51 protein-coding genes (1 of these 51 running past the window's edge) are annotated in these 57671 nt (G+C 37.9%); 17 read left to right on the forward strand and 34 right to left on the reverse strand.

Translation table 11 applies throughout. From position 1 onward, the window contains the following. Positions 1–219: 219 nt before the first annotated feature. Entirely contained in the window at positions 220–1218 is a 999-nt protein-coding gene (locus F931_RS17635; protein WP_228681263.1) for a LysR family transcriptional regulator, read from the reverse strand. Positions 1219–1272: 54 nt separating this feature from the next. Between F931_RS17635 and F931_RS17640 the strand changes: the two genes are divergently transcribed. Then, positions 1273–2190: an NmrA/HSCARG family protein gene (locus F931_RS17640; protein ID WP_016142553.1), complete on the forward strand. Its 918-nt coding sequence runs from the start codon at positions 1273–1275 to the stop codon at positions 2188–2190. A gap of 201 nt (positions 2191–2391) precedes the next feature. Here F931_RS17640 and F931_RS17645 read toward each other — a convergent pair whose 3' ends face one another. From F931_RS17645 to ydhC, 7 genes are all read right to left on the reverse strand, one after another. Beyond that, positions 2392–2967, reverse strand: a complete 576-nt coding sequence (locus F931_RS17645; protein ID WP_016142554.1) for a DUF4126 domain-containing protein — start codon at positions 2965–2967, stop codon at positions 2392–2394. Positions 2968–3089: 122 nt separating this feature from the next. Beyond that, positions 3090–3224 carry a zinc ribbon-containing protein gene (locus F931_RS22530; protein ID WP_001983336.1) on the reverse strand — a complete coding sequence of 45 codons (135 nt, stop codon included), beginning with the start codon at positions 3222–3224 and terminating at the stop codon, positions 3090–3092. A 347-nt stretch (positions 3225–3571) separates the two neighbouring features. Further along, a complete protein-coding gene (locus tag F931_RS17650) occupies positions 3572–3790 on the reverse strand; it encodes a hypothetical protein (protein ID WP_016142555.1) in 219 nt (72 codons plus the stop codon). A 78-nt stretch (positions 3791–3868) separates the two neighbouring features. Continuing rightward, positions 3869–6475, reverse strand: a complete 2607-nt coding sequence (gene acnD / locus F931_RS17655) for a Fe/S-dependent 2-methylisocitrate dehydratase AcnD (RefSeq protein ID WP_016142556.1) — start codon at positions 6473–6475, stop codon at positions 3869–3871. Then, positions 6475–7632, reverse strand: coding sequence for a bifunctional 2-methylcitrate synthase/citrate synthase (gene prpC / locus F931_RS17660; protein WP_002120737.1), 1158 nt, complete (start codon positions 7630–7632; stop codon positions 6475–6477). Before prpC ends, acnD begins: the two co-directional genes overlap by 1 nt. Positions 7633–7891: 259 nt before the next feature. Further along, on the reverse strand, positions 7892–8776 hold the full coding sequence (gene prpB / locus F931_RS17665) for a methylisocitrate lyase (protein ID WP_016142557.1): 885 nt from the start codon (positions 8774–8776) through the stop codon (positions 7892–7894). Then, the gene (gene ydhC / locus F931_RS17670) at positions 8769–9479 is read right to left on the reverse strand and encodes a GntR family transcriptional regulator (RefSeq protein WP_001153627.1); all 711 of its coding nucleotides are present in this window, start codon (positions 9477–9479) and stop codon (positions 8769–8771) included. Before ydhC ends, prpB begins: the two co-directional genes overlap by 8 nt. 45 nt (positions 9480–9524) lie before the next feature. On the opposite strand from ydhC, the gene F931_RS22275 reads away from it, so the two are divergent. Continuing rightward, entirely contained in the window at positions 9525–9659 is a 135-nt protein-coding gene (locus F931_RS22275) for a hypothetical protein (protein ID WP_080649532.1), read from the forward strand. 335 nt (positions 9660–9994) lie between these two features. Further along, positions 9995–11209 carry an amino acid aminotransferase gene (gene tyrB / locus F931_RS17675; protein ID WP_016142558.1) on the forward strand — a complete coding sequence of 405 codons (1215 nt, stop codon included), beginning with the start codon at positions 9995–9997 and terminating at the stop codon, positions 11207–11209. Positions 11210–11258: 49 nt separating this feature from the next. Here tyrB and dld read toward each other — a convergent pair whose 3' ends face one another. From dld to lldP, 4 genes are all read right to left on the reverse strand, one after another. Then, a complete protein-coding gene (dld, locus tag F931_RS17680) occupies positions 11259–12965 on the reverse strand; it encodes a D-lactate dehydrogenase (RefSeq protein WP_016142559.1) in 1707 nt (568 codons plus the stop codon). Between the two features lie 314 nt (positions 12966–13279). Next, the gene (lldD, locus tag F931_RS17685; protein WP_002009553.1) at positions 13280–14431 is read right to left on the reverse strand and encodes an FMN-dependent L-lactate dehydrogenase LldD; all 1152 of its coding nucleotides are present in this window, start codon (positions 14429–14431) and stop codon (positions 13280–13282) included. Next, on the reverse strand, positions 14428–15180 hold the full coding sequence (gene lldR / locus F931_RS17690) for a transcriptional regulator LldR (protein WP_016142560.1): 753 nt from the start codon (positions 15178–15180) through the stop codon (positions 14428–14430). The genes lldD and lldR overlap by 4 nt, the downstream gene beginning before the upstream one ends. 19 nt (positions 15181–15199) lie before the next feature. Continuing rightward, a complete protein-coding gene (lldP, locus tag F931_RS17695) occupies positions 15200–16867 on the reverse strand; it encodes an L-lactate permease (protein ID WP_171067925.1) in 1668 nt (555 codons plus the stop codon). 373 nt (positions 16868–17240) lie between these two features. Between lldP and manB the strand changes: the two genes are divergently transcribed. From manB to F931_RS22640, 3 genes are all read left to right on the forward strand, one after another. Next, a complete protein-coding gene (manB, locus tag F931_RS17700; protein WP_016142562.1) occupies positions 17241–18611 on the forward strand; it encodes a phosphohexomutase domain-containing protein in 1371 nt (456 codons plus the stop codon). 118 nt (positions 18612–18729) lie between these two features. After that, entirely contained in the window at positions 18730–20667 is a 1938-nt protein-coding gene (locus tag F931_RS17705) for an acyltransferase family protein (RefSeq protein WP_016142563.1), read from the forward strand. 698 nt (positions 20668–21365) lie between these two features. Further along, positions 21366–21518, forward strand: coding sequence for a hypothetical protein (locus F931_RS22640; protein ID WP_016142565.1), 153 nt, complete (start codon positions 21366–21368; stop codon positions 21516–21518). A gap of 58 nt (positions 21519–21576) precedes the next feature. Here the strand turns inward: F931_RS22640 and F931_RS17710 are convergent, their stop codons facing one another. From F931_RS17710 to tviB, 14 genes are all read right to left on the reverse strand, one after another. Further along, positions 21577–23037, reverse strand: coding sequence for a phosphoethanolamine transferase (locus tag F931_RS17710; RefSeq protein WP_016142566.1), 1461 nt, complete (start codon positions 23035–23037; stop codon positions 21577–21579). Positions 23038–23335: 298 nt separating this feature from the next. Continuing rightward, complete coding sequence (gene galE, locus F931_RS17715; RefSeq protein ID WP_016142567.1) at positions 23336–24358, reverse strand: UDP-glucose 4-epimerase GalE; 1023 nt, start codon at positions 24356–24358, stop codon at positions 23336–23338. Then, on the reverse strand, positions 24351–26021 hold the full coding sequence (gene pgi / locus F931_RS17720) for a glucose-6-phosphate isomerase (RefSeq protein WP_016142568.1): 1671 nt from the start codon (positions 26019–26021) through the stop codon (positions 24351–24353). The genes galE and pgi overlap by 8 nt, the downstream gene beginning before the upstream one ends. Next, entirely contained in the window at positions 26018–27280 is a 1263-nt protein-coding gene (udg, locus tag F931_RS17725; RefSeq protein ID WP_016142569.1) for a nucleotide sugar dehydrogenase, read from the reverse strand. Before udg ends, pgi begins: the two co-directional genes overlap by 4 nt. Positions 27281–27397: 117 nt before the next feature. Then, positions 27398–28273, reverse strand: a complete 876-nt coding sequence (galU, locus tag F931_RS17730) for a UTP--glucose-1-phosphate uridylyltransferase GalU (protein ID WP_016142570.1) — start codon at positions 28271–28273, stop codon at positions 27398–27400. A 24-nt stretch (positions 28274–28297) separates the two neighbouring features. Continuing rightward, positions 28298–28918: a sugar transferase gene (locus tag F931_RS17735; protein ID WP_025470407.1), complete on the reverse strand. Its 621-nt coding sequence runs from the start codon at positions 28916–28918 to the stop codon at positions 28298–28300. Between the two features lie 550 nt (positions 28919–29468). Next, on the reverse strand, positions 29469–30641 hold the full coding sequence (locus tag F931_RS17740; RefSeq protein WP_016142572.1) for a nucleotide sugar dehydrogenase: 1173 nt from the start codon (positions 30639–30641) through the stop codon (positions 29469–29471). Positions 30642–30663: 22 nt separating this feature from the next. Next, entirely contained in the window at positions 30664–31449 is a 786-nt protein-coding gene (locus tag F931_RS17745) for a glycosyltransferase family 2 protein (RefSeq protein WP_016142573.1), read from the reverse strand. 12 nt (positions 31450–31461) lie between these two features. Then, positions 31462–32256 carry a glycosyltransferase family 2 protein gene (locus F931_RS17750; RefSeq protein ID WP_016142574.1) on the reverse strand — a complete coding sequence of 265 codons (795 nt, stop codon included), beginning with the start codon at positions 32254–32256 and terminating at the stop codon, positions 31462–31464. After that, positions 32253–33539, reverse strand: coding sequence for a hypothetical protein (locus F931_RS17755; RefSeq protein WP_016142575.1), 1287 nt, complete (start codon positions 33537–33539; stop codon positions 32253–32255). The genes F931_RS17750 and F931_RS17755 overlap by 4 nt, the downstream gene beginning before the upstream one ends. After that, a complete protein-coding gene (locus F931_RS17760) occupies positions 33536–34549 on the reverse strand; it encodes a glycosyltransferase family 2 protein (protein ID WP_016142576.1) in 1014 nt (337 codons plus the stop codon). Before F931_RS17760 ends, F931_RS17755 begins: the two co-directional genes overlap by 4 nt. Then, a complete protein-coding gene (locus F931_RS17765; protein ID WP_016142577.1) occupies positions 34543–35508 on the reverse strand; it encodes a polysaccharide pyruvyl transferase family protein in 966 nt (321 codons plus the stop codon). The genes F931_RS17760 and F931_RS17765 overlap by 7 nt, the downstream gene beginning before the upstream one ends. Before the next feature lie 3 nt (positions 35509–35511). Further along, positions 35512–37029 (reverse strand): lipopolysaccharide biosynthesis protein, encoded by a 1518-nt coding sequence (locus F931_RS17770; protein ID WP_016142578.1) that lies wholly within the window; start codon positions 37027–37029, stop codon positions 35512–35514. A 15-nt stretch (positions 37030–37044) separates the two neighbouring features. Next, positions 37045–38319, reverse strand: a complete 1275-nt coding sequence (gene tviB, locus F931_RS17775) for a Vi polysaccharide biosynthesis UDP-N-acetylglucosamine C-6 dehydrogenase TviB (RefSeq protein WP_016142579.1) — start codon at positions 38317–38319, stop codon at positions 37045–37047. Between the two features lie 355 nt (positions 38320–38674). On the opposite strand from tviB, the gene wza reads away from it, so the two are divergent. The 5 genes from wza (at position 38675) to fklB (ending at position 44072) form a co-directional block, all read left to right on the forward strand. After that, positions 38675–39775 carry a polysaccharide biosynthesis/export family protein gene (gene wza / locus F931_RS17780; RefSeq protein ID WP_016142580.1) on the forward strand — a complete coding sequence of 367 codons (1101 nt, stop codon included), beginning with the start codon at positions 38675–38677 and terminating at the stop codon, positions 39773–39775. Positions 39776–39779: 4 nt separating this feature from the next. After that, positions 39780–40208 (forward strand): low molecular weight protein-tyrosine-phosphatase, encoded by a 429-nt coding sequence (ptp, locus tag F931_RS17785; protein WP_016142581.1) that lies wholly within the window; start codon positions 39780–39782, stop codon positions 40206–40208. A gap of 18 nt (positions 40209–40226) precedes the next feature. Next, positions 40227–42410, forward strand: coding sequence for a polysaccharide biosynthesis tyrosine autokinase (gene ptk, locus F931_RS17790; RefSeq protein ID WP_016142582.1), 2184 nt, complete (start codon positions 40227–40229; stop codon positions 42408–42410). A gap of 191 nt (positions 42411–42601) precedes the next feature. Further along, on the forward strand, positions 42602–43327 hold the full coding sequence (fkpA, locus tag F931_RS17795; protein WP_014208039.1) for a BamJ family beta-barrel-assembly machinery protein: 726 nt from the start codon (positions 42602–42604) through the stop codon (positions 43325–43327). Positions 43328–43376: 49 nt separating this feature from the next. Continuing rightward, the gene (gene fklB, locus F931_RS17800) at positions 43377–44072 is read left to right on the forward strand and encodes a BamJ family beta-barrel-assembly machinery protein (protein ID WP_016142583.1); all 696 of its coding nucleotides are present in this window, start codon (positions 43377–43379) and stop codon (positions 44070–44072) included. 49 nt (positions 44073–44121) lie between these two features. On the opposite strand, the gene murJ is transcribed toward fklB, so the two are convergent. Together murJ and ampD are read right to left on the reverse strand one after the other, a co-directional pair. Next, positions 44122–45672: a murein biosynthesis integral membrane protein MurJ gene (gene murJ / locus F931_RS17805; RefSeq protein ID WP_171067926.1), complete on the reverse strand. Its 1551-nt coding sequence runs from the start codon at positions 45670–45672 to the stop codon at positions 44122–44124. Positions 45673–45744: 72 nt separating this feature from the next. Continuing rightward, a complete protein-coding gene (gene ampD / locus F931_RS17810; RefSeq protein WP_016142585.1) occupies positions 45745–46314 on the reverse strand; it encodes a 1,6-anhydro-N-acetylmuramyl-L-alanine amidase AmpD in 570 nt (189 codons plus the stop codon). 171 nt (positions 46315–46485) lie between these two features. Between ampD and nadC the strand changes: the two genes are divergently transcribed. Next, on the forward strand, positions 46486–47331 hold the full coding sequence (gene nadC / locus F931_RS17815) for a carboxylating nicotinate-nucleotide diphosphorylase (protein ID WP_016142586.1): 846 nt from the start codon (positions 46486–46488) through the stop codon (positions 47329–47331). Here nadC and F931_RS17820 read toward each other — a convergent pair. The 5 genes from F931_RS17820 to hmp form a co-directional block, all read right to left on the reverse strand. Then, positions 47328–47495: an ABZJ_00068 family colistin stress protein gene (locus F931_RS17820; RefSeq protein ID WP_016142587.1), complete on the reverse strand. Its 168-nt coding sequence runs from the start codon at positions 47493–47495 to the stop codon at positions 47328–47330. The genes nadC and F931_RS17820 overlap by 4 nt on opposite strands. 421 nt (positions 47496–47916) lie before the next feature. Then, positions 47917–50085 (reverse strand): phosphocholine-specific phospholipase C, encoded by a 2169-nt coding sequence (gene plcN / locus F931_RS17825; RefSeq protein ID WP_016142588.1) that lies wholly within the window; start codon positions 50083–50085, stop codon positions 47917–47919. 288 nt (positions 50086–50373) lie between these two features. Then, positions 50374–51090: a ribonuclease PH gene (gene rph, locus F931_RS17830; RefSeq protein ID WP_002120794.1), complete on the reverse strand. Its 717-nt coding sequence runs from the start codon at positions 51088–51090 to the stop codon at positions 50374–50376. A 160-nt stretch (positions 51091–51250) separates the two neighbouring features. Further along, positions 51251–52393, reverse strand: coding sequence for a fatty acid desaturase family protein (locus F931_RS17835; RefSeq protein ID WP_080649751.1), 1143 nt, complete (start codon positions 52391–52393; stop codon positions 51251–51253). Positions 52394–52423: 30 nt separating this feature from the next. Beyond that, complete coding sequence (gene hmp / locus F931_RS17840; RefSeq protein WP_016142590.1) at positions 52424–53449, reverse strand: ferredoxin reductase; 1026 nt, start codon at positions 53447–53449, stop codon at positions 52424–52426. Between the two features lie 173 nt (positions 53450–53622). On the opposite strand from hmp, the gene F931_RS17845 reads away from it, so the two are divergent. Beyond that, the gene (locus F931_RS17845; protein WP_016142591.1) at positions 53623–54261 is read left to right on the forward strand and encodes a TetR family transcriptional regulator; all 639 of its coding nucleotides are present in this window, start codon (positions 53623–53625) and stop codon (positions 54259–54261) included. Positions 54262–54398: 137 nt separating this feature from the next. Beyond that, positions 54399–55046, forward strand: coding sequence for a TetR/AcrR family transcriptional regulator (locus tag F931_RS17850; RefSeq protein ID WP_016142592.1), 648 nt, complete (start codon positions 54399–54401; stop codon positions 55044–55046). Positions 55047–55133: 87 nt separating this feature from the next. On the opposite strand, the gene dsbA is transcribed toward F931_RS17850, so the two are convergent. Beyond that, positions 55134–55751, reverse strand: coding sequence for a thiol:disulfide interchange protein DsbA/DsbL (dsbA, locus tag F931_RS17855; protein WP_016142593.1), 618 nt, complete (start codon positions 55749–55751; stop codon positions 55134–55136). Positions 55752–55931: 180 nt separating this feature from the next. Between dsbA and ubiG the strand changes: the two genes are divergently transcribed. From ubiG to yciK, 3 genes are all read left to right on the forward strand, one after another. Further along, a complete protein-coding gene (gene ubiG, locus F931_RS17860) occupies positions 55932–56645 on the forward strand; it encodes a bifunctional 2-polyprenyl-6-hydroxyphenol methylase/3-demethylubiquinol 3-O-methyltransferase UbiG (protein ID WP_005804826.1) in 714 nt (237 codons plus the stop codon). Next, entirely contained in the window at positions 56642–57343 is a 702-nt protein-coding gene (locus F931_RS17865; protein ID WP_080649535.1) for an HAD family hydrolase, read from the forward strand. The genes ubiG and F931_RS17865 overlap by 4 nt, the downstream gene beginning before the upstream one ends. Before the next feature lie 68 nt (positions 57344–57411). Further along, a protein-coding gene (gene yciK, locus F931_RS17870) for a YciK family oxidoreductase (RefSeq protein WP_009387635.1) crosses the window boundary here: on the forward strand, positions 57412–57671 show its 5' portion. Its footprint extends 487 nt past the window's final position; the window shows 260 of its 747 coding nt (coding positions 1–260); the start codon lies at positions 57412–57414; its stop codon lies off the right edge, out of view.

Consider the following 57671-nt stretch of genomic DNA (forward strand, 5'->3'; position numbering starts at 1 on the left):
ATGTTCCGGAACACAAAACAACAATAATAGGTTCAAGCACCAGGAGCGTGAGATACGACAGGAGTCATATCTAGTACCCAAATACGAAAAAGCCCAACAGGACGTTGGGCTTTTTTTATTACACCAGGACTCTAGTCCGAATCTCGCTGAACTACGCCAAGATTGTATAGATGAATTTTATAGATACCTTAAAGGAGTTCATCATGGCAAAAATCATACTCACCAATGCTGGGTTGAAGGCAGTTCACGCGACATCCAAGCAACAACAGCATCGATAAAAACACGTACTTTTGGCGGTAAGAATGCTCGTTCTGGGTAGACCACTGCGATCTGCATTTCGGCACCGACTACGTCAGCCAACACTTGCACAAGCGCGCCGCTGTCCAAGTGCGATGCCACAAGACTGTGCGGTAGGAGAGCAATGCCTAGCCCACGGACAGCAGCGTCACACAACAGACCGATATCGTTCGAAAAGAATGTGCCGTCGACTTGGAGTTTGCCTCCTGAAACTAATGGCCAATGAATCTGCGGCAGCTCGCCACGAGTGAAGCCGAGCAAACAACGGTGCGAACCGAGATCGCGCTGCGTCTGGGGTGTACCATGATCGGTGAGGTAGGTGGGGGCCGCCACAGCGATTATCGGATCGCGCAATAGCGTACGTGCGACGAGGCCAGGTTGAATCTGGCTGCTGGCACGCAATGCAACGTCATAGCTGCCGTGAAGGAGGTCAACGTGTTGGCTAGACGTATGAACATACACTCGTAGCATAGGATAGCGCGCCGCAAATTCACAGAGCATTGCATGAAAGCTTGTATCCATCATGGGCGGTATCGAGATTCGCAAATCCCCACGCACGAGCTCGTCGCTCTTACGCACGCTCTGCTCGGCCAGACGCACAGCTTCGAGCGCGATGCAAGCCTGTTGGTAGAAGGCTTTACCGACTTCCGTGAGGACAAGGCTTCGCGTGGTGCGGCGCAGAAGACGTGCGCCGAGACGCTCCTCGAGACGCGCAAGACGTCGGCTCACGGTCGCGCGTGGAACACACAGCTCTGCGGCGGCACGCGATAGTGATTGGGCATCAACCGTCTTGGTGAAGGCGACTAGTTCTGATGTTTCAATAGGATCGCTCATATGGATCAAATAGTAGCAAATGATGACATTTTTTGAAGTATTGCATCGAAAATCGATCCATTGCAAGATCTCATTCAAGATAACCAACAGAAGCGCTCCGCATTTACGCAAGCGTCTGATTAAAAACGAATGAGGTAAATAATGTCTATCGAAAAGAAGTTGATCGCCGTATTCGGTGCGACAGGAAATCAGGGGGGCAGCGTCGTACGTGCCCTAAAGGAAAACGGCCAGTTCAAAGTACGTGCGCTTTCGCGCGATCCGGTCAATTATAAGGGCATTGCTGACGAAGTTGTCGCAGCAGATCTGGACCAGCCAGAGACGCTTACAGCGGCATTGGAAGATGTTCACGGTGTCTTTCTCGTTACCAACTTCTGGCAGGAAGGCACCGATGAAATCAAACAGGCAACAGCGGCAATTCAAGCTGCGAAAGCGGCAGGCATCAATCATCTAATCTGGTCGACCCTTCCCAACGTTGAAGCGATCAGCGGTGGCAAGTTCAAAGTTCCCCAATTCACGGGTAAGGCGAAGATCGATACGATCGTCAAGGATGCGGGATTTTCTCGTTACACCTTCGTCGTGCCACCTGCCTATTATCAGAACTTTTCCGGACCAATAGGACCGCAAAAACAACAAGATGGAAGCTTTGGCTGGGTGCTACCCATCGATCCCTCAGTACGTTGCTTTCACCTAGGCGACATCAACGAGTTAGGCAACATCGTGGCCGGTGCTTTTGCACACCCAGTTGAAACTGGCGATGGCGCATATCTACCGCTGGTCGGCGACTTCTTAAGCTTCAATGACCTCACTAGTGTATTGAATCAGTTGGGCCATCAGTTCTCGGTCGTCCAAGTACCTCGGGAGGTATATGCAGACTTCTTCCCGGGTGCTGACGCATTAGCTGAGACGCTGGCCTACTACGAGGCCTATACATATCTTGGCCCAGGCTCCCATGAGGCTGAGATCACGCTCGCGAATAAGATAGCCGGCAAGATGCCGACGACATTTGCATCATGGGCTCGAGCCAATTTCCAGTTCAGCGATGACGCTTCCTCAGATTAAGTCATCATGTCATTTCAAGTCACAGATAAATATCACACGACGAATGGCCCGACCATTTGTCGTAGATTTCAAGTTCTGCAGAAGAGCAAACTAACTGTAAGAAATCCAACCACGATGTACGAAAATGCTACTGTTAGGGTTGAATAATAAGCTTAACAGCAGCGGACATTTTTATCATTTAAAAATAATATTTACACTCACCTATAGAGGACTATGTGCCTGTTCCTGCTTTTTATGACGAATCCAACGCACTACCCAGATAACTGCAATCAGCACTACTACTGCCACAAGCGCAGGCACTAACATGGCTGAAACCGAGAGTAAGATTGCTCCAATCCACTCGCCTGTCGCAACAACAAAATTACCCAAGCCACCTGTGGTTGCAGTTGAAACACCGCGTGCAGCAACAGTACTCATTTGCACCACACCTGCCGTACCACCACCCACAATTATGGCTGCTGCCCAACTGGCAAACTGAGACATTTCTCCACTGCTAACCGCCATCGTTGCTAACGTACCCGCGATCATCGCCGCAGGAGTCGCGACTGTGTCTAAGGCATTATCGACCCACGGAATATAGTAAGCCGCAACTTCACATACCGTTGCCACGCCTAAAGCCAAACACACCGATGGCAGAGCTAACCACTCAAAACCTTTTGATGGCTCAAACCAGCCCATCATTGTTGCAATGCTCATGACCAATAACGGCACAAAGACGCGAAAACCGCAGGCAGCGCTTAAGCCCACGCCAATACATAAACCCAATATAGTTTCCATAACGGTTTCCTTTTCATGCCCATCACGGGTCTTGTTATGTAAGTCTTATTTTTAAATTAACAAAAAGCCCCATCGGGTGACAGGGCTTTTTGTTAAATGCGAACGCAAATATTATTTCATTCTTAACGTTTAAATTGCGTGCAGTAGCATTTCGTGCAAGGTGGTAAAGGGTCGGTATTAATTTCTAAAAACACTCTATGTCCACACTGAGCACAGAAATAGAAGCCTGTTCCGGGTTTTTCGCCAGCTGTTACCATGATTACATTCCTATAATCGTATATATATTAAACAGGAATATAACCCACTTAAAGTGAATGTCAATTGTCCATTTCGCCCGATGATGATGGCATAAATGCAAAAAATGTTATTTGTACGATTTATCTTACACAGATTTAGGGATTTAGCGGATTGGCTGTCCCCTGCTTTTTTTCTATGATGAATTCATACAGGAACAGGATGTTCCGGAACACAAAACAACAATAATAGGTTCATGCATCAGGATCGTGAGATACGACAGGAGTCATATCTAGCAACCAAATACGAAAAAGCCCGACAGGATGTCGGGCTTTTTATTATCTGTTATAAATATAATACTTATCTAAAGTTATAATCTATATACTCTTAAAGCCTCTCCCATCCCTTCAACTTCCAAATAATAAGATCCATTATTTCTATAGATAACTGCTTTTGGGCGATATTTATAGCTATATTGATATTTATAAGATGCTAGTTTCCATATGCTTCCATTATCCAGTTCGTAGGTTTTATCACCATCCCACCCTTCAAATTCATCAATAATTCTAGACTCGTATATTTTTTCCATTTTTTATACTCAACAAAAAAACCCCATCATCAAGATAGGGCTTTTTTTGAACAATATCAATAATGTTTAACTAAAGTATCAAGCCACTTGGCCTTCTAAAAAGTCTTGCGCAAAACGCTGTAATACACCGCCCGCTTCATATACAGAAACTTCTTCTTCTGTATCTAAACGACACGTCACAGGCACTTCAAGAATCTCTTCTTTACCATCCGCTGTAGCACGTTCAATCACTAAAGTTAAAGTCGAGCGCGGCGCAATATTACCAATCACGCTATAAAGCTCTGTACCATCTAGTTTTAAAGTCTTGCGGTTTACGCCCGGTTTAAACTCAAGTGGTAACACGCCCATACCCACCAAGTTGGTACGGTGAATACGCTCAAAACCTTCTGCCACAATGGCTTCAACACCTGCAAGGCGTACACCTTTCGCAGCCCAGTCTCGGCTTGAACCCTGACCGTAGTCAGCACCCGCAACAATAATTAACGGCTGTTTACGGTTCATGTAGGTTTCAATCGCTTCCCACATACGCATCACTTCACCTTCTGGCTCTACACGCGCTTTTGAACCTTGCTTAATGGTACCGTCTGAACGAACCACCATTTCGTTATAGAGTTTCGGGTTGGCAAATGTTGCACGTTGTGCAGTCAAGTGGTCACCACGGTGCGTTGCATATGAGTTGAAGTCTTCTTCTGGTACGCCCATTTTGTGAAGATATTCACCCGCAGCCGAGTCCATCAAAATCGCATTTGAAGGCGACAAGTGGTCGGTGGTGATGTTGTCACCCAAAATTGCAAGTGGACGCATGTTCGCCAAAGTACGTGGTGCAGCCAATGCCCCTTCCCAATATGGTGGACGGCGGATGTAAGTACTTTGTGGACGCCAGTCGTAAAGTGGGCTTTCAGCTTCTTGAGTTACACCTAAGTCAAACATTGGAATGTAGACTTTACGGAACTGTTCAGGCTTCACAGCTTCTTTAACTAACGCATCAATTTCAGCATCAGATGGCCAAATGTCTTTCAGGTAAATCGGGTTACCTTCTTTGTCATGGCCTAAAGCATCTTTTTCGATGTCAAAACGAATCGTACCCGCAATTGCATACGCCACAACAAGCGGTGGAGATGCCAAGAATGCTTGTTTTGCATAAGGATGGATACGGCCATCGAAGTTACGGTTACCAGACAGGACTGCTGTTGCGTACAAGTCACGGTCAATAATTTCTTGCTGAATAGCTGGATCTAACGCACCCGACATACCGTTACACGTTGTACAAGCGTAAGCCACAATACCAAAACCCAGTTGCTCTAAGTCTTTTAGAACGCCCGCTTCTTCAAGGTAAAGTGCAGCCGCTTTTGAACCCGGTGCAAATGATGATTTCACCCAAGGTTTACGGACCAAACCAAGTTCATTTGCCTTACGTGCCAACAAACCTGCCGCCACAGTGTTACGTGGGTTAGAGGTGTTAGTACATGAAGTAATTGCCGCAATAATGATTGCGCCATCAGGCATTAAACCGTCAGAACGGTTTTCAACAACACCCGCAATACCTTTTTCTTTTAGATCCGCAGTTGAAACACGTGCATGTGGGTTTGATGGACCAGCAATGTTACGTGTTACTTTTGATAGATCAAAACGAAGTACACGTGGGTACTCTGCTTTGGTCATATCAGATGCCCAAAGACCGATTTCTTTTGCGTACTGTTCAACCAATGCCACTTGAGCATCTTCACGGCCTGTTAGGCGTAAGTAGTCGATTGTGTTTTGGTCGATGTAGAACATCGCAGCCGTAGCACCATATTCTGGTGTCATGTTCGAAATGGTTGCACGGTCGCCCACAGACATACTGTCAGCACCTTCACCAAAGAACTCAAGGTAAGCACCCACTACGCGCTCTTTACGCAAGAACTCAGTTAGAGCAAGTACGATATCGGTTGCAGTAATGCCTGCCTGACGCTGGCCTACAAACTCAACACCAATAATGTCTGGCAGACGCATCCAAGATGCACGGCCTAGCATTACATTTTCAGCTTCTAAGCCACCAACACCCACAGAAATTACGCCCAAAGCGTCTGTATGTGGTGTGTGTGAGTCTGTACCTACGCATGTGTCTGGGAATGCTACGCCATCACGCGCCTGAATCACCGGAGACATTTTCTCTAGGTTAATCTGGTGCATAATGCCGTTCCCCGCAGGGATCACATCGACATTTTTAAATGCGGTTTTAGTCCACTCAATAAAGTGGAAACGGTCTTCGTTACGGCGGTCTTCAACAGCACGGTTTTTTGCAAAAGCGTCTGGGTCAGCACCACCGTATTCCACTGCTAAAGAGTGGTCGACAATGAGCTGAGTCGGTACAACTGGGTTAACTTTAGATGGGTCACCGCCTTTGTCGGCAATCGCATCACGCAAACCTGCAAGGTCAACCAATGCAGTTTGGCCTAGGATGTCATGACACACCACACGCGCAGGATACCAAGGAAAGTCCAAGTCCTGACGGCGTTCAATCAACTGCGTTAAATAAGCAGTTAAGTTCTCGGCATCGGCACGGCGTACCAATTGCTCTGCGAGTACTTTAGACGTGTAAGGCAGTTTTTCGTATGCGCCTGGCTGAATATCTTCAACGGCTTGACGCACGTCGTAATATTCAAGCTGGGTACCTGCCAGCGGTTTACGGTATTTAGTGTTCATTAACCACGCTCCGCCAATGGTTTAAATTCGAGGTTTTCAGGGCCTGTGTAGTTCGCGCTTGGACGAATAATTTTGCCGTCTTGACGTTGTTCAATTACATGCGCTGACCAACCTGCTGTACGTGCAATTACGAATAACGGTGTGAACATTGCAGTTGGAACACCCATTAAGTGATAGCTCACCGCACTGAACCAGTCGAGGTTCGGGAACATGTTTTTCACTTCTTTCATCACTGCTTCTAAACGCTCAGCGATGAGGTACATTTTGGTGTTCTCTTGTGCTTGCGCCAAGTCATGCGCAACTTTCTTGATCACTTCGTTACGTGGGTCAGAAACTGTATATACAGGGTGACCAAAACCGATCACGACTTCTTTATTTTCAACACGCTTACGGATGTCAGCCTCTGCTTCGTCTGCGTTGTCGTAACGTTGTTGAATGACGAATGCAACTTCGTTCGCACCACCGTGCTTAGGTCCGCGAAGTGCACCAATACCACCTGTAATTGCCGAGTACATATCAGAGCCTGTACCTGCAACCACACGTGACGTAAATGTAGATGCATTGAACTCATGCTCAGCATACAAAATAAGAGATGTATGCATTGCTTGAATCCATTCTTCAGATGGTTTTTCGCCATGAAGTAAATGTAAGAAATGCGCTGCAATTGAGTCGTCATCAGTTTCAACTTCAATACGACGACCATTGTTGCTGAAGTGGTACCAATAAAGCAGCATTGAGCCTAGGCTTGCCATTAATTTATCAGCAATATCTTTTGCGCCCGCTTCGTTATGGTCTTCATGTTCTGGAGTTAAACAACCTAGTACTGATACGCCTGTACGCATCACGTCCATTGGATGTGCAGATGGTGGTAATTGCTCAAGTGCAGTTTTAAGTGCTGCTGGTAAGCCACGAAGTGCTTTTAATTTTGCTTTATAGGCTTTGAGTTCAGCTTTGTTTGGTAATTTGCCATGTACGAGCAAGTGAGCAACTTCTTCAAACTGGCTACCTGCTGCAAGGTCAAGAATGTCATAGCCACGGTAGTGCAAGTCATTACCGCTACGTCCTACGGTACATAGTGCTGTGTTGCCTGCAACTTGTCCGCTAAGTGCAACTGATTTTTTTGGTTTGAAGCCTGTTGTTGTTTCATTTGAGCTCATAGAATCATCCTTTATATCAACCAGAATTTGTTGTTTGTTCAATTTTTACTTGGATAAAAACGCGACAGCGTCTTGCCGAGTTCTCATCCAACTTTTGGATTAACCTGCGGTTCGCCTTACTTTTCACGGATGAAAAGTAAGCAAAAATCCTTGTTGGTCTGACGATATATCCATATATCGCAGTCCAACGTAGCGGCATCCATGCCGCCCTCACGATAGCCAAGACCATCGCTTCCCCTTCTTTTAAAAGAGGCCTTATTTATTTCTTTTTAGCAAATGCGTTGTCTAAGTAGTCTTCAAACGCATAGTAGTTAATGCGTTCATATAACTCTTTACGCGTTTGCATAATATCAATCACGTTCTTTTGTGTGCCTTCTTTACGCAAGGTTTCATACACAGTCTCGGCTGCTTTGTTCATGGCACGGAAAGCAGAAAGCGGATAAAGCGCAAGGCTTACATCGGCAGATGCCAACTCTTCAGTGGTAAACAGTGGGGTAGAACCAAACTCTGTGATGTTTGCCAAAATTGGTACGCCTGTCTTCTGAGCAAATTGCTTGTACATATCAAGTTCGGTAATTGCTTCAGGGAACAACATGTCTGCACCTGCCTCAATGTAGGCACCCGCACGGTCAATTGCCGCTTGTAAGCCTTCAACCGCTAACGCATCGGTACGCGCCATAATCACGAAGCTGTCATCACCACGCGCATCAACCGCTGCTTTAATACGGTCAACCATTTCTTCTTGAGTCACAATGGCTTTGTTCGGACGGTGACCACAACGTTTTGCACCCACTTGGTCTTCAATGTGCATTGCCGCAGCACCAAACTTGATAAGTGATTTCGTAGTACGTGCAATGTTAAATGCAGAAGCACCAAAACCTGTGTCAGCATCGACCAATAATGGAAGATCACATACATCAGTAATACGGCGTACGTCAGTCAACACATCATCAAGGTTACTGATTCCTAAATCAGGTAAGCCTAAAGAACCAGCTGCTACACCACCACCTGATAAGTAAATCGCTTTATAACCTGCACGTTTTGCCAAAAGTGCATGATTGGCGTTGATGGTTCCAACCACTTGTAATGGCTTTTCTTGGGCTATTGCATCGCGAAATAGCTGACCTGCGGATTGTTTAGCCATTGTTATGTTCTCCTTGTGCTTGTAGCAGTGTTTGCTCAATAATTTTGTAAGAAGCATTGATATGTCGATGCATGAGCAGCTCGGCAAGTTCACCATCGCCTTCTGCAATTGCATCTAAAATACGGATGTGTTCGTCCCAAGCTTTGCTCGGTCGATCGGGTGTGTTTGAAAACTGAATTCGGTACATGCGAATGAGATGATAAAGCTCATCACATAGCATTTTTTCTAGGGTTTTATTGCCACTACTTTTGATAATGCAGTAGTGAAAATCGTCTTGCCCTTCTTGCAAGTAATATCCTTTACCTGCTTTAAAATTTTCATCTTCGGCATGCATACGCAATACATCACGTAGTGCCAAGATTTGCTTTTTATCAATATGCTGTGCTGCAAGTTTGCAAGCCAAACCCTCTAAAGACGCACGAATCTGGTAAAGCTCTTTAAATTGTTGCAGTGACAGCGAAACCACGCGCGCGCCCACATGTGCAGTACGCTCAACCAAACGTTGCCCTTCCAGGCGATGAATCGCCTCACGCAAAGGCCCGCGGCTGATGCCATAAGTGCGTGCCAGTTCAGGTTCAGAAATTTTGCTACCTGCCGGAATTTGACCCAAAACAATCGCCGTCTGTATTTGTTTAAATACATTCTCGGTCAGTGTTCTTCCCTGACTTTGTAGAGGCTCTGGTGCGAAGGTCAAATCTTGCATATTGTCGACAATTTTTAATCAATTATGAGTTTTATAGCGGTATGAATGAAAAAAATCAAGGTGATTGTTGACACTTTACAGAACGCATCAGGTCAATTTTTATCGTTCGTCCTGTTATCTCACCTTATATTTAAACCATTAAACCACTTGCCAATTAGTATTTATAAAACAGTTATTTAATATTATTTTACCTATAGATTAATGGCACTTTTTTAGCTGCTTTTCGGCCTCTAATCTTTTGTTTCAAACTTTAGTCTACAACCAATGTATTACAGCAAGATTGTAGACAATCTGCTTGAATGAATTCATGAGTTAGAAATTAGTATCTATTTACCGTAATTTCTTTTAAATCTTTTTATCATTTTCAGCCAGAAAATATCGATATTAGTGAAATTATCAGGTGCTTCACGGTAGCTTTATTGATACATTATTGAGCATCGACATAGTTGTGGCGTATTTTTCGAGACAGAAAAAACCCAGCACTATGCATATTGTTGAATGAAAGGACTTTTTTGATGTTTCAACATATCCCCCCATACGCAGGCGACCCAATTCTCTCTTTAATGGAACAGTTCAATGCTGATACTCGTTCTGGAAAAGTAAACTTGAGTATTGGTCTTTATTATAACGAAGACAGTATTGTTCCTCAGTTAGAGACCATTATTGAAGCGCAAAAGCGTATCGAGCCTAAAAACGGTAAAACCAAACTTTATTTGCCAATGGAAGGCTTCAAACCTTACCGTGAAGCAATTCAAGCACTTTTATTTGGTGCAAACAGCCCAGCAGTTAAAGCTGGCCGTGCTGTAACCATCCAAACGCTTGGTGGTTCAGGTGCATTGAAAGTTGGTGCGGATTTCTTAAAAACTTATTTCCCAAATTCTGACGTTTGGGTAAGCCAACCAACTTGGGATAACCACGTTGCGATTTTCAATGGCGCTGGCATCAAAACTCATTTCTACCCATATTTCGATAACGAAACGCGTGGTGTAGATTTTGACGGTATGCTTTCTACACTTAAAACTTTGCCTGAGCAAAGCATTGTGTTGTTGCACCCATGCTGCCACAACCCAACGGGTGCTGACTTAAACCCAGCGCAATGGGATCAAGTGATTGCAGTATTAAAAGACCGTAACCTTATTCCATTCCTAGATATCGCTTACCAAGGTTTTGGTGACGGTATGGAAGAAGATGCGTATGCAATCCGTGCTTTAGACCAAGCGGGTCTAAACTTCATTGTGAGCAACTCGTTCTCTAAAATCTTCTCTTTATATGGCGAGCGCGTTGGCGGCTTAACTTTCGTTTGTGACGATGCAGAAGCTGCTCAGTGCACATTCGGTCAGTTAAAAGCGACTGTACGTCGTATTTACTCTAGCCCTCCTACTACAGGCGCTTGGTTAGTTGATGAAGTGTTAAATGACGCTGAACTTAACCAACAATGGCAAGGTGAAGTGAAAGAGATGCGTGAGCGTATTATTAAAATGCGTAGCATCTTGAAAGACGAGCTTACTAAAGCATTACCAGACCGTGACTTTAGCTACCTTGTAAACCAAAAAGGTATGTTCAGCTACACAGGTTTAACTGCTGAGCAAGTAGATATCTTGCGTGAAGAATATGCAATCTACTTAGTACGTAGCGGTCGTATTTGTGTAGCAGGTTTAAACATGAACAATGTTTACACTGTTGCTAAAGCGATGGCAGAAGTGCTCGCTAAATCTGTAGAAGCAGCATAAATCATCCATTAAAAAAGGCGCTTCGGCGCCTTTTTTTTATTTATCGAGGTTAAGATTTAGCTTTACCCCAATATTTCAGTTTTGAGGTATGTCCAATACCCACATTAAAGCTATTGGTTGGGTCGAGTTTTTGGTAGAAATTGGCCAATGCAGGTTTAGCAATGTAGAGATGCCCGACATTATGCTCTGCCGGATATTCAGCACGTCGCGCATCGAGTAATTTCCACATTTGATGTTCCATTTCTAATGGGTCATGGCCCTTTTTAAGAATATAGTCCTGATGGAAAACATGACAAAAGAAATGCCCATAATAGAGTTTATGGAGAATTTTCTTTTCCATCTCGGCTGGCAGTTGCTCTACCCATTCGCGGTCATTACGACGTAACGCAATATCAAGCGCGACAATATCTTCAACTTCACTACGGTGCGTATCGCGATAACGAATAGCCGCCCCTGCAATCGCAAAACGGTGTAAGAACGCTTTTCGCCCTTCTTCTTCGCTGCATACGAAATAGCTGCCTGACGGATGCACTGCAAAATATTCTTTTAAAAATTGCTCAGTCTGTGCTTTCGAATTATTTTCGACACGCAGCACTAAATGATGCTCATAACGATCTCGATATTCGGTCATACGCTTAGGCAAATGACTCGGTAAAAAGAAGGTAATGGCCTGCAAAATATGATCTGTTAAGCCTTTAATTTTAAATTTTTCTAAGAAGCCATCGATTTTATCTTTCATCGCAAAAGCTTTTGGAACATTGACTGTACCGAACTTTTCAATAAATAAGAAGGTGTCTTTTCCGTACTTTTCACCAATCAAATAAGCATCTCGGTGAATATATTCACCTGCAATTGGCAAACTTGGCAGTGAGGTCAATAAGTAACGACGAATCGCTGTTAAATCATCGGCATCATTTGTACCAATATAAAAGACATTACTTTCTACTTTCTCATAGGTATCAAGGCGTACCGCAAACACACAAACTTTACCTGCCGAACCCGATGCCTCAAACAAACGTGACGGATCTGCATTAAAACGAGCAGGTGTATCTTCATCAACTTGAGTCACATCGTGGGCGTAGCGATGGTCGGACGCCTGTTTTTCGCTGTCATCTAAAATATCTACGGCTTGATATTGATGCTTCTCTAAACGTGTCAAAATTTCTTCGGGAGTCGAACCTAAATTTACGCCTAAATGATTTACCAGTTCTAACTGACCAGCAGCGTTCACCTGAGCATATAAAGCTAGTTCCGTATAAGCAGGACCACGGCGTACCAACGCACCACCAGAGTTATTACACACACCACCCAGTACCGATGCACCAATACAAGATGAACCAATTACTGAATGCGGCTCACGGTCATAGCCTTTTAAAATTTGCTCTAAATTATCTAAGGTCGCACCTGGTAAACAAATCACTTGCTTACCGTCATGAATGACCTGAATGCCCTTTAATCGGCGTGTACTCATGACTAAAACAGGACGGTCATAATCATCGCCATATGGCGTTGAACCACCTGTGAGTCCCGTATTTGCCGCCTGCATAATCACAATACAATTTGCATCAATGGCAGCTTGAAGCACCTGCCATTGCTCTAACAATGTGCCTGGTACCACTACAGCAAGCACTTTCCCCTCACCAAAACGGCGGCCTTGACGGTACTGACGCGTGCTTTGGTCATCGGTCAAAACATGAGAACGCCCTACAATATTTTGTAAACGTTCAATCACTGCTTGAGGAGAAAATGTTTGCATGATGGTTTCCTTTTAGTCATCCATATAAGATCTAGCTGTAATCCACGCTAGAACCAGATCAGCACGACGGAGCTTACTATTTGTAATTTATAATTTAATTAGCTCATTCTCTAATTCGAATCAGCCATACATTTACTGTCGTGGGGCGGCATGGATGCCGCCTGTTGAGCAACCGCACAAGGAAGTGCGGTTTGCTCAACAAAAGGTTTTTGGTTACTTTTGACCTTTCAAAAGTGACAAATGCCTATACGCAAAACATTAGCAAATCATCAAATTTTGAGACTGTGCTTACTGCTTCACTTAAAAATTATTTCTTAAAAACCTTGCTTCATTGCCTGTACTAAACAATCCGCATTAATATCCGAAATCGACTTAGCACCCGTAAGCGTCATCGCAACACGCATTTCTTTATCGATCAAATCCAGTAAGTTTGACACCCCTTGCCCCCCTGCTGCTGCCAAGGCATAAACAAATGCACGGCCCAGTAAAACCGTATCGGCACCAAGAGCTAACATACGCACGACATCTAAACCATTACGAATACCTGAGTCAGCCAAAATCGCTAAATCACCTTTAACAGCATCAGCAATTGCAGGCAATGCACGAGCAGATGACATCACACCATCTAACTGACGACCACCGTGATTCGATACCACAATGCCATCCGCACCAAAACGTACAGCATCTTTGGCATCTTCAGGGTCTAAAATGCCTTTAATTACCATTGGGCCATCCCAAAACTCACGAATCCACTCAAGGTCTTTCCATGAAATTGATGGGTCAAAGTTTGAGCCTAACCAACCAATATAGTCTTCAAGCCCAGTCGGTTTACCTAAATATTTAGAGATATTGCCCAAGTCATGTGGACGCCCCATTAAGCCGACATTCCATGACCAATGCGGATGGAACACGGACTGCATATAACGACGCATCGCTGCATTTGGTCCACTCATACCGGAATGAGCATCACGGTAACGCGCCCCTGGCACAGGCATATCTACAGTAAACACCAGTGTTGAACAGCCTGCCGCTTTTGCACGCTCCAAAGCATTACGCATAAAACCACGGTCACGTAATACATAAAGCTGAAACCACATAGGACGGTTAATTGCAGGTGCAACTTCTTCAATCGGACAAACAGAAACCGTTGAAAGCGTAAATGGAATGCCCTTTTTATCGGCTGCCATCGCGGCCTGCACTTCACCACGACGCGCATACATACCTGTTAAACCAACTGGTGCCAACGCAACCGGCATCGACAAGGTTTCGTTAAACAGTTTTGTCTCTAAACTTAACGCTGACATGTCATTGAGCACACGTTGACGCAATGCAATTTCTGACAAATCTTGTACGTTACGCTTTAAGGTATATTCCGAATACGCTCCACCATCAATGTAATGAAATAAGAATGGAGGTAAGCGACGCTGTGCCGCAGCACGATAATCATTGCCAGAAGAAATAATCATTTTGAATCAACTCTATTTAAACGATTTGCACGTTTCTGGCGAGCTTCGTCTTCATCCAGAGAACGCACATGATTAATCACAAATTCAATATGACCGCAGACAGCTTGGCGTGCGGCCTCGGGATCTTTACGATCAATAGCATCCATCACCTGAAAATGCTGCTCACTGAGCAAGTCACCATTTACGGGGTCGTTATAAACTTTCTTACGCCCTAACAAGACGTTGTATTGCAGCAAATCGAACAAACTACGCATCATTTGAATCAGCACAATATTGTGAGAGGCTTCAGCAATCGCCAAGTGAAACTCAGCATCCGCCACCGCAGCCTGTGCTGAGTCACCCGCATTTTGGTGACGACTAATTTCATCAAAATAATGATGAATTTTGGCGCGATCTTCAGGCGTTGAGCGCAATGCGGCATACCATGCCGTGCCACCTTCAAGTAATAATCGCGCCTCTTGCACATCAAAACGGTATAGCGGATCTTCTTCAATCAAGTTACTAATTGGGTTCACAATCAGTTGCTGGGGCCACTGTTCAGGTAACTGCTGAATATAAGTCCCATCGCCACGGCGGCTACTGAGCACACCTTGACTATTAAGCTGCTGAATCGCTTCACGCAAAGACGGACGAGAAACTCCTAAGCTTGTTGCAAGCTGGCGTTCGGCAGGCAAACGGTCACCTTTTTTCATGTGCCGCTCTTCAATTAATGCCTGCAATTTCATGACCACTTGATCGGAGATTCTCATCGCGTTTCCTTCACTGGAGTTATGGAATCATCCACGGAACCAGATAAGCCTGAACCGTAATAATGATGCCAACAAAGACAGTGAATATGATGCTATGTTTTACCGTGAAACGGAACAAGTCAGATTCTTTTCCAACTAACCCTACCGCTGCACAAGCGATCGCAATCGACTGTGGAGAAATCATCTTACCCGTTACACCACCGCTGGTATTCGCAGCGACCAATAACACTTCTGGAATACCAATTTGCTGAGCCGTAGTCGCCTGTAATGCCGAGAACAAAGCATTTGAAGATGTATCTGAACCTGTAAGAAACACACCCAGCCAACCCAAAAACGGCGAGAAGAAAGTAAATGCATGACCCGTATGCGATAGAGCCAAAGCTAAAGTTGCAGATAAACCTGAATAATTCGCAATAAAAGCAAACGCCAACACCATACCAATCGAGTAAATCGGTGTTTTCAACTCATTGAGTGTTTCACCAAAAGTCGTTACTGCTTCACTTGCTTTCATTTTCAAGAAAATAGCAGTGATGATTGCGGCAATAAAAATTGCAGTACCTGTTGCAGAGAACCAGTCAAACTTATAAATCGCTTCGTATGGCTTCATCTCTGCCACAATTGGCGGCATTTTTTCGACCAATTTATGTAAATACGGCACTTCAAGTTTAAAAATCCAGTGCTCAAGAGCACCATCTTTTGCAAATAAAGCTTTAAATGGTTTAACACTCCAGATGGTGACCATCACTGTTAAGATGGCAAATGGAGACCATGCCTTCACAATTTTGCCGATGCTATAACGTTGAACCGTAGTAGGTTGCTGAGTCAAAGTTTGACCTGCTTCAGGTTCAAAACGGAAAATATGTTTGGGTTTCCAAACACGGAACAGTAAAGTTAAGCTCACCAATGACGCAATTGCTGCGGTAATGTCTGGTAACTCAGGACCAATGAAGTTAGAAGTGAGATACTGAGCAATCGCAAACGAACCACCACCGACAACTACCGCAGGCCAAGTTTCCTTAACACCACGCCAACCGTCCATAATCGCCATAATCCAGAACAGCACGATAAGCGTTAAAAACGGCAACTGACGACCCACCATCTGGCTAATTTCCATGGTGTCTACACCAGAAACCTGTCCTGCCACAATAATTGGAATACCCATTGCACCGAATGCCACTGGTGCTGTATTTACGATCAAACATAAACCAGCAGCATAAAGTGGTTTAAAGCCTAAACCAACAAGGAGTGCAGCGGTAATTGCCACAGGAGCACCAAAGCCAGCCGCCCCTTCTAAGAAAGTACCAAATGCAAAACCAACCAATAACATTTGCAGACGTTGGTCTTCAGTAATTGACAAAATGCTTGAACGAATAACGTCAAATTGTCCTGTTTTTACCGAAATTTTGTATAAAAAAACTGCCCCAATAATGATCCATGAAATTGGCCAGAGACCATAGAAGAAACCATAAATAATGGATGCAAAGGCCATTTGACCTGGCATTTGATAGAAAAAGAGCGCGATCAATAATGCAATAATAACTGTGCCCGTACCCGCAATACTGCCTTTTAAACGAAAAACAGCCAATGCCAAAAAGAAGAAAATAATCGGGATTAATGCAACCGCACTGGACAGCCAAATATTATTTAAAGGGTCATAAAGTTGTTGCCACATATTGAGCATTGTCATCTCCTTGAAATGCCGGGGCGAATTTTTGTACCTTAAATCTTTAAACATTTAACACAATTGGTATTACCAATTAAAATTTAAGTGCAAATGTTATTCCTTAAACCACAGACCGCATCATAAACACAGCTATTTGCAAGATCAACCATTAAATAATTATCACAATTGGTATGACCAATACTATTAAGTAAAATCAAGCTATTTCGAACTTATGGATTTTTTTATTAGACTAAAGTCGTAAAAATATTTTTTATAAATTTAGATTGAGTCTATAGAAATGAGGTGAAAAATTTGAATATAAAAACTATAAACATACCTGTTTCATGATCTATGTATAATGTGCACACAACTCAAACCACATGTATTGAATTGAATAATGACTACTTTAACGTGTTTTAAAGCTTATGATATCCGAGGCAAACTCGGCACCGAATTGAATGAAGAAATCGCCTATAAAATTGGCCGCGCTTACGGACAAATCTATAAACCAAAGACTGTTGTTGTAGGTTGTGATATTCGTCTAAGCAGTGAGGATTTAAAACAAGCGACCATCCGCGGTTTAAATGATGCGGGTGTCAATGTGCTTGACTTAGGCATGACGGGTACTGAAGAAGTTTACTTCGCCGCTTTCCATTTAGATGTACAAGGCGGTATTGAAGTTACTGCTAGTCATAACCCAATGGACTATAACGGTATGAAATTGGTTCGAGAAAATGCTCGTCCAATTAGTGCAGATACAGGTCTAAAAGAAATTCAGGCTTTAGCAGAAACTAATAATTTTGAAGAAGTTAGCCAAAAAGGTACAACGCAAAGTTATAATATTTTGCCCGAGTTCGTTGATCATTTAATTACCTATATCGAGCCTGCAAAAATCCGCCCCCTTAAATTGGTGGTAAACGCAGGTAATGGGGCTGCGGGTCACGTGATTGATGCCATTGAAGAAAAATTTAAAGCGCTTAACGTACCGGTTGAATTTATTAAAATTCACCATGAAGCAGATGGTACGTTCCCAAATGGAATTCCCAACCCAATTTTAATTGAAAACCGCGACAGTACTCAAAATGCTGTACTTGAGCATAACGCCGATATGGGAATTGCATGGGATGGCGATTTTGACCGCTGTTTCTTGTTTGATGAAAAAGGTCAATTCATTGAAGGCTACTATATTGTTGGTCTATTGGCTCAAGCTTTCTTGATTAAACAGGCAGGCGAAAAAATTGTTCATGACCCACGTTTAGTGTGGAACACATTTGATATTGTAGATGAATACAAAGGTGTTGCTGTACAGTCAAAATCTGGTCATGCATTCATTAAAGATGTCATGCGTGAACACAATGCTGTATATGGCGGTGAAATGAGTGCCCATCACTATTTCCGTGACTTTGCTTACTGCGACAGCGGTATGATTCCGTGGTTACTCACCGTTGCCCTAATCTCTGAAACAGGACAATCTCTTTCAACCCTAGTTGAAAATATGATTACCAAGTTTCCTTGCAGTGGTGAAATCAACTTTAAAGTGGCTGATACACAAATCACTATTCAAAAGATTTTCGATTTCTATGCTGATCAAAATCCACAAATTGATCGTACCGATGGTGTAAGCCTCGACTTTGGTGCATGGCGCTTTAATGTGCGTGCCTCAAATACTGAGCCTTTACTACGTCTCAACATTGAAAGCCGTGCCGATCGCCAAGCTCAGCCAATGCAACATTATGTAGATGAGTTAACTGGGCTGATTCAAGGTTAATTCTGTTATAGCAGCTTAGAAATATTTATAGTTCCCTTAATTAATTATACTATTTACTAACTAAGGGAACTGAAATATGAGTTTATATAAAAATTCAAAAAGGCAATGAAAAATTTTTATGAACAATAGTTTTCGATATGACATAAATGGTCTAAGAGCATATGCTGTTATATTAGTAGTTCTATTCCATTTCGGAATTTTAGGTTTTTCTGGTGGTTTTATTGGTGTAGATATATTTTTTGTTATTTCAGGTTTCTTAATGACAAAAATTATTGTTTCAGGAATAGAGAAAAATGCCTTCAATATCCTAAAATTTTATCTTTCTAGAGCCCATCGAATTATTCCTGCTTTAGTAGTTCTATGTCTATTTATTACATTAATAGGATGGTTTACCTTAACACCTCAAGAACTAAAGGAATATTCAAAACATGTAATTTCTAGTTTAAGTTTTATATCTAATATACAATATTTCAGAGAAGCTGGTTATTTTGATGCTGCTTCACATGAAAAACTTCTTTTACATACTTGGTCATTATCTGTAGAATGGCAATTTTATATTATTTTACCTTTACTGTTAGTACTTTTAAATAGATTATCTAAATCATCAAATATATTAAAAATATTTTTTATTCTTTTATTTATAGTTTCTTTTACATTATCTATTATTATTTCTAAATCAAATCCATCTGCAGCATTCTATCTTCTTCCAACTCGTGCATGGGAAATGATGGCTGGTGGTTTAATATTTTTATTATTTCGACACTTGACACTTAATAATTTAACAAAAAAAATTATTGAATGGACAGGATTTATACTTATAGCAATATCATTGACTGTTTTCACAGGAGCAACTTTATGGCCCAGTTATAATGCTTTCTTACCTGTTCTAGGAACATTCTTAATTTTACTCGCAAACAATAACAATTCTATATTTACTAATAATAAGATTTGTCAATTTTTAGGGGATTCATCTTATTCTATATATTTATGGCATTGGCCACTTGTATTTTATTTATCTTATTTTGAAAAAGAAACTAGCCTAATAATTACAATTTTTGCTATTTTTATATCGATCATATTAGGTTGGTTATCTTATAGTTTTATCGAAAAACCATCTAGACAATGGCTGTCTCAAAAAAAATTATACTCTGGATATTTAATTACATTTACATATCTATTTATATTTATTAGTATTTTCTCATTTTTTTATCTTAAAAATGGTTTGATTAATCGATTTCCTGAAAATATACAAATATTGATAAAAAAGAGTAATGATAAAAATCCTCTTTTTTCTAAATGTCAAATAGGTTCAGGTACAAATGTGCCAGAATGTAAATATGGCACTGGAGATATAAAACTAATTGTTATTGGTGATAGCCATGCTGAAGCGATGATCCCTGCTATTCAAAAAGCCCTGCCACCAGAGTCAGCTCTAATAGACTGGACTTATTCAGGCTGCCCAACGGTAGAAAATTTAAAGAAAATTAATAACACTGATTTTAAATGTGGAGAAGTTATTTCAAAATTTACAAAGAAAATCAAAAAATATCCTCATACTCCTATTTTAATTATTAATCGAATAAATGTTTTATTTCATGGGGCAAAAGATGGTGATAGTGATATTTCACATCCAATAAGATATATAAGTAAGCCATTTAAAACATATAATGCTGAATATGAGAAAACAATGAAAGAGGCTTATATAAATACACTATGTAAATTTTCGGAAAACAATGAAGTTTATGTTACAAGACCTACACCTGAATTTCCTTTGAATATCCCTAAAGTATTAATACATAGAGAAATTATAAAATCATATGCTCCTCTAACAATTACTAGAAAAGCACATCTTGCACGTAGTCAACTCGCATGGGAAGCACAGGATGAAGCTTCAAAAAAATGTGGTATCAAGATATTAAACACAACGAATTTCTTTTGCGATCAAGAACTTTGTTATTCTGAGAAAAATGGATTGTCATTATATTTTGATGATGATCATCTAAATATCTATGGAGCATCCCAACTAACTCCTTTATTTAAAGAGATTTTTAAATAAAAACTAGATAAAGAATTCAATACACTACACTATTGGAGTTTTTATGAAGCGATATATAATAATTAGTATTTTCAATATTCAGCTATAGTCTAGAGGTTTATCAATAATGGATGAAACTGTTAAATTAATTAGTGATAATAAGAAATTCAAAAATTACTTGGCAACGAATAAAATAAAATTCATTCGAGTTATTTATCATGAAAAATTCCCAACCCATGGAAGACTAGATTCTCAAAAATAAAAATGCTTATATTTCTAGAAAACACCCATATATACCTATATCTTTTGATATTGAAATAGGTAATAAGTTTAAACCTCAAACTGTTTTACCTACTGTTAGTCAAACACTAGATCTTTATCATCAATATGAAGATGCTGCACCAGTTGGAGTCTTTGCTGTACTACCACAAACGGTTTTTGGTTCAAAGTCCATGGATCAGATGAATAAGAAAAAATATCTTAAATTAAATCAAGAATATAAAGAAATTTCTCAAAAATTCAATTTTCTGAGTTCTGTTATATATAACAACTGATTTAGAGACTTTGAAGAGTGGAAGAAACGTACTAATCACCAATTAAGTGAAAGTAAAAAGTATGCAAGTAAATATAATTTAAAAATTATTCCTTATTTTTTAAGCGCATACCCAGATAAAGATTTTTAAAAAAATCATATTACATATCTATTAACTGAACAAGAAATGAAGCAAAGTTTAGTTTATATTAATTCAAAGAATGTAGATGGTATTATAATTGGGGATTTAAATATTGGAATATTAGGTAATGGTAAAAAACCAATATTTAATATTAATAAAGGTGCGACAAAAGCAATTATAAATTTTGCTAATAAATAAAGATTAGACCAGTAGCAATACAATTCCTATTGGCTCTAAATTTTCAGCCCAATTTTAATCAATATATAATCTCATTTTTTAACATTTTATAATTTATCATAGTTTTACCATTAAAAACTTTAATCTCTTTTTTATCATATTTATATGGAAAAACAAATGGAATTTCATTACTCCTAATACCAACAACCCATTGAAATATTGATAAAAAATCAAATGCACTCACAGGATAATCAATCAAAGTTTTATCTTTCTTATCACTCGTAAAAATAAAGAAAGGAATATTATAGTTCTGTTTAGTGTTATTTGCATGTCTAATTGGATTAATATTTTTATCTATAGTAAGACCATGATCTGAAAAGTAAAAGATAGCATAAGATTGCTGTGTACTTTCTAAAATTTGATTAGTCTCTTTTAAAAAAGTATCTAATTTTGATAAAGAGGCTAAGTAACAATCTACTGATTTACTCATATGCGTATGAATTTTTATTGGATACCCTTGTAAACGCATGCAAGTATTTGGATGAGATCCCATCATATGCATAAAAATTACTTTATCATTTCTCCTCTTAGTCGCTCTTTTTAAATATTTTAATAATTCAAAATCATCAATATTTTCAGAATTATACTCCCCTTTCTTTAGAAAGATTTTATTCTGTGCTTGAGCACCAATTATACTTACAGGGGTATCATATTTTCCAATATAGCCTTGATTTGATAACCAAAAGGTCTCATATCCGCTTTTTTTAACTAAGGCAACTATATTGTTATTCATCTGTATATTTTCACCATCACTTATAGCCAAGGTTCTTGGTAAAGAAATCGCCGTATTGGGTGCAGTTGAAATATATTGATTAAAAAAATATCCTGTAGCTTTTTCCTTAAGCCAAGGTGTGGTATTTAAAGGATAGCCATTTACTGACATATACTCCCGAGATACACTTTCTCCAATTATAACGATAATATTTTTATATTTTTTATGAGCTTCTATTATATGAAAATTATCAAACCGCTTAGACTGATCAAGAATCAATACCATATCAGCTCTAGCTTTTTTAAAGAAGTTCAAAGCATCGCTCAAAAATCTTATTGGCGGTGAATAAAATAAAATTATTATAAATATAAGAAAATAAATAACTCTTATATTTTTTGGTTTACTTTTTTTATAAAAGTAAACCAAAAAATATAACGTAACTCCTATTAGAAAAAAAGCAATTAATCCTATATTGCCTATAAATTCCCATGTTTCAGAGAAATCCGTTTGCATTGCTGATATCACATAACCAGCACTTAATGCACCAAAATTGAGACCGATTGGTAAATATAAACTTAAAGAAGAAAATAAAATAGCCAAACAATTTAAGCTAAATTTATTTTTCCCAGCAAAAAAAATCAATAAAAAATTTATACAGAAATAGTAAAATTCACGATATCCTAGAAAGTAAGAAAAACTATATGCTAGAAAAGTAATAGATAAATAATATATTAACTTTTCTCTATTAGAGTTAGTGTAAAAACGCATATATACTCATCATTAAAAAATGCAATATCAGCGTTTAATAGATGATATTGCATTTATAAAAAATTACTAAATAAATCGTGAGAAACGACTAAAGGAACAAAACCCCACAATGTAAAAAATTTTGCTTTCTTTTTTAATTATACTATAGTAATGAAAAATTGTCATATTCCAATAAATATTACTTAATTTTACAAAAAATTTATACAACTAACTTTGCCTTGTTTAATCTTTGTTCTACTAATTGCAACCACTTTATCATAAATAAATTTTCTCATTCAATTAAAACTTATAAATTTACTTAAGCTTCTTTATATCCATTAGGATTCTGCTTCTGCCAGTTCCAACTATCAGCAAGCATATCCTCTAAACCATATTGCGGCTGCCAACCTAGCTCAGCAACTGCGCGAGCGTTATCGGCAAAAGATGTTGCTACATCGCCTGCTCGACGTGGTGCAAACTCAAAAGCAACAGGCACACCGTTAACTTGCTCAAATGTATTTTTAACTTGTAAAACTGATGAACCATTACCTGTGCCAATATTCCATGCACGGCAACCTGTCGCTTCTAATCGATTATTTAGAGCACATAAATGTGCATTCGCTAAATCGACGACATGGATATAGTCACGTACCCCAGTCCCATCTACAGTATTGTAGTCGTTACCATAAATAGACAGCTTCTCACGGCGCCCCACAGCAACTTGAGTCACATAAGGCATTAAATTATTTGGAATACCTTGCGGGTCTTCACCAATACGGCCACTCTTATGGGCACCAACTGGGTTAAAATAGCGTAGTAAAGCTATCGACCATTTAGAATTTGAATTTGACAGTTTTTGTAGCAATTGCTCAACAATCAGTTTAGTATAGCCATAGTTATTACTTGGCATACCTGTTGGCATATCTTCATTTAATGGAGATATATTGGCCTCGTCATATACTGTAGCAGAAGAGCTAAACACAAGCGTATAGACACCTGCTTTTTCCATCGACTTAACGAGTTGAATACTACCAGCAATATTATTATCAAAATAAATCAGCGGTTTTTCCTGACTTTCACCTACTGCCTTTAAACCTGCAAAGTGGATTACAGCATCAATTGAATGATCTTGAAACACACTATCAAGTTCATTTGCATTACGAATATCCCCCTGAACAAAAGCTAAACTCTTTTGTGTGATATCTTGGACTCTCTTTAACGACTCTTCAGAACTGTTTGATAGATTGTCAAAAACAATAACTTCATGACCAGCCTGTAAAAGCTCTACACAGGTGTGTGAACCAATATAACCAGCACCACCAGTAACTAGGATTTTAGCCATCTACTTTTCCTAATAATATTTTAATTAATCCACGTGTTGAGGCATCTAATGATGAAAGATCATTTTGAACCCCATTTAAAATAGGTAATAGTTGATCAGCAATCTGTTTACCTTTTTCGACGCCCCATTGATCAAACGGGTTAATATTCCAAATTACAGACTGCACAAAAACTTTATGCTCATATAAAGCAATTAACATTCCCAAACTATATGGATTCAACTCTTTCAATAATAGGGTTGAACTCGGTTGGTTACCTTCATATTGCTTGTAAATCGGCAGTTTTTCTAATTCAGTTGAGTCTAAAGCGTCATTACCAAAGGCCAATAATCTTGATTGGGCCAAACAATTCGATAATGCAAGATGATGCTGCTCGACTAAAGCCTCTGCATTTTCAACATAGGTAAAATGGTCAGCGTTATAGCGTTGGACTGGCGCAATAAAGTCACAGCTTACTGCTTGAGTTCCTTGGTGTAATAACTGATAGAAGGCATGTTGAGCATTTGGTCCAACGTCACCCCATACAATTGGGCATGTATCGAGTTCGACTTTTTGACCGTCACGTTGTACCGATTTACCATTAGATTCCATTTCAAGCTGTTGTAAATAAGCAGCGAAATACTTTAATCGACCATCATAAGGTAATACTGCATGAGTTTGGATATTTAAAAAATTATTATTCCAAACGCCTAACAATCCCATTAAAACAGGAATATTTTGCTCATAACTTGTATTTTGAAAATGTTCATCTACTGCATGAGCACCAGCTAAGAGTTGCTGAAAACCTTCAACCCCGATACTCAACGCAATAGGTAAACCAATGCATGACCACAATGAGTAACGGCCACCTACCCAGTCCCAAAGCAGTAATTGATTTTCTGGGGCAATCCCCCATTCAGTCATTTTATCTGCTTTTGTTGATACTCCAACAAAATGGCTTTTTAAAACTCGGGCATGTGTTCCCAAAGTTTTTTCAAGCCACTGACGTACGGTTTGGGCATTTGATAAAGTATCAATCGTTCCAAAAGATTTTGAAGAAATAATAAATAGTGTCGTTTCTGGACGAAGTTGGTGGAGCAACTCCGACAACTGACTACCATCCATAGTTGATACAAAGTGAACATTTAAAGGTTTAGCCGTTTTCACTTTAAAATCTGACAACGCATGGGTGACCATTTGTGGCCCTAAATCAGAACCACCCACACCGATGTTCACAACATCTTGAATCACTTCACCGGTTGCACCGCGATATTGACCAGCATGAATCTTTTCCACTAAGGCATACATACGTTGTAACTGGCTATGGACTTGAGCCGTTAACTCTGGAAACTTCGAATAGTCAACTGGCAAGCGTAGTGCCCAATGCATTGCTGCACGTTGCTCCGTACAATTTACTTTGTCTTGTGAAAAAAGACGCTCTATCCATTGATTTAATTGTTTAGTTTTCGCAAGAGCAGTCAATTGTTCCAAAATGTCTTTAGTAACACGATGCTTACTATAATCAAAAACTAACGGATCAAATTTTATAGAATATTGTTGAAAGCGATCCGGTTCTGAAGCGAACAATTCTTTTATATGTAACTTTGAATTTTTCTCACCCATTAACTGTAACTTTAGTAAAGGTGAAACCAACTCTTTAGGAAATTTTTCGATAGATTTACTCATAAACGACCTACTCCTTCATAAGCAAAGCCCTTAGCCTTTACATATGCTGGGTCATAAATATTACGCCCATCCAAAATTAAAGGATGTTGCATCAATTGTTGTAACTGCTTAAAGTCAGGACTCCAGTACTGTTTCCATGCGGTAACCAAACATAAGGCATGTGAGCCTCGAGCCGCCTCATATTGATCAGTACACAGTACTAAATCCTTACGGTCACCATATGTAGCGGCAATTTCATCTAATGCTTGAGGATCATGCAAACGTACTGTTACACCTTGCGCCCACAATGCAGCTAATAAAATATGAATTGGCGAGTTATGTATGCTTGAGGTATTTTCTTTGAAGGATGCACCCCAAATAGCCACGGTTTTACCATTCAAATTACAATGATAATAATTCCACAGCTTACGGAATAAAATTTCTTTTTGTTGTTCGTTAATCGCCCATACCTGCTCTAACAGTCGACTTTTCGCCCCAGTTTCAGAAACAGTACTTGAAAGTGTTAAAATATCATGCGAAAAGTTTTCACCACCAAAACCGACTCCAGCAGACAAGTAAGCCGCACCAATACGTGTATCAGCAGCAATACCATGCTTCACATTAGCAATATCAATACCGAGTTTCTCCGCCACCATAGCTAAGTCATTCATATAACTAATGCGGGTCGCCAACATGCCAGAAATACTAAGTTTGGTAAACTCAGCGTCCAAGATCGGCATAAATAAGTATTGATAACTAAAGCGGAAAAATGGGCGTAACAGCTCTTGCATTGTATCCCGTGCATGATTGGACTCAACACCAACAATGACATGCTTTACATTTAATACGCTGTTAATGGCATTTCCTTCTTGAATTACATCAGGAAAATAAACCCACTCGTCTTTTGGTAAATATTGTTTCAACTGATCAGTTCCATGTAAACCAAACGTAGAACCATTTACCATTAATCTAGGATGAACAATAGGCCGTTGGCTTAACTTCTCAACCGTATTTAAAGCAAGTTGAATTTGTGTAGGGCTAAAACAGAATAAATAAACCTCAACATCAAGAGGAATAGCAGAAAAAGGACTTTCTTGTAGAAAACCCGATCTTCTTTGCTTATTTAAATAATTATTAACTTCTTGATCTTGATAGGAAAGTACAGAAATATTTTCTTCGCAGGTGACACTTGTGCACCAATAAATCTGATTGCCATATTCAGCCAGTAATGCTGCCATTACACCAGCGTGTAAGGTGGTTCCAAACACTGCGATTTTCATTGCACACCTGATTTTTTAATATTCTATAGACATCTCTTCCCGTTAAGGGAAGAGAATATATTGATTGTTTATTATATTCAGCAGTTTTTACAAATACTTAAGTAGAACTACACAATACTACAACTTAAGCTCTTGAATTAACTGTTTAAATTCTGACCCTAATTTAGGATGTTGAATTCCATAATGTAATACAGCTTTTAAATAACCCACCTTACTACCGCAGTCAAAAGTTTGGCCCTGCATACGATAGGCTTCAACAGTATCTGTTTCTTGTAACATCGCAATCGCATCTGTTAACTGAATTTCATTACCCGCACCTTTTGGCGTATTTTCTAAAAGGTGCATAATTTTTGCGGGTAATATATAGCGACCAACTACAGAAAGATTTGAAGGTGCAGAACCAACCGCAGGTTTTTCGACAATACCTTGCATAGCAACGCTTTCACCTTCATTAGGACTATGGTCTACATCTACAATACCATATTGATCAACAAGGTTATCAGGTACAGCTTCTACCATAATTTGTGCGGCTTGCACGGCATCATAACGTGCAATCATACGGGTTAAATCATTTCGGCCCGAGTCATCTTTTACCAACACATCTGGTAATAACACTGCAAAATCATCTTGACCAACAATACTCTTTGCACATAAAACCGCATGTCCTAAACCTAAAGGCTGAGGTTGTCTGACACTTACAACACTCACATGGGGCGGAACAATTTGGGTAATTTCTGCAAGCAAATCAAACTTCTTTTTTTGCTCTAACGTAGTTTCTAGTTCAAAGTTTCGATCAAAATAATTTTCAATCGATGCTTTTGAAGAATGAGTTACCAAAATAATTTGCTCAATTCCCGCTTCAACCGCCTCACGTACCACATACTCAATGGCTGGGCGGTCAACAACGGTTACCATTTCCTTCGGAATTGACTTGCTTGCTGGTAAAAAACGCGTGCCTAATCCGGCTACTGGTAAAACTGCTTTTTTGATCATAATAAAGATTTCAAGATATAAAATTTACTTTACAGAAGAATCCACATTTTCTGGAGCATCATTACCCTTAAATAAAGATGGTCCAACATGTCCTGGCGCGTTAATGCCTTCACGTTTTGTCATTACCTTGACTGTTTTAAACATAATTTTAAAGTCAACCCAAACATTGTGATTGTCGACATACCATACATCACACTTAAATCGTTCTTCATAATCTAGTTCATTACGGCCACTTACCTGAGCAAGGCCTGTCATTCCTGGACGCACTTCTAAACGGCGCGCTTGCTCTGGTGAATATAATGCAACAAAGTCTTTAAGCATTGGACGAGGTCCAACTACACTCATATCACCTTTTAGTACATTAATAAGCTGGGGCATTTCATCTAAGCTTGTAGAACGTAATTTCTGACCAAATGGGGTAATACGTGCCTCATCTGGTAATGGATTCCCTTCCGCATCAAAAGCATCCTTCATAGAACGGAACTTAATCATTTTAAATAATTTTCCGTCCTTTCCAGGTCTTTCTTGGTAAAAGAATATGGGTGAACCTAAATTTTTACGGACCTTATATGCAACAATCAGAAATATTGGCGACAGTACGGTTAAAGCTATCAAAGAAATGACAATGTCTACTAGACGCTTCATATTTTCATTCACTCTCTTCTCAATCTTTCCTAGGAAAGCATATATAAACATGAAAGTAATATAGATTACACATTATTAACTTCGACTTAAGAAATAACGAAGCTGAATCAAAGATAAGACACAACATTATAATATTGTATTAACGCGCCCATTTCAAACTTTGTAACCTTAATTAATAAAATTACAATAAAAAACAAATATACAATATTTATTATTTAAATTTTAAATATTGTAGTTGAATTTTTATATAAAAATCACAATAATTCAATAGCATATAAAAATCACTTGTAATTAAAAATCAGACAAAAGTCTTATATTCAGCAATTATTAATTATGTACATTCAGTATTCAACATTAAATATAAATATAGCCACCTACGTACATAGAAATTATTGCACATTTATTCTAGAAAAAGTACAACTCACAATTACAACTAGACCTTTAAAAAAATACATCTAACTAATAAAAAATATATAGAACTGTGTAATAGAATTCAAAATTCGAATTACACAGGCTTATTTATACTCTAGTTTAAATTATTAATATATAATTAATTATCATTAAAAATATCACGCGTATAAACTTTATCTAAAACGTCCAATAAATCATCGTCAAGGCGGTTAGAGATAATAATATCACACTGTTTTTTGAAAATATTAATATTGTTCTCTATAGAACACCCATTAAATATATTTTCATTTAAAGTAGGCTCATATATAATAACATTAACTTTATTTTTCAACAAATTATCTATAATAGTTTGTACTGCAGAAGAACGAAAATTATCAGATCCTTGTTTCATGATAAGTCGATAGACGCCAACTGTTTTAACATCTCTAGAAAGTAGACTCTGCACAATAAACTCTTTACGTGTATTATTAGCTTTCACAATTGCTTTAATAATATCATTGGGTATATCAGTATAGTTAGCTAATAATTGTTTAGTATCCTTTGGCAAGCAATAACCGCCATAACCGAAAGAAGGATTATTATAGTAGTTACCAATACGAGGATCTAAGCATACTCCCTCTATAATTTGTTTAGCATCTAGACTCTTAATTTCTGCATATGTATCTAGCTCGTTAAAAAATGCAACCCTCATAGCGAGATATGTATTTGCAAATAATTTTACCGCCTCAGCTTCTGTTGAATTAGTTAATAAAATAGGAATATCCCTTTTTATTGCACCTTGTTGTAATAAATATGCAAACTCTTGAGCTCTTTCAGATTGTTCTCCAACAATAATTCGTGATGGATATAAATTATCGTGTAAAGCTTTACCTTCCCGAAGGAATTCTGGAGAAAAAACTATATTATTAGTATTATATTTAGCGCGCATAGTATTAACAAATCCAACTGGAACAGTAGATTTAACAATAATAAGTGCTTCTTTATTAATTTCTAAAATACTCTCAACAACCGATTCAACCGATGAGGTATTAAAATAATTTTTAACCTCATCATAATCAGTAGGCGTAGCAATAATGATAACTTTAGATTGTCTATAAGCTGATTTATAATCCAATGTTGCTTGAAGATTTAACTTTTTATTCTTAAGATATTCTATAATTTCTCTATCATGAATCGGGGATTTTTTTTCATTTACCAAGTTTACACGCTCTATATTATTATCTATCGCAAACACCTGATTATGCTGAGCCAAAAGTATTGCATTAGAGAGCCCAACATAGCCCAAACCTACCACAGATATTGTTGTAGACATAATCATCCTACCTTATACATCATTAAATTTTTAATAAATCAGCTACTTTTGGAAATTTGCTGCGAATAATACCCTTTACCGCATAATGAAAAAAATAATAGCAACTTTTTAATAATGACAGTTTTTCAATATGTCTATATAACTGCCAATTATATTGGGCTGCTTTAAATTTATTCGCAGATATTGAATCTGATCGCACAGTGTAACTTGCAAGATCTTCTTGCAATCCATAAGCGAAAGATTCTTGCCTAAGAATCTTCAACCATAAAGCAAAATCTTGACGCTTACGGATAAGAGGGAATTCTACCTTTCCTAATTTATGCACATCATACATTGCAGTTAAGCAACCAATAATACAGGTTTTTAATAATTGATGGTAATTCACTTTATTAGGAATATACATATTTCCTATATTTTCATCTAATTCATTTACTTTATGATAAGCTGTATATGTAAAAGCATAATCATTTGCCAACATGAAATGAACTTGTTTTTCTAATTTTCGCTCATTCCAACTATCATCACTATCTAAAAAAGCAATAAAACGTCCTTGAGCATATTGAATGCCTGTATTACGAGCAACAGCTGCACCAGAATTCTTCTGAAGTTGAATAAGCTTAATACGCGCATCTTTATTCACATAAGATTGTATCAGGCTAATTGAATTATCAGTTGAACAATCATCAACTATCAACATCTCCCAATTAGTATAGGTTTGTAACAAAACTGAATTTATAGTTTTTTCAATAAATTTAGCAGAGTTATAAGATGGTGTAATGATTGAAACTTTTACTTCCAATAAACTCATAGATTTAACTCATCACTTAATATTTAACCAGAATCTTTTCAAAGCAGCCATTAATCTAGTAAGATACAAAATTAGATTATATTTAAAAGGATTTTTAAAGTAAATCATACTAAAACAAAGCATAATATTTAATGTTAATAAAAGACTATCTCCTATAGATATTTTTTTTCTAGAGGATGAATTAACTCTAAGACGACGATAATAAATAACACCAACATCTGAAGATATAATATTTTTAATATTTTTTGATAGTTCAAACATAAAAACAGAATCTTCACTATTTTTTAACTTTTCATTAAATCTTACATTTTCAATCAAAGAAAACGGAATTAATTTACAACAAGCATTTGATAAATACCGCCTATGCTTTATAATATTTTTAGAACTAAAGTGATTTTGAAATGTCAAATAATCATCAATCGAATCAGTTACTTTATCATAGAAATTTTTCGTATTTGAAACTATAAGGCTTTTTCCATCGACCAAATCGCTTAATTTCTCTAAGTAATTTTCAGAAAAAATATCATCATCATCCAAAAAACAAACATAATCTACTTCTAAACCACAATTGTTTAAAGCGATATTTCTTGCATGAGAAACTCCAGATATATCTGTATATATTAATAAAAAATTAAAATCAAAGCTATCTAACCATTTTAATATTAATGAATAATATGGTTCTTTAGGACCATTTAAGATTATAACAACTCTAAATTTAGAAAAAGAGAGTTTTTGTTTATTTAGAGAACTTAAACACTCATAAAAATATTCTTGAGGCTTATACGTAGGTATAATAATTTCTATCATTTCAATCTCTCCACACCTTTTTGCTTCCAGACAAAAGACTTAAAGTAGATAAAAAACAATATAAGAAAAAGTATTTTATTATAAGAAATAGCCAACAAAATAACTTCGCCCTTGTAATGCAACATGAAAGAAAAAACTGCCATAAAAATTATAAAGATAAGATATTTTTTATCATGTACTTTCATTAGAGTTTTTATTAGAAATAATATAAAGAATAGATATAATATAGAGGAAATAAAAATACCATAAAATAACGCATAACGCATATATCCAGCATCAGTACTCATATAATATGATTGCCCATCCATATATCGACCATCACCAATAAAAATCTGGTGTTCGGTCAAAGGAAAATACATATCTATTAGAATATCAGTAGAGCCTGTTGCGAAACTTCCATAATATATATAATTTAATATAGGCTCCATACTATAGGAATAAAAATAACTTAATGTTTCATTTTCAATAGATGCCTGATTAATATTTATCAGAAATAATAAAGAAAACAACAAAGCTACTACTGATAAAATTAATGTGAATAACGCTCTAAAATTTTTAAAATTTACTGCAAGATATAAAAATCCAAAAATAATACCAAGAATTGCTGTTCTACCCGCACTAATGGATGCAATAACCCCAATAGCCAATAAAAATGTAAATAGCTTTAAATTAATAAATTTATTTTTGTATGAGAAAAAAACTAAAAAAATCAATAATCCCATTGATATAGCAAAACCAAATGCTGCACTATCAGCTATACCCAATCCTCTCGCACCATCATAACTATCTTTTAATCGTTCACCTATATCACCACTTCTTGTATAACTCATAACTAGTTGTGCAAAGTCTGAATTTATTAACATACAAACAACTAAGACTGCCTGTAACATAAAAACATTTAACAACAGTTTAAAAAATTCCTTATCATCAAATTTATCTGATAAAGCAAGTTTTCTGGCTAAAATATAGGTAGCCAGCATTGAAACTATAAAATTAAGTTTTGTTGGAATAATAGAAAAATCGTATGTACCTAGAACTACAGGAACAATTAAGCAAATCAAAAAGTCGAAAAATAAAAAAATAAAAAAATAAAAAATATCCTTTGGTAGCTTTAAAAAATATTGTTTAAGATTTAATAAGCCATAGGATATTAATAACACAGATAATATTTGTGCAATTGAGCCTACTGGTGTTTGCATTCCAAAAATAAAGAAGAAGACAAATAAAACCAAGCCCAAATAGTTAATAATTGATAGGAATCTCATATTTTGCAAAAAAATCATCTAATAATCCTTTCCTTCAAAATATGAAAGAAGCCATATAAAAAAAGCCTCTTATTGACACTTTTCAAGAAAATACTTTTTTTACTTCCCTTAAACTTTATAAATATTAAAGAAAAATAAACTTTACTTAACGTAATAGAGAGATCCTTTCTAGATATATTTTTAGAAACCAACTTACTGATAATAAAATTAAAAAAATTATTAATAGATATTAAATCATATTCTGCGAAGCTGAGCATCTTCATTCGATCTAAATTACTGAGATAAAATAGCAAGTCCAACTCATTATCTTTTAAAATAATTCCATATGCCTCTCTAATATAGCTCCTTTGAATCTCACCTAACACTAGCTTTCTTTTAGTCAAATCAGAATTTCCAATAACTGTTTGACTATTGGGGGTTAATCTATAATAAAGTAATTTTTCTTGTAAATTATAAGCCTTCCCATATTTTAACAATTGGCTCCAGAATTTATAATCTTCCGCATATTTATACTCAATATCGAAATTAAGCATTTTTTCTTTAATAATAGAATTTCTCATCATTATTGATGGGTGAATAAATGGACTATTAAATAACATTTTTAAACGAATTAACTCATCACTTTCAGGAACTCTAAAAATATTATTATTTATATTATTGTTTGAATAAAAACGATATGCAGCAGTCCCACATATTACATAATCATTATTATTTTCTAGAAAGTTAATCTGCTTTTCAAAACGATCTGGGTAGCAAATATCATCGGCATCCATGCGAGCAATATATTTACCCTTTGCTAAATTAATCCCTTTATTTAACGTACCAATTAAACCTAAATTTTTCTCATTCTTCACATAAACAATACGACTATCACTATACGATAAAATAATTTCTTCTGTTTTATCCACTGAACCATCATTAAGAACAATGAGCTCAAAATCACTAAATGTTTGCGCTAAAACACTATCAATTGCGTCTTTTAGATATAATTCGGCATTATATGCAGGAAGTACGACACTAACTAGCATGATTCCACCTTAATATTGGTACTACCTTTTAACCAAGCTTCATAAAACCCTCGATTCTTACCATAAGAATTATCAAGTAAAATAATTTTTTTATCTAATAGCAAAGACAGAATACAACCATGCAAGCGTGTTGTATAAATTACATCAAAATTATTGATAAATTGGATACCTGTATTAATCAATTGAGTACGAACTGTATTCATTGCAAAATTATTAATATATCGAATAAGAATAGGATATTGTTTATTTCTCTCTCCTTGTGATAATTTTCGATTTATAGCGAATAAAAATTTCAAGTAATTACAATATATTGGAGTTTTTTCAAAAGTTGGCCAATCTGACTGTAAATTTACTTGATCTCTATATTTTTTATCTACAGGGACAGCTTCTACGTCTATACGACTCATCAATAACTTTTTACCTGTAGATTGAGATTCAACCAGTCTTTCATCCTTAATACAAAAAGCCATATCAGGTAAAAATAGAACTTTACCTTTATCCAAATATTGACAAGCCAAATTATAAGAAGACTGATCACGAACACATAAATATAGATTTTCATGTTGAGCAAAATACTGAAAATCTTCTTTTTCAACAATCTTATCTTTAAAAAAAATAGTCTGTGGTAATATAATTATTTTATTATTAGGGTATTTTTCAACTACATCTTTTCTAAATTTCTGACTTGAGCCATATATATCGCCAAAATTCCCTCCCCCATGTAATAATATAACTGTTTCTGCTGATAAAGTATCTAATGAAGCAGTTACTGAATTTCCATAATTCATCATTTTATATGGTTTATCTGATAAAAAATCTAAAGTTCCTTGCCAAATTAAAGTATCTCCAATATTTATATGATAAGGCAAATCCCAATAAACATAATTACTATCAATTAAAGGTGATAGTGTAGATTCAATAATAGACTGTAGGTGTCTCTTTAAATCTTTTGCATTCATTATTTAAACCTTTCTTAAAACCTTAGATACAAAAGTAAAAATTATTTTATGTTCATTTCGATTGAGCAACACAGGAAAAGCTACAATGCTCAATAAAAACATTATAAATAATATATTTAGTATAATATCCATAATACTTAAGCTCTTATAAGACATATATACCCAAATAATAGGTGTCATTACAACCAACAGCAAACATATCCTTAAAATTAATTGCTTGAAATATTCAAAAAGATTCAAACATTTCAGAGAGTGGACACTATGTACTCTATAGATATAAGCTAAGACCGCAGTGAATATTTTTGCAATAAAAGCCAGCATCGGCTGTTTCCACACCATAAAACTCATGTAAGCAATCGGTAAATTTAGAATTAAAATACATGAGATTATCATTTGGTAACGTCGAATATCACCAGATGCTTGAACAGTCAACCACAAAGGGGCTGAAAGTACTTCAAATAGTATTACAACTAAAGTTAAGCGTGTAAACAATCCTGCATACTCTGGCACACGCCCTAACCATAATTGCAAAATTTGATCAGAAAAAGTAAATAATGGTACAGCAAGCAGTAGATATAGAAAAATAGAAAATTTAGAGAAAAAAACAATTAATTTTTTCAACTTATCAAAGTCTTCTTGTGCATAAGTTTTCATCAAATATGGGCTATAGGCCGTCTGAAAACTGCTTACAAATTGATAGACAGCTGTATAGATTTGTTGAGCAACAGCATTAGCAGCATTAACAAGAACTCCAAAAAACTTATTTAAAGTAATTGATAAACCTTGCTGTGAAAATAATACTGCACTACTTCCAAATAAAGTCCATCCTGAAAACGACAATATTTCATGATAATAATTTTTTTCAATCTTTCTTATGATTCTAGGCATATTAATTTTTCTATAACACAGAATTACATGCATTATAGTAATTATTAAAGTTATAGAGCTTAAAATACAACCATAAATAATTAAAGTAGAGTAACCGATTGAAATATAACTTAAAAGAAAAATGCCCAAAAATTTCAATACTGAATCAAGAATTGAAATTGATGCATATACCCCCATCTTTTCATTTGAAATTAATAATGCAATAAATGGCAGTCTAAAAATCATGAATACCAAATTTATAACACATAGATGAAAGAAGCCAACTGCATCACTAATACGGTCAGTCGGTATGTTTAAGTGACTAACGATAGTATGAGAAAATCCCCCACCAAGCACTAATACTAAAAAACTGATAAATGAGAAAATTTGTAAAGATACACTGTAAATACCAGATTGTTTTACCTGATCGCCAGATGTAATATTATAAAAACGTTGTAATGTAGTTGCCATAGAACCACTAAGGATATTGAAGAGGATAACCACTCCAAAAATCAGATCGTAGATTCCATACCCCTCAAAACCTAGTGTCTTCAATAAAAGACGAGTAGAGAAAAGCGTTAAGAACATTACAAAGAACATTCTTAAAAACATATAAAGTGTATTTTTTACAACTACTGCAGCTTCTTTTTTCAAATTTAACCTTTCGAATCAAAGTCGAATAGAGGACTCATTTTGACTTAAAACATATTTCAAATCATAGAGTACATGTTTTTCTTTGCCTAACGCATGGAACTCTTGCGCACTCATAGATTTAAACTGATCATGTGCTACGGCAATGACGATCGCATCATACAAGCCCTGATATAGTTCTTTAATAGGCGCTAAGCCATATTCGTGTTGTACTTCTGTATCATCGACCCATGGATCATAAATATCTAAATCTAAATCATATTCTTTCAGAGCTTTAATAAAGTCCACAATTTTTGTATTACGAATATCTGGACAGTTTTCTTTAAAACTCAAGCCCATTACTAAAATACGTGCTCCAACAACTTGTATACGCTGCTTAACCATTTCTTTAATGAGCTGGGTTGCCACATGTTCACCCATACGGTCATTCAGGCGACGAGCTGCTAAAATAATTTCCGGATGCAATCCAATAGATTGGGCTTTATGTGTTAAATAGTACGGGTCTACACCAATACAGTGCCCACCTACCAAGCCTGGACGAAATGGTAAAAAGTTCCACTTCGTTCCCGCTGCTCTAAGTACTTCTTCTGTATCAATACCTAATTTATTAAAAATAAGAGCCAACTCATTAATAAGAGCAATATTGACATCACGCTGCGTGTTTTCAATCACTTTAGCTGCTTCTGCTACTTTTATATTTGATGCTTTATATGTACCCGCTTCAATAATAAGCTTATAAACTTCATCAACATAATCAGCAACTTCGGGAGTTGAACCAGAAGTAATTTTCAAAATATTAGTAACTCGATGTAACTTATCGCCAGGGTTAATTCGTTCGGGACTATAGCCTGCAAAAAAGTCGTGATTAAATTTCAATCCTGAAACTTTTTCTAAAATAGGGATACATACTTCTTCTGTCGCGCCTGGATATACGGTAGATTCATAAACCACTACATCTCCTTTTTTAAGTACTTGACCAATGCTAGTTGAAGCTTTAATTAAAGGAGTTAAATCTGGTTGTTTAAAATGATCAATAGGGGTTGGTACGGTAACAATAAAAAAATTAAAGTTTTTTAATTCATTTAAGTCCGCGGTATAACTTAATTTTTTCGCTTGTTGTAATTCTTGTGTAGACACTTCCAAGGTATGATCTTTACCGCTTTTGAGCTCATCAATACGTTTTTGATAAATATCAAAACCAACAACGGGTACTTTTTTCCCAAACTCAACTGCCAATGGCAAGCCTACATAGCCCAACCCAATAATTGCTATTTTTAAATTGGCAATTTGCATATAAATGAGCCTTTTTCCTTAGAGTTTATATCTAATAAATCATGCTTTTGGCACTGACAATGCAGCGTACTATATCAGATTTTTAGTTCTCCCCGTACATCAATTGTATAAATGTGTTTACAGCATTGATAAGTAGAACTGATTAGTTTAGTTAAAATAGTACATTTTTAATATTTATGGTAAATGACTATAGCTTAGATGCCCCTATCGGATAAACTAAACATACAAACCACTACGATTTTTCGGTGTTTTTTCATTTCTTTTCAGCTAGAATCTGTTCATCCTGCGTTTAATAGACACTTGTTAGTATGCAGTGGACAATATCAATTAAAGATAAATACACAAAGGGTTGCGTGTGAAGTATTGCCAGTTTTTTTCTGTTCTTGCCTTAAGTTTGAGTGCCGCCAGCTGTGCAGTCACTTCTGGTTTACAAACTTATGATATTCCCAATGAGGGCGTTTATAGAACCGACCTTGGAACTACAGTTAATGTTGTTAAAATTTCTCAAGAAACACTTCCAGCAATACAACCTGCCCAAGTCGATTACCAACGCGACTATGCAAGCTTATTTAAAAATCAGCAATCTATTTACCGTCTGAGTCCTGGAGATGTTCTATCTATTCAACTTTGGGCCTATCCTGAAATTACACCACCTGTAAATAACATTAGTAGTGAACAATCTATTCAGGCCAATGGTTATCCTATTGACCAAAGTGGTTATCTTCAATTTCCATTGGTAGGTCGTTATAAAGCTGCCGGTAAGTCACTTGCTCAAGTTAACCGTGAGCTTCACAAGCAACTTTCTCGTTTCTTAAAAAACCCTGATGTAGTTGTCCGCGTATTGTCTTATGAGGGTCAACGCTTCTCTGTGCAAGGAAGTGTTCTCAAAGGTGGTCAGTTTTATTTAAGTGATCAACCTGTCAGTATTTATACTGCATTAGGTCTTGCGGGAGGAGTAAGTGAAAAAGGTGACAGCACCTACATTCAACTTATTCGTAATGGTCGTACCTATAACCTAAATACAATCGAATTAGAAAAATCAGGTTATTCATTACATAAACTTTTGGTTCAACCCAATGATACGATTTATGTGAGCACACGCGAAAATCAGAAAATTTATGTCATGGGTGAGTCAGGTAAAAACCAAGCGTTACCTATGCGTGATCAGGGCATGACCCTAACGGACGCGCTAGGTGAAAGTTTAGGGATTAACCCAAACTCGGCAAGTGCAAGCCGTATTTATGTAGTGCGCACTAACCCAAATGATCATACAACAGAAATTTATCATTTAAATTTAATGAGTATTGGTGACTTTGGTTTAGCCAATCAGTTTAGACTACGTAGTAATGATATTGTCTATGTTGATGCGACTGGCTTGACTCGCTGGCAGCGTGTAATTAACCAGATTATTCCTTTCTCAAATGCTTTATATAATATAGACCGCTTGGGCCAATAATATTATGCAAATTAAAAATATTTTGGTGGTTTGCATTGGAAATATTTGCCGTAGCCCTATGGCAGAATATTTCTTAAAGCAGCAATATCCCCAATTAAGTATTGAGTCTGCTGGTATTTCCGGGCTCGTGGGACATCAGGCAGACAATAAAGCACAACTTTGTATGCAACGCCTAGGTATTGACATGCAACCGCATGTAGCACGTAAGCTTAGCGCTGAACATATAAAAAAAGCTGACCTTATTTTGGTCATGAGTCACAATCAGCAAAAGCATATTGAGCAAACTTGGCCCTTTGCAAAAGGTAAAACCTATCGCTTAGGGCATTGGCAAAACAAAAATGTGCCAGATCCGTATCAGCACGATCAAGCTGTTTTTGATGAAACCTGCCAACTTATTCAACAGTGCATTGCTGATTGGAAACCTTATATTTAACGCCAAGATTTTAAACTTATGAACCAAAATACAAACACCGAAGATACAATTGATTTAAAAGAATTGTTTTTTTCACTGATTGCTCAGTGGAAGCTAATCGCACTCTGCATTATTTTAAGCCTTGTGTGTGCGCTGCTCTATTTACGTGTAACACCAGACACCTATTCGGTTGATGCTTTGGTTCAAGTTGAAGACAGCAAAGGGGCTTCTGCTGCACTTTTAGGCGATTTATCTAATATGATTGAGCAAAAATCGCCAGCTCAAGCTGAAATTGAAATTTTAAAGTCTCGTCTGGTTTTGGGCTCGGTCATTAAAGACTTACACTTGAATATCCAAGTTTCCAGCACTGAAAATACGTTTACTCATCGCCTATTAAGCGATACTGACTATAAAACTGAATACACTAAAAAATCAGTTTTATTTAAAGATGACTTAAAAAGTTTTGAAATTCGTGAACTTGAGGTTCCAGCTTACTATTTAGATAAAAATTTACTACTTAATTTTGATAAACAATCTGTACGTTTAACCGATCCAGAAACTGAAACAGTGCTATTAACTATTCCTCTGAATCAAGCTAACCATGTTGCGGGCCCCCATGGACTTTGGAAAATTGCTATCTTTACTAAAGATCAATTTGATGCCACTTATAATATTAAAAACTCATCTATACCCGCCGCTGTAAATACGCTTAGCTTAAATTATTCAGTTGCAGAACGCGGTAAACTTACAGGTGTTTTAGGCTTAAACTATCAAGGTCAAGACAAAGAACATATCACTAAAGTTTTAAATGCGATTTTAGCAACTTATAGTGCACAAAATATTGAACGTCGCTCAGCTGAGTCCGCTCAAACTTTAAAATTCTTAGATGAACAACTGCCAGATCTTAAGAAACAGCTAGATGATGCTGAGCGTCAATTTAATAAGTTCCGTCAGCAATACAACACAGTTGATGTAACCAAAGAGTCAGAACTTTATTTAACTCAGAGTATTACTTTAGAAACTAAAAAAGCTGAACTTGAACAAAAACAAGCTGAAATGGTCGCGAAGTATACTGCTGAACATCCTGCAATGCGAGAGATTAATGGACAGCTTGCAGCCATTAATAAACAGATTGGTGAACTCAACAGTACGTTAAAACAACTACCTGATGTACAGCGCCAATATTTACAATTGTATCGTGAAGTAGAAGTCAAAACCCAACTCTACACAGCACTTCTCAACTCTTACCAACAACTTCGTATTGCAAAAGCTGGTGAAATTGGGAATGTCCGCATTGTTGATACCGCAGTTGAGCCAGTGGAGCCAATTAAGCCGAAGAAACTGCTCGTACTCATTTTATCTATTTTTGTTGGTGGTTTTGTTGGAGCTTTAATTGCTTTACTACGTAATATGTTACGTAGCGGTGTGAAAGATTCCGGTCAAATTGAAACTGAATTGGATCTGCCAGTTTACGCAACAGTTCCACGTTCTCCAATTCAAGAAAGTCGTATTAAAATTTTAAAGAAGAAGAAGAGCATTCCTATTCTTGCTGTTAAAAACAGTGATGATATTGCTATCGAAAGCTTACGTAGCATTCGTACAGCCATTCATTTTGCTTTAACAAATGCAAAAAATAATATCATTATGATTGCTGGCCCTTCTCCTGAAGTAGGCAAATCATTTATTTCGACCAACCTTGCAACGATTTTTGCGCAAGGTAATAAACGCGTCTTGCTCATTGATGCTGACATGCGCCGCGGTTATATGCATAAATACTTCGATGTAGATGTAAAACCTGGTCTTTCTGAATTACTAAGTGGGCAGGCAGATTTTCAACAGGTTCTTCACAAAACTCAAGTTCCTAACTTAGATGTGATTACTCGTGGTAAGAGCCCAACGAACCCTTCGGAAATCTTAAGCTCTAGTCAATTTAAAGATTTGCTAGAAAAGGTTCAAAGTGAATATGACCACATCATTATTGATACTCCACCTGTCCTTGCAGTAACCGATGGTATTATTATTTCGCAATATACAGGTGTGAACTTAATTGTTGCGCGTTATGCTAAGTCGCAAATGAAAGAGCTTGAATTAACGCTTAATCGCTTTGAACAAGCAGGTGTTAAAGTCAACGGCTTTATTCTTAACGATATTCAACGTGCAAGTGCGGGTTATGGTTATGGCTATAACTATGCTTACGCATATAAAGCGCAAAAAGAAGATTAACCGAAAATTGATAAGAGAACCGGATCAAATGATCCGGTTTTTTATTTAAGATTTTTTTAAGTCTATCCCTACTAAAACTAACTAAAATATATAAAAAACCACTCGTTTTTTTTCTTAAACATTCTATGCTTAAGCATGCTAAGATCAAAAGCAGCCTTTTTAGACTCAAATGATTATTTTTGGAACCTTTTATGAGTAAAGCCTTACCCATTGCTGTCGCTGTAGTTTTAGGCGGTGCTGCACTTGTACCAGTTTATTATGCAAGCCAACATCCGACCACAGAAGTCGGAAGCAAAGCAAATAAAAATGCCTCTCCAATTGAAAAAATCAGTTATGTTCTTGGGTACGAAGTTGCTCAGCAAACTCCACCAGAGCTAGACACAAAATCATTTGTGAAAGGAATTCATGATGCTCGTAATAAGCAGCCAAGTGCTTATACTCAAGAAGAGCTAAAAGCAGCTGTTGCTGCTTATGAAAAAGAGTTGCAGCAAAAAATGCAACAACAAGATAAACCAGAGCAAGCTGCTGGAGCAGCGTCTGAATCTGCAGACGTTCAATTCCTTGCAGAAAATAAAACAAAAGCTGGTGTAAAAACTACGGCGTCTGGCTTGCAATATATCATCACTAAAGAAGGCACAGGTAAACAACCAACTGCGCAATCTATGGTGAAAGTACATTACGAAGGCCGTTTAATTAATGGACAGGTTTTCGATAGTTCTTATAAGCGCGGTGAACCAGTTGAGTTCCCACTCAATCAAGTTATTCCGGGCTGGACTGAAGGACTTCAACTCATGAAAGAAGGTGGTAAAGCAACGTTCTTTATCCCATCTAATCTTGCTTATGGCCCTCAGGAACTTCCTGGTATTCCAGCAAACAGTACGCTGATTTTTGATGTAGAACTCATTTCAGTGAAATAAAAACATTCAGGAGAGTAAAACAGTACTCTCCTTTTTTTTGGAAAACAGCATGAAAAAAATTGGTTTAATTATTGCAACATCAACAATGAGTTTATCTGTTTTTGCTGCTACACCTATCACAAATAAAAGCCCAGCAAAAGAACAATTTAGCTATAGTTATGGCTATTTAATGGGTCGGAATAATACTGAAGCATTAACAGATTTAAATCTTGATACTTTTTACCAAGGCTTACAAGAAGGTGCTCAGAATAAAACAGCTCGCTTAACCGATGAAGAAATGGCGAAAGCAATTAATGATTATAAAAAAACATTAGAAGCTAAACAGCTAGTCGAATTTCAAAAACAAGGTCAACAAAACGCTCAGGCTGGTACTGCATTTCTTGCTGATAATGCAAAAAAAGCAGGTGTAATTACCACTAAGTCCGGTCTTCAATACCAAGTATTAAAAGAAGGGACAGGTAAAAAACCGAAAGCTGCATCACGTGTGAAAGTGAATTATGAAGGCCGTTTACTCGATGGAACTGTATTTGATAGCTCAATCGCACGTAATCATCCAGTTGAATTTCAGCTTAGCCAAGTGATTGCAGGCTGGACTGAAGGTCTACAAACCATGAAAGAAGGTGGTAAAACACGTTTCTTTATCCCTGCAAATCTCGCTTATGGTGAAGTTGGCGCAGGTGACACGATTGGTCCAAACAGCACTTTAATTTTTGATATTGAATTGCTACAAGTTTTGCCAAAATAAATATATTAGATATAAAAAAAAGCGATCATTTAAGATCGCTTTTCTATTTTCAGTGTTTTAAATCTCTTGGTCGAAAACCTGTAAGGATCAAACCGATCAGGTAGGCAATAATTCCAACTACGCATAGCCCTACGACTTCAACAACACGAAGCCACTGTGAAAGCTCACCGTTATACCAATTTAACCCGAACCAAAGCGCTGCAATCATTGCAAGGTTTGCTAAACCATATTGAAGCACTAGTTTTTTCCAATGTGAACCAAATCGGAAAATATTACGCTTGTGCAAATAGAAGTAGAGTAAACCGGCATTCACTAAAGCTGAACCTGAAGACGCTAGTGCAAGTGCCATATGTTCTGCATGCCAATCGATAAGCTTAAAGAACCCAATAAATACAACGTTTAAAATTGCATTAGCAGCAACAGACATTAAACCTACGCGCACTGGTGTTTTAGTGTCTTGCTGTGCATAGAAACCAGGTGCAAATACTTTAATAAGCATAAAAGAAATTACACCAGCGCTCATGCATTGCAATGCTAGAGCTGTCATTTGTGTATCACGTAAATCAAACTCGCCACGCTGGAATAATGCTTGAATAATCGGTGTTGAAAGCATAAATAAAGCAATACTTGCTGGTAATCCTACCAATACAATGACTTTTGCAGCCCAGTCGATCATACCGCGGAACTTTGCTTGGTCTTGCTCTGCATGACGGGCAGAAAGTGAAGGTAAAATTACTGTACCAATTGCGACACCGATTAAACCTAACGGTAACTCAGTCATACGTTCTGCACTATATAGCCAAGATACCGAGCCATCTTGCATAAATGATGCCCAAATCGTATTTAACAGCAGGTTAATCTGAGTCACAGATACACCAAATAATGCTGGAAGCATGAGTTTTAGAATACGCTCCACACCCTCATGTTTAAAATCAACTTTAGGTGGAATCAGTAAGTTTTTACGCCACAATTCGGGAATTTGTATGGCTAACTGTAACACCCCAGCCACTACAACCGACCAACCTAATGCTTTGATTGGCTCAGCCATATACGGCGTAAGCCACCACGCCCCTGCAATCATTGCTACATTGAGTAAAACAGGTGAAAAAGCTGGTGAAGCGAACGAGCCATAACTATTTAAGATGCTGCTGGCAAAAGCTGTGAGCGACATAAACATTAAATAGGGGATGGTCAAACGGAACATGCTGACGGCTAAATCGAACTTTTCCGGATCACTGTGGAAGCCCGGTGCATACATATAGATGATTGCAGGTGCTAAAACCATGGCCACAAAAGTGAGTAAGGTCATGACTGTTAATAAACAGCCAAATACGCGACTAATTAAAATCTGTACTTCAGCATGTGCTCGACCCGTTTTATATTCAGTTAATACGGGAATAAATGCCTGCGAAAAAGCCCCTTCGGCAAACAATCGTCGAAAGAAGTTAGGAATACGAAAAGCAACGACGAAAGTATCAAAATCTTTACCTGCACCAAACACGTTGAGCAATACGACGTCACGTACTAACCCTAACACTCGTGACAACATCGTCATTGCACTGACAATAAAAGTCGATCGCCACAATGCCATCGCACTCACCTACAGCTATATTCGAAAGTCGCTATTGTAATGAAACTAAAAAATCTTTTCGTTGTGAAATGATGAATGAACTCAACTTTTTTTCTGAGCCAGTAATTGTCTAAAGTGCTGCCATTTAAAATGAGGGCCCGGATCGGTTTTTCGGCCAGGGGCAACGTCTGAGTGACCTGCAATATGGTTTTTAATTTCTGAATAAGCTTGGCGAATGACGGTAACAACATCTGTTAATACTTGATATTGTACTTCTTCAAAAGGTAAATCATCACTTCCTTCAAGTTCTATCCCAATTGAATAATCATTGCATTCTATTTTGGATAAATAGCTCGAACGTCCGGCATGCCATGCCCGATCATTAAAATTAACAAACTGGAGGACTTCACCAGTTCGTAAAATCAGCAAATGCGTAGAAACTTGCATGCCTTCAATAGTTTGAAAATAAGGATGAACTGACCAATCTAGCTGATTTTGAAAAAACTGCTCAATATATCCGCCTCCGAATTGAGACGGCGGCAAACTAATATTATGAACCACAATCATTTGAATTTCGGTACCAGTCGGACGCTGGTTAAAATTTGGAGAAGGGATTTGTCTCGCCCCTTTTAATTGCCCATCTATAACTTCATACGGTGTGATTTGCTTCATTGAGATGCCAATAAATTGCTTGCCAATTGTTTTAGTTTAAAACAGTTATCTACTTTTCAAAGTATTAAATGCGATTGTTTATCGCGATTAATCTCATAAAACAGCTTATTTTTCAGGTCGACGGTGCTAATATATCGCAAGTTTTAGGGTCATCGACAAAATGGAAACCGTATGAGCATACCTCAGTCTTTGCTTGAACAATCAATTCAAATCAATATTCAACAAGCATTACAAGAAGATATTGGGGACGGCGATATTACCGCTATGCTCACACCTGAAGAGGAGCAAGCCACTGCAACCATTATTAGCCGTGAAGATATGGTTTTAGCTGGTCAACCTTGGGTAAATGCACTCATCTCAGCTTATGACAATACTATTCAGGTGACTTGGTTAAAACAAGAAGGTGAGCGTGTTGCGGCAAACGAAGCGTTTTTAAAACTTGCAGGTTCTGCACGTAGTTTACTTACTGTAGAGCGCCCTGCTTTAAACTTTATTCAAACTTTATCTGCTGTTGCGACAAAAACTGCTGAATATGTTAAGCATCTTGAAGGCTTAAATACAAAACTTCTCGATACACGCAAAACCTTACCGGGCTTACGTATTGCACAAAAATATGCCGTAGCTGTCGGCGGCGGACAAAATCACCGTCTTGGTTTATTTGATGCGTTCTTAATTAAAGAAAATCATATTATGGCAGCAGGTGGTATTGCCCAAGCAATTGCAAAAGCACATCAAATTGCGCCAGGCAAACCTGTTGAAGTCGAAGTCGAAACTTGGGATGAACTAAACCAAGCGCTTGAAGCTGGGGCGGACATTGTCATGCTCGACAATTTTAGCCAACAGCAAATGATTGATGCCGTAAAACATGTGGCAGGTCGCTGTAAACTCGAAGCTTCGGGCAATATCACTATTGAGAACTTACGCGAAGTGGCGACTACTGGCGTTGATTACATTTCTATGGGTGTCTTAACTAAAGACGTTAGAGCTGTTGATTTATCAATGCGTTTTAATGCTTAAGTAAAATCCACATCGTTATTCATATTTTTTTGCGACTTGGTCATGTCTGCCGCTTGTGTTTTTTGCCACGCTGACTGAGTCGCTTGTGCCCCACTATCACGTGGATCGGCAGCCATTAAAACAAATGTAACTACTGCTAATAATACAATAAAACCTTGTAGCATAAATTTTCCCCATCACTTTAAAAAATCAGGGTTTCAACATAAAAGATAAATATGACCAGGCTTAGGAGATTCTGTTACAAAAGGTAAGTCTTTATTTTTATTATTCATCTAAACGACAAGTTATTACCTCTCTTCATTTATATTTCCCAACATTAGATTGTGCGAGATGTCATCTACAACCTGAGCAAGACAAAGCGATTATAGCTTTGTCGCAGCGCAAGAATGTTATTAAGCCTGCCGTTGCCCTTCGGTACGTAATAAAGATTAATTAATCTTTATTACGTACCTTACTTTGGGCGAAACCAAAGTAACGAATTAGCTACTTCCACTGGATGAATAAACGATAAGACTCCGTCGTGCTAACTAATTTAAAATAATTATTAACTAAGACTTCAGCTTAACATTCATGCATTACAGCAACTTAAGACTCTAAATACCCCATATATGGATCAGAAATTGAATCTTCTTGAGTTTCTATACGACCTGCAAAACGACGACTAAACGTCGCATCATCAGATAAAGTCACAGTAAAGTCATACCAGCCACCAAATTCAGACATATCCCACACCAATTCTTTTTCAGAGCGATCTGATTCTATAGTCCATATCTTGTTTGGCAGATAAGCATTTGCTTTAACAGTGAGCTTGACTGACTTATTACCATCATGACGCACTTTTAAATACAAATTCGCATCACACTCTTCCACACATACTCTAATTTCTGGTAGTGCTTGCGTCTGGTTGGCTTGACTTAAATTACCTTTAAACGCACGGTGGAAGCCATTTGGTCCAAGTACCCATAAATCGTACTGGCCATTTGTAGCATTCCATACATCATCAAGCTGTTTACCCGCCTCAACCATATAACGACGAGGAGCCACCATAAGATCTAATCGGTTATAGACATGAAAAACGGCTGCTTGTTTGCCCGTGTTTGAGAACATCAGCTTTACAGTTTTTTGAGTAGCATCGACTTTGGCACTGGTATGCAAAATATAAGGTAAAGCACGTGATGGTCTAATCCCCATTTCCTGCTGCGGAAATTGTTGCTGGCTTGGAACAGGAACTTGTGGCAATAAAGCCTGAGCAACACGAATCGCATCAGCTTCGGCTTTAGTTTTCTTCCCATCTAGTTCAGCAACAGGCAGAAGGTTCGGTGTTTTAAAATTAAATGCTGTTGTTAAATCACCACATACGGCACGGCGGTATGGACTAATATTAGGCTCTTGCACACCAAAGCGTTTTTCCAAGAATTGTAAAATAGAAGTGTGGTCGAAGACCTGTGAGTTCACCCAGCCACCACGGCTCCACGGTGAAATTACATACATTGGAACACGTACACCCGGCCCATACACTCGACCGTCTGGCTTAGGTTGAGATTCTGAAGTCGCTACTGCTGGATGGTTAAAGTATTCATAAGATACTTGCTGATCACTTAAAGTCGTTTTTCCATATACAACACCATTTGCATCTTTAGACGGTGCACTTGGTGAAGGAACATGGTCAAAGAAACCGTCATTTTCATCGAAGTTTACCAATAAAACGGTTTGACTCCACAGCTCAGGGTTTTCAGTTAATGCATTTAATACTTCCTGAATATACCAAGCGCCCTGTACAGGACTAGATGGCCCTGGATGTTCACTGTAAGTTGCTGGAGCAACCAACCAACTCACCTGCGGTAATTTACCTTGTGCGATATCAGCTTTAAAAGTTCCTAAAAAACCACCGTCCGGCATGGTATTGGCAATACCTTTGTAAAGTGGTTGAGTCGTATCGATCTTTTCATCATACGCTGGGCAAATGAGTGAATCATGGCTAACTGGTTGCCCTGACTGTTCATTTGCACGGCGATACTGTTTGAAACCAGCTAATGGGTTATCGGTAAAGTTATCCGGCATGTTTTGATAAACTTTCCATGTTACGCCGGCCTGCTGTAAGCGCTCAGGATAAGTCGTCCATTCATAACCTTCAGTTGATGGTCCAATCCCATCAAATTCATTTACCACACTGGCGACACCTGCGCCCGTAGGACCATTCGTTCCCGTCCAGATAAACTTACGATTTGGGTTGGTGCCCGCATGCATAGCGCAGTGGTAGGCATCACAAATGGTAAATGCATCGGCTAAGGCAAACTGATATTCAACTTCTTGTTTTTTATAGTAACCCATCGATTGTGGTTTTTTAGATGCCACCCAATCACTCATTCGCCCATTGTCCCAAGCTGCTTGGCCATCAGCCCATGAGTGGGGTGTACCTGAAACGCGTTGTGCGTTTCCTAAACGGCTATCTAAATGGTAAGGCAATACTTTCTTTTTATTCGTATCATATTGTTCCCAAACCTTTCGGCCTTCCGTCATTGGAATAGTAAAGCGGTCACCAAAACCACGTACACCTTTTAATGTTCCGAAATAGTTATCGAAAGAACGGTTTTCCTGAGTCAAAATCACGATGTGTTTAACATCTTGAATAGTTCCACTTTCAACTTTGGCATCAATAGCTAAAGCTTTTTGAATACTCAGCGGGAAACTCGCTAAAGCAGCTGTCCCAAACATAGTTTTTGTAGAATTTAAAAGAAATTCGCGACGATTCATTAGTTCTATCCTAAGTTCTTATTATGGTGCACAGTGCATTTTGCAATTACTAGTCGGCGGTGTTGTAGGCGATGAATTATCTGAGTCGTTATCATCATTACAAGCACTGAACATGAGTGCTAAAGATGTAATTAATAAAAGTGAAAGTTTTCGCATTAGTTTTTCCAAACGTTTTAAATGCGAACTACTAATAAAGCGTAAAAGTGACAGGCAAGTGATGTTTTTATGTCGATTTGATGAAGGCATAAAAAAACGCATCCGAAGATGCGTTTTTTAGAAAGCGTAATATTACCAGCCTAAAGCTTCTTGTTGCTTTTTAATGAGCTCGGCAATTCCTTTTTCAGCCATTTCTAACATGGCATTACTTTGTGCGCGAGTAAACGGTTTGTCTTCTGCTGTACCTTGAATTTCAATAAACTCACCAGCTTGTGTCATTACTACGTTTAAGTCAGTTTGACAGTTCGAGTCTTCTTCATAACAAAGATCAAGCAGTACTTCGTCTTGATACATACCTACAGAAATTGCAGCAACTAATCCTTTAAGCGGATCGTGCTTAATTTTCTTTTGCGATAACAAAACATTCATTGCATCAACTAATGCTACAGCCGCACCAGTGATCGAAGCAGTACGTGTACCACCATCAGCCTGAATTACATCGCAATCGATCGTAATCGTGTTTTCACCAAGCTTTTTCAAATCAACCATAGCACGTAAGCTACGACCAATGAGGCGCTGGATTTCCTGAGTACGACCAGTTTGCTTACCACGAGCCGCTTCACGATCACAACGTGAATGTGTTGAGCGCGGTAACATGCCATATTCTGCCGTTACCCAGCCTTGACCTTGGCCTTTTAAAAAGCGTGGCACTGAGTTATCAATGCTTGCAGTACAAAGGACTTTGGTGTGACCAAATTCGACCAGCACAGAACCTTCAGCATAACGGGTGTAGTTTCGTGTAATTTTCACTTCACGTAATTGGTCTAATGCACGTTGGTCAATACGCATAATCCTTCCTAACTTCTCTTAAATACAAACTTGGGCATAGTATAGCAAAGGATTTTGACAGGTTGAGTTTATTCCCTACTTTCAAATGTAAGTCTGCAATTTTCATGACTTGAAAAATAAAAATAGCCCCTAAAAAGGAGCTATTTTGAAATAACTTAGATTACGCAAATTTGAATTTTGCTTTTAACTTTTCCAATGTCTGCATAACTTTTCCAGTGGTATGGTTTGGCAGTGAACATTTCGCCAAACGTACCCATACACTCCAGAACTGGCGCATAAAGTTCGCTTCGTTGTAGTTAATGCCATATTCTGCGCAAAGTGCCTTAATTTTCGGTGCTACTTCTTTATAGCGGTTAGCTGGCATATCTGGAAATAAATGGTGTTCAATTTGATGACTTAAGTTACCACTCATAAAGTGCATCCATTCTGTACCACTAAAATTACTTGAACCACGAATTTGACGTAAATACCACTCTGCCTTGGTTTCAGTGTCGGTATTATCAGGCTCAAACGTTTCTGCATCTTCTGTAAAGTGGCCGTTAAAAATCACGGCAGATGACCACAAGTTACGAATAATATTGGCAACTACATTTCCTGCAAAAACCGGTAAAAACATAGGACCAGAGATCACAGGGAAAAACACATAATCTTTTAAAACTTGGCGAGTGGCTTTTTTACGTACTTTAGATGAATCTTTCCAAACTTGTTTCCAGCTCTTGGTTTTATAAACTAATGCATCTTCAAGATGTAAGTTTTGTACACCCACATACCATTCAAAGAAAAACATTAATTGTAGACCAAGTGGAATATTAAACAGGTGGCGAGGTTCCCACTTCTGCTGATCACTTACTCGCAAAATACCATAACCTACATCATGGTCTTTACCGACAATATTGGTATAAGTGTGGTGCACATAGTTATGTGTTTCACGCCAATCATCACCCGATGCAATGGTATCCCAATCGTAAGTATTACCGTTCAGACTTGGTTCATTTAACCAGTCAAACTGACCGTGCATAACGTTATGGCCAAGTTCCATGTTTTCTACAATTTTAGAAATACCTAATAAACCTGTGCCTAGTAACCAAACAGGCGGAATCCAACCACCAAACATCAACATGCCACGTGAAGCGATTTCGGTGTAGCGAACAAAATTACGCACTTTGTAGATATATTTCGCGTCTTGTTCACCAAGACTTTGCATAATATCTTGACGAATCTGCTCAACACGGCGACCAAACTCTTCTGTCTGCTCTGGAGTTAAATGAGCAGATTTAGAAACGGTAGAAAATTCTAATGCCATATTCATAAGGTTAATCCTCTTTAATTCTTTTTATAGATCAATCGTGACTGGGCTTAATGCCTGGCTCACGCATAGTTTAATTGGACGGTTAGGTTGGTCTTCAATTTCACCTGTTAACAGGTTTTGAGTAACACCGCTGACTTTGGTACAGCTACATTTATTGCAAACACCCATACGGCAACCATGTTGCGGACGTAAACCTGCTTGCTCTGCACTGCTCAGTAAATTTGTTTCAGCTAAAAACTCCTGCTGGGCACGGCGGAAAATAATACGCTGTGCTGCATGTGTACCAGTCACTTGCAGTGGCTGAAAATATTCTTGATAAAGTTGTGACTGAGCACCCTTTTGGGCATAAATTTCATTTGCCTGCTGCATCATGCCGTGATGACCACACACATACGTTGCAGTCTGCGCAAAATCTGGAACCAACTTTTGCAGTAATTTTTCAGTTAAATGCTGCTTTTGCTCGGATGTATTAAAAAAATGATAGTGAAGCTCGGGATGCTTTTCTGCCAAAGCTTTTAATTCAGCATGAAAAATTTCAGCACGATTAAAATAAATGACGTGAATTTGTTCAAGCTGCTGTTTTAAAGCTTGCTGCAAAAGTGAATAAATTGCAGTAATGCCACTACCTGACGCAATTAAAATCGCAGGATGCTGGCCTTGGTGCAAAGTAAAATCACCTTGTGGCTGTGAAATCTCAATGCACTCTCCAACATGTAATCGTTGGACTGCACTTGACACCAAGCCTTGTACTTTAATACCTAAAGCGATTTCACCCTGAGTAGTCACTTCAATAATTGAATAACTACGCTGTTGGTAAATGCCATCGATGAGCAAAGTCAGCAGAATACTTTGACCTGCGCGGACCTGATCGAAATTAAAATTACGATTCGGTTTAAGCTTGATAAGCACCATATCGGTATGAAGTGGCTGAACAGTAGTAACTTCTGCAAGTACCCTTTTCCAAGCCCAAGTCGCGTTAATTTTCTGTAAAACAAAATCAACAAAATCTTCTCGAACCCAATGTGGCTGATAGCTAATTGTTGCGTTCATACGTTCCTCTTTTGTTTCTGGCTATTTATTTGAGTGAACACATGTTCGTATAGTGAACATATGTACACTATATTTATAAGTGTTCACTCAGTCAACACTTGTTCACTATTTTTTTTATGAAAATTTGCTCTTTTTTGTTAGACTTTGGCTCACGGTTTAAATAGGTTCTTTTAATGTCGATACGGGATGAACGAAAACAGCAAAGTCGTCAGGCACTCCTTGATGCAGCCTTGCATCTGAGCACGTCTGGGCGTTCGTTCAGTAGTATCAGTTTACGTGAAGTTGCACGTGAAGTAGGTTTGGTACCAACAGCGTTCTACCGTCATTTTCAAGACATGGACGAACTCGGCAAGGAACTGGTCGATCAAGTTGCCTTACATTTAAAAAGTGTCTTACATCAGTTAGGTCAAAGTTATTTACAACATAAATCTGCCAAGACCCAAACCAGTATTGAGCTATTTGTGCAAGCAGTAAATCATAGCCCTAAACAGTGGCAATTTATGATTTCGGAGCGTTGGGGAGGCTCAGAAACAGTTCGTGCAGCTATTGCACGAGAAATCGAATTTTTGATCGAAGATCTCACAACTGATCTTACTAAACTCGAAAATTTTAAACATATTCAAGAGCCTCAAGACTTAAATGTCTTATCTACCATTTTGACCAATATGTCATTTACCTGGGCAATGACGTGGCTCAACCTATCAAAACAATATCAAGGTGAACAGCTCAAGCTGCAACAAGCTGCCTTTATTGAGAATGCTTCTACACAAGTTCGCCTACTCTTTAGAGGGATTGCAAACTGGGAACGGTAGAAGCGGCAAATGACAAAAAACAGGTTATGTGGTAATACGTAAAGAGAGAAAGAAAAAGGCTAAAAATTTCGAGAAAAGTCTTTTTCTTTTTACAGGAAGTAAATTATTAGTTAGGCCAAACTGGTGTGGGAATACCTATGAATCTTGATCGTCATACACAGTTTTTGATGCGTAAAGAAAAAATTCTGAGCGTGGCAGAAAAGTTGTTACTAGAAAACAATCAGGAAATTACTCTAGATGAGTTAGTGGCCGAGCTAGATATTGCTAAAGGCACACTTTATAAGCATTTTAGAAGCAAAAATGAGCTTCTACTTGAGCTTATTATTCAAAATGAAAAGCAAATTTTAGAAATTTCTAAAAAATATAATACAGATTTCAAAGAGTATGCTCCTCATTACATGCTTCACCATTTGCTTACGCCAGGCAAAACCATTTTATTGCATCAACTTGAAGAAAATCTGACAATGACAGAATCTAAGTTGAAGCATCTTTTCGAAGAGCTTTATGAAATCCGCCAACAACGTATTTTAGCAATTAAAGATATTACCGAAAGTTATTTAAAATCATTGAACTATGATATGTCGATTCGTGACTATTTGTCTTATATCTGGTCACTGACTTATGGCGCATCCCTACTTTTAAACTCTACTTATTACCAGCGTTCGATTGGTTCTCGTCAGAAATTAATTAATTTATATATTAATCAGGCATTATCACTACCGACCCAAACGGCTAATTTTGATGTTTTAAATTTTCAAATTGAAGATGAAAATCAGCAAAATTAATTGAAATATTTCGTGATAATTAACGATAAATTAAATATAAAAATGGGCTTCATATGAAGCCCATTTTTGAAGTAAAGCCTAAACAACTTATTTTGCTTTACGTTCTTTCTCAATTAAATAATTAAGAACTTGGGTAACTTTACCATCTTCACCCTGCACCACGTATTTACCATTAACGACAACTGCAGGAACACCTGTTAATTGGTACTGTTGAGCAAGTTTATTTGACTCGGCAACTTTCGCAGTTACTGCAAACGAGTTGTAAGTACTATTAAATTTCTGTTCAGGCACGCCATAACGAGTAAAGAACTTCGCAGCAGAAGCTTGATCAAAAATTTGTTGACCGTTCACTTGAATCGCATGGAATAGTGGTAAATGCGTGCGTTTACGTACACCTAATGCCTCAGATGTATAATAGGTACGCGCCCCTTGTTCCCACATTTTATTCATTGCAGCTGGTGTACGCACAAAACGTACATCTTTAGGAATCTGCTTTAACCACGTTTGCATATGCGGTTCAAGTTTAAAACAGTGTGGACATCCATACCAAAAGAACTCTCGAACTTCGATTTTCCCCGGAACTTCCACTTTGCTTGGATTGGCAATCACGGTGTAGTCTTTACCAGCAACAAAATCTGCTGCCATTGCACTACCCGATACGGCCATAATTGCTGCACTCAAACCACCCAAAACCAATTTTTTCATTGTTACAGCTTTTCCTCTAAGTTGTTATGCATTAGCTTATGCTCTAAATATAAAACAAATATGCTAAATTCGTTTTGCTTCTGTGAAGTTTTTTATTGGGTTTATCGCTTTTTTCCCAATAATCGCTACACTAACGGCGAACTACATCCAAAAAGATAACTCAAGTTTAGAGGTAGCACCATGTCGCAATTGAATGTTGATTTACAAGAAATCGCAAAGTTTGAAGCACTTGCTGCCAAATGGTGGGATCAACATTCTGAATTTCGCCCACTTCATCAAATTAATCCACTACGTCTAAACTGGATTGATGAACGTGCAGGCGGTCTAGCTGGTAAAAAAGTACTTGATGTCGGCTGTGGCGGCGGTATTTTAGCCGAAAGCATGGCACGTCGTGGTGCAGATGTACTAGGCATCGATATGGGTGAAGCACCTCTAGCCGTTGGCCGATTGCATGCTCAACAAGAGAATGTTCAAAATATTGAATACCGCCAAATTCCTGTAGAAGAATTAGCACAAGAACAAGCAGGCCAATACGACGTGGTGACTTGCATGGAAATGATGGAACATGTTCCAGATCCGGCATCTATTGTAAAAGCTTGTCAGGCTTTGGTTAAACCGGGCGGCCATGTGTTCTTCTCGACCATTAACCGTAACCCAAAATCTTATTTATTTGCCATTATTGGTGCAGAGTACGTACTACGTATGTTGCCAAAAGGCACGCATGATTATCATAAATTTATTCGACCATCTGAAATGGCACATGATATTCGTAATGCCGGCCTTACCTTAAAAGAAATGACTGGATTGCATTACAACCCTCTGACCAAGCATTATTGGTTAGCGCCGAATGTCGACGTTAACTATATGGTTCATACGATTAATACAGGTGCATGATGAAAGCTGTTTTATTTGATTTAGACGGTACGCTTATCGATACAGCTGCGGATTTCATTCGTATTATTCAGCAAATGTGCCGTGATGAAAGACGTCCTGTGGTTGATGCAGACCTCATTCGCACTCAAGTTTCTGAAGGTGCGCGTGCGATGGTGAAATTGGTCTATCCAGAGCTAGATATTGCCAATCCAATTTTCTTGGCTCATCGTCAAAACTTTTTAGATATTTACGGCAATAATATTGTGGTTGATACAGATCTGTTTGAAGGTATGTATCCACTTCTAGAAGAGTTAGAGGCTGCGCAAATCCCGTGGGGTATTGTGACCAATAAACCACGCGGTTTAAGTGAATCTCTTTTAGAAAAGTTAAATCTGACAGAACGCTGTGCGGTTTTGGTATGTCCTGAGGATGTCAGTAAAACAAAACCAGACCCTGAACCCATGTATTTAGCTGCTAAACAGTTAAATATCCCAGCAGATGAAATTATTTATGTAGGTGACCACCCACGTGATATTGATGCTGGTCGCAATGCCAATATGTACACTATTTTAGCTGCATACGGCTATCTACCTATTGAGCACCGTGATGATCTCGCCGCTTGGCAGGCTGATTCGATTGTAAATACGGTGACAGAATTACACGATATGTTACGTCAAAAGCTTCCTGCTCTACAGGAAAATCAGCGTATGATAAGTTAACATCAGAGTTTTATAGACTTTTTTAACGGTTACTCGTTTTATCAATATAAAAAGAAGGAGGTTTACCAATGAAATATTCAGAATATCAACCTCGTCCGGATCTACTCAAAGATCGTGTTATTTTAATCACCGGTGCTGGTGATGGAATTGGGCGAGCTGCGGCTCTAAGTTATGCCCTACATGGTGCAACCGTTGTCCTGCATGGTAGAACCTTAAATAAACTTGAAGTGATTTATGATGAAATTGAAAGTCTCGGTGCACCGCAACCCGCGATTTTACCGCTACAACTTTCAAGTGCCTCTGACCGTGATTACGACTTTTTAGTCGA

The organism is Acinetobacter pittii ANC 4050 (assembly GCF_000399685.1).
Lineage (GTDB): Bacteria > Pseudomonadota > Gammaproteobacteria > Pseudomonadales > Moraxellaceae > Acinetobacter > Acinetobacter pittii_E.

Bases quoted from the DNA above. Each gene is read 5' to 3' on its own strand.
- F931_RS17640 (WP_016142553.1), top strand. From the start codon at position 1,273: ATGTCTATCGAAAAGAAGTTGATCGCCGTATTCGGTGCGACAGGAAAT.
- fkpA (WP_014208039.1), top strand. From the start codon at position 42,602: ATGAGTAAAGCCTTACCCATTGCTGTCGCTGTAGTTTTAGGCGGTGCT.
- F931_RS17705 (WP_016142563.1), top strand. From the start codon at position 18,730: ATGAACAATAGTTTTCGATATGACATAAATGGTCTAAGAGCATATGCT.
- F931_RS17750 (WP_016142574.1), bottom strand. From the start codon at position 32,256: ATGATAGAAATTATTATACCTACGTATAAGCCTCAAGAATATTTTTAT.
- lldP (WP_171067925.1), bottom strand. From the start codon at position 16,867: ATGACAATGCTCAATATGTGGCAACAACTTTATGACCCTTTAAATAAT.
- prpB (WP_016142557.1), bottom strand. From the start codon at position 8,776: ATGGCTAAACAATCCGCAGGTCAGCTATTTCGCGATGCAATAGCCCAA.
- ampD (WP_016142585.1), bottom strand. From the start codon at position 46,314: ATGAAGCAAATCACACCGTATGAAGTTATAGATGGGCAATTAAAAGGG.
- F931_RS17710 (WP_016142566.1), bottom strand. From the start codon at position 23,037: ATGCGTTTTTACACTAACTCTAATAGAGAAAAGTTAATATATTATTTA.
- galU (WP_016142570.1), bottom strand. From the start codon at position 28,273: ATGATCAAAAAAGCAGTTTTACCAGTAGCCGGATTAGGCACGCGTTTT.
- prpC (WP_002120737.1), bottom strand. From the start codon at position 7,632: ATGAGCTCAAATGAAACAACAACAGGCTTCAAACCAAAAAAATCAGTT.
- plcN (WP_016142588.1), bottom strand. From the start codon at position 50,085: ATGAATCGTCGCGAATTTCTTTTAAATTCTACAAAAACTATGTTTGGG.
- F931_RS17845 (WP_016142591.1), top strand. From the start codon at position 53,623: ATGTCGATACGGGATGAACGAAAACAGCAAAGTCGTCAGGCACTCCTT.
- tyrB (WP_016142558.1), top strand. From the start codon at position 9,995: ATGTTTCAACATATCCCCCCATACGCAGGCGACCCAATTCTCTCTTTA.
- hmp (WP_016142590.1), bottom strand. From the start codon at position 53,449: ATGAACGCAACAATTAGCTATCAGCCACATTGGGTTCGAGAAGATTTT.
- udg (WP_016142569.1), bottom strand. From the start codon at position 27,280: ATGAAAATCGCAGTGTTTGGAACCACCTTACACGCTGGTGTAATGGCA.
- F931_RS17835 (WP_080649751.1), bottom strand. From the start codon at position 52,393: ATGGCATTAGAATTTTCTACCGTTTCTAAATCTGCTCATTTAACTCCA.
- F931_RS17735 (WP_025470407.1), bottom strand. From the start codon at position 28,918: ATGAAGCGTCTAGTAGACATTGTCATTTCTTTGATAGCTTTAACCGTA.
- ptk (WP_016142582.1), top strand. From the start codon at position 40,227: ATGAACCAAAATACAAACACCGAAGATACAATTGATTTAAAAGAATTG.
- F931_RS17755 (WP_016142575.1), bottom strand. From the start codon at position 33,539: ATGATTTTTTTGCAAAATATGAGATTCCTATCAATTATTAACTATTTG.
- pgi (WP_016142568.1), bottom strand. From the start codon at position 26,021: ATGAGTAAATCTATCGAAAAATTTCCTAAAGAGTTGGTTTCACCTTTA.
- F931_RS17650 (WP_016142555.1), bottom strand. From the start codon at position 3,790: ATGGAAAAAATATACGAGTCTAGAATTATTGATGAATTTGAAGGGTGG.
- dsbA (WP_016142593.1), bottom strand. From the start codon at position 55,751: ATGAAAAAATTGGTTTTGGGTGGTTTGAGTGCAGCAATTATGGCCGTA.
- galE (WP_016142567.1), bottom strand. From the start codon at position 24,358: ATGGCTAAAATCCTAGTTACTGGTGGTGCTGGTTATATTGGTTCACAC.
- ptp (WP_016142581.1), top strand. From the start codon at position 39,780: ATGCAAATTAAAAATATTTTGGTGGTTTGCATTGGAAATATTTGCCGT.
- F931_RS17820 (WP_016142587.1), bottom strand. From the start codon at position 47,495: ATGCTACAAGGTTTTATTGTATTATTAGCAGTAGTTACATTTGTTTTA.
- F931_RS22530 (WP_001983336.1), bottom strand. From the start codon at position 3,224: ATGGTAACAGCTGGCGAAAAACCCGGAACAGGCTTCTATTTCTGTGCT.
- F931_RS17740 (WP_016142572.1), bottom strand. From the start codon at position 30,641: ATGTCTACAACAATATCTGTGGTAGGTTTGGGCTATGTTGGGCTCTCT.
- tviB (WP_016142579.1), bottom strand. From the start codon at position 38,319: ATGCAAATTGCCAATTTAAAAATAGCAATTATTGGGTTGGGCTATGTA.
- F931_RS17745 (WP_016142573.1), bottom strand. From the start codon at position 31,449: ATGAGTTTATTGGAAGTAAAAGTTTCAATCATTACACCATCTTATAAC.
- acnD (WP_016142556.1), bottom strand. From the start codon at position 6,475: ATGAACACTAAATACCGTAAACCGCTGGCAGGTACCCAGCTTGAATAT.
- manB (WP_016142562.1), top strand. From the start codon at position 17,241: ATGACTACTTTAACGTGTTTTAAAGCTTATGATATCCGAGGCAAACTC.
- F931_RS17865 (WP_080649535.1), top strand. From the start codon at position 56,642: ATGATGAAAGCTGTTTTATTTGATTTAGACGGTACGCTTATCGATACA.
- lldR (WP_016142560.1), bottom strand. From the start codon at position 15,180: ATGAGAATCTCCGATCAAGTGGTCATGAAATTGCAGGCATTAATTGAA.
- dld (WP_016142559.1), bottom strand. From the start codon at position 12,965: ATGCAAACATTTTCTCCTCAAGCAGTGATTGAACGTTTACAAAATATT.
- nadC (WP_016142586.1), top strand. From the start codon at position 46,486: ATGAGCATACCTCAGTCTTTGCTTGAACAATCAATTCAAATCAATATT.
- ubiG (WP_005804826.1), top strand. From the start codon at position 55,932: ATGTCGCAATTGAATGTTGATTTACAAGAAATCGCAAAGTTTGAAGCA.
- lldD (WP_002009553.1), bottom strand. From the start codon at position 14,431: ATGATTATTTCTTCTGGCAATGATTATCGTGCTGCGGCACAGCGTCGC.
- ydhC (WP_001153627.1), bottom strand. From the start codon at position 9,479: ATGCAAGATTTGACCTTCGCACCAGAGCCTCTACAAAGTCAGGGAAGA.
- fklB (WP_016142583.1), top strand. From the start codon at position 43,377: ATGAAAAAAATTGGTTTAATTATTGCAACATCAACAATGAGTTTATCT.
- F931_RS17850 (WP_016142592.1), top strand. From the start codon at position 54,399: ATGAATCTTGATCGTCATACACAGTTTTTGATGCGTAAAGAAAAAATT.
- F931_RS17760 (WP_016142576.1), bottom strand. From the start codon at position 34,549: ATGCTAGTTAGTGTCGTACTTCCTGCATATAATGCCGAATTATATCTA.
- F931_RS17765 (WP_016142577.1), bottom strand. From the start codon at position 35,508: ATGAATGCAAAAGATTTAAAGAGACACCTACAGTCTATTATTGAATCT.
- rph (WP_002120794.1), bottom strand. From the start codon at position 51,090: ATGCGTATTGACCAACGTGCATTAGACCAATTACGTGAAGTGAAAATT.
- F931_RS17645 (WP_016142554.1), bottom strand. From the start codon at position 2,967: ATGGAAACTATATTGGGTTTATGTATTGGCGTGGGCTTAAGCGCTGCC.
- F931_RS22640 (WP_016142565.1), top strand. From the start codon at position 21,366: ATGAAGCAAAGTTTAGTTTATATTAATTCAAAGAATGTAGATGGTATT.
- F931_RS22275 (WP_080649532.1), top strand. From the start codon at position 9,525: ATGAAAAAAATCAAGGTGATTGTTGACACTTTACAGAACGCATCAGGT.